The following is a 57,671-nucleotide window of genomic DNA, read 5'->3' on the forward strand; positions in this document are numbered from 1 at the left end:
CCCGCTCATCGGCGCTGATCACGCCTTTTTCCTGTGCTTCCCGGATCTGCTCCGGCTCTTGATGCGCGGTCAGCCTGCCCTCCCTGGCGGCCGCCTCGACCCGTTGCAGCACCGCCTCGCAACGCAAGGTGCTCTCCAGCGCCGCCTCCAGCGCACCGACCGCCTCCACCTCTCCCGCTGGCAGGTACATCCCGGCGGTGAGCCGGTCACGCATCGCTCCCGGCTGCATCAACCGCTGGGCGAGCTGATGGACGAGCCGATCCGACGGCGGGCGCAAGTGCAGGCCATACGGGAACACCAGCACCCGCAACGGCCAGCGCAGATAGCCGGGCAAATTGGCCAGCACCCCGTCCAGCGCCTGCTGGATGCGGTACAGCGCATCGCCGAGCGCCCAGTCCAGCAGCGGCTGATCGTCCGCCGGGCGGCCATCGTCCTCGAAACGCTTGAGCGCCGCCGAGGCCAGATAGAGCTGGCTCAGCACATCGCCCATGCGCCCGGAGATCGTCTCGTGCCGTTTCAGCCCGCCACCAAAGGCCAGCATCACGGCATCCGACATCAGCGCGAAAGCCGACGCATAGCGGGTGAGCCTCTGGAAATAGCGGAACGTCTCACGCTGCCGTGGCACGGGCACCACCCAGCCATCGGTCAGACCGAACAGGAAGGAACGCGCCATGTTGCTCAGGACGAAACTGATGTGCCCGAACAAGGCCAGGTCGAAATACATCAGCGCACGCTCGGGGTCTTCCAGCCGCGTGGCCGACATCTCCTTGAGCACGTAAGGGTGCGAACGCACCACGCCCTGACCGAAGATCATCAGGCTGCGCGTCAGGATGTTGGCACCCTCGACCGTGATGGCGATAGGCATCTGCTGATAGCTGCGTCCCAGATAGTTGTTCGGCCCCAGGCAGATGCCCTTGCCGCCATGCACGTCCATCGCATCGTTGATGACCATGCGCGCACGCTCGGTAGCGTGATATTTCACGATGGCCGAGACCACGGCAGGTTTTTCACCCAGATCGACCGCGCTGGCGGTCAAGCGCCGTGCGCTGTCCACCAGATAGGTATGCCCGGCGATGCGCGCCAGCGGCTCTTCGATGCCCTCAAACTTGCCTATCGGCAGCTTGAACTGCTTGCGCACGCGGGCGTAGGCACCGCTGGTACGCGCCGCCAGTTGCATGCCGCCGGTCGCGCTGGAGGGCAAAGAGATGGCCCGGCCCGCCGCCAGACACTCCATCAACATGCGCCAGCCCCGGCCAACCTGCTCGACACCGCCGATGATCTGCTCCAGCGGGATGAACACGTCGCGCCCCACGGTCGGACCGTTGAGGAAAGCCGCGCCCAGCGGATCGTGCCGCCGCCCGATCTCCACGCCCGGCGTGTCGGTCGGGATCAGCGCCAGCGTGATGCCAAGTTCCACCTCGCCGCCCAGCAAGCGCTCGGGGTCATGCAGCTTGAACGCCAGTCCCAGCAGCGTCGCCACGGGTGCCAGTGTGATGTAGCGCTTCTCCCAGTTGAGGCGGATACCGAGTACGTTCTTCCGCGCGCCAAAGTCGCCACGACACACCACGCCCAGATCCGGGATGGCTCCGGCATCGGAACCGGCGAACGGCCCGGTCAGGGCGAAACACGGCACTTCCGCGCCCACAGCCAGGCGGCGCAGATAACGCTGCTTCTGCTCGTCCGTGCCGTAGTGCAGCAACAGTTCGGCGGGCCCGAGCGAGTTCGGCACCATCACCGTCACCGCCGCCGACCAGCTGCGCGAAGCGACCTTGGCCACGATGGCCGAATGCGCCTGCGCCGAGAACTGCAGACCGCCATATTCCTTGGGGATGATGATGCCGAAGAAGCCGCGCTCCTTGAGGAACTGCCAAACCTCCGGCGGCAGGTCATGACGCTGGCCGGTGATGTCCCAGTCGTCCAGCATGGCGCAGAGTTGCGTCACTTCATGGTCGAGGAAAGACAGTTCAGCCGCGCTCAAGCTCGGCTTGGGGATGGCCAGCAGCTTGTCCCAGTCGGGCAAACCGTTGAACAGGTCGCCCTCCCACCAGACCGTGCCCGCTTCCAGTGCTTCCTGTTCGGTCGCGGAGATGGGCGGCAGCAGTCTGCGGAACAGGCCCAGCATGGGGCGGCTCACCAAGCGACGGCGCAACTGCGGCACGCCCAGGATGGCGATGATCGTACCGAGCACGAGGTAGCTGATCTGCAATGCACCGGGAGAGATGCGGCTCTCGCTCGCCACCCAGAACACCAGCACCACCACTGCCAGCAACCAGCTCTGTATCGAGGCGCGAAAGATCGCCAAGCCCAGACAGACCGCCAGCACAGTTACGAACATCACGATAGACATCGTTTCCCCCATGGAATCGCCTTCTGCCCATTCGGACACGGCCACGGAGTAGACCGCATACGCCAAACACCCGTCAAGCGAAAGCTGCGCCGGGCCGGCTACATGCCAGCAGCGTAGAGCCGGTAAGCGTTACGGCCCGCACGTTTGGCGTGGTACATGGCGATGTCGGCATTGATGAGCAGCAGCTTCTCGTCGTCGCCATGCTCGGGATAGGCGGCGATGCCCACGCTGCCGGAGATCTCGACGGTGTGGCCCAGCACAGCAAAGGGCTGCTGCAGCGCCTGCAATATCTTCTCGGCGACCACGGTGGCATCGCTCTGCTGCTCGATGGAGGAGAGCAGCACCACGAACTCGTCGCCGCCGATACGGGCCACGGTGTCGGAAGCGCGCACGCTGGCCATCAGGCGCTGGGCGACCTGCTTCAGCAACAGGTCGCCGACCTCATGGCCGAAGTTGTCGTTGACCGGCTTGAACTTGTCCAGATCCAGAAACATCACCGCCAGGTGGGTCTTGTCGCGCCTGGCCTTGAACACCGCCTGTTGCAAGCGGTCGCCGATCAGCGAACGGTTGGGCAGGCCGGTCAGCATGTCGAAATTGGCCAGATGCAGCATCCGCTCTTCCAGAGCCTTGCGCCCGGTGATGTCCACATGCGTGCCTATCATACGCAAGGGCTGGCCGTCCGGCGTGCGGCTGACGACCATGCCGCGCGCCAGCACCCATTTGATGCTGCCATCCTTGCACAGCACGCGGTGCTCGTTGCTGTAGGTGCCGACCTGCCCCCGCAAACAGGCCCGCACATCCTCGTCCACCTGGGCGCGGTCATCCGGATGGATGCGGTTGCGCCAGGCCTCGGCAGCGGCGGCGATGTCCTCATCGGTATAACCGACCATCGCCTTGTAGCGCGCCGAGAACACCACGGTGTCAGCCGGCACGTTCCAGTCCCAGACTCCGTCCCCGGCACCTTCCAGAGCGAGCTTCCAGCGCTCCTCGCTCTCCCGCAGCTGTCGCGCCACGCGCATGAAATGCCAACTGGTCGCCGCCAGCACGACTACGAGCAGCACGGACAATGCGAGGATCAGGTTCATGGCAGCCATATTCGACGCGATGCTAGGAAGACGACTCCATTCTAGTCCAACACCGGATTTCCATCCGCAATGTGTAGCGTCCGGGTGGGGAAGGCAAAGTCGGCCCCATTGCGCGCCACGATGGCCGCGACCATCAGCAGGATGGACTGCTTGGCGGCACCGAACTCGGCCCCACCCGTGGCGAAGGTGAACGCCTGTACCGTCAGATCCAGGCTGGATTCGCTGTAAGTGTTGAAAGCGACGATCAGCTCCCGGCTGGTGTCGATGTCGTCCCGCCCCTGCAACATGGCGCGGACCTCGTCACAGATCGTCGCCACCTTGGGTAGATCGGCGTAACGCAAACCGATGGTCTCTTCGATGCGGCGATGGCTGCGACGGGAGAGGTTGACCAGCACGATGGAATTGAAGATGGAGTTCGGCACATAGATCATGTCCATGTTGCGCGAGCGCAGTGCCGTCTGCCGCCAGCCTATGTATTCGACCTGGCCTTCCAGTTGCTTGTCGGGCGAACGTATGGTCTCGCCCAGACGAAACGGGCGATCCAGATGCAGCATCAGGCCGCCCAGCAGATTGGCCAGGAAATCCTTGGCCGCGAAACCGATGGCGATACCGCCGATGCCGCCGAAGGCCAGCACGCCGGAAATACTGAAACCCAGCGATTCGATGCTGACCAGCCCGGTCAGCACCACCACCGTGATGCGCGCAATCTTGCTGATGCCCTCCACTGTGGTGCGGTCCACCTCCTGCCCCAGCTCGGCCTGCCTGGCGGTCACGCCCTCGGCCCCCTTGCGTATCAGCACGAAGAAGAACCAGGCCACGCACAGGGTCAGCGACAAGGTGCGCACATGGCCGACCCAGACCGGCACCGCCTGCTGATGTCCGTCGTAATGCAGATAGGCGGCGAACAGCGCGCCGCTCAGCCAGATCAACACCGGCAGCGGTCGCCGGGCCGATTCCAGCAACACGTCGTCCCACACGTTGCTGGTGTTCGCCGCGATGCGGGCCATGCGCGTCAGGGCGAGCCGGGACAGGAAGTGGGCGAGCAGTGTCGCCACCAGAACCGAGATCAGGCTCCAGTGATGCGGGGTCAGTTCAAGGTGCAGCATGTTCACTCCTTGCGATCTTCGCCTCCCAGCGCCGCCACCAGATCGACCAGCATCTTGCCCACCTCGCCGCTCATCAGCGCGAAGTCGGAATCGAACACATCGTCATCGGCATCGGCCTGTTCGGTCAGCACATCCAGCGGCGCGATGCGCTTGAGTTGCAGATTCTCGTCCAGCACGAAACTGATACGGTCGCTCCAGGTCAGGGCCAGGCGGCTGACCTGCTTGCCGGACTCGACATGTTTGCGGATCTCGTCGGCATCGGGCGTGTGCTTGGTGTAGCGCACGCTGGACTTGCCCTCACCCACGCCGCGCAACTCGTAATCGTCGTCCAGCGTGAAACCGGCAGGCGCTGCGCCGCCCAGCAACCAGTCGGTCATCGCCGTGGTCGGCGAAAGCTGGGTGCGGAGCGGCGCGAAAGCGATGCCTTCGGCGTGCTTGAGCAGCATCTCCACCACTTCGTCCGCCTTGGCGACGCTGGCGGCATCGACCACCAGCCACTGGCCGGCCGGGTCTATCCAGGCGCGGGTGCTGCGGCGCAGGGCGAAGGCACGCGGCAGCAGCTCGTCGGTCATCGCCTCCTTGATCTGCTTCATCTGCTTACGGCCCGGCTTGTAGCCTTGCTGCTCCTCGATCTCCTGCGCCCGCGCCTTGGCGAACTGGTTGACCACCGAGCTGGGCAGCAGCTTCTTTTCCACGCCCAGCGCAAACAGCATCTGCTCGCCGTATTGATGCACGAAAGGTTCGTGCTCACCCTTGGGCGGCACCCAGCCCAGGCGCTGCATGTCCATGCCGCCGCCGGAGCCCTCCAGCGGATGTTCCGCCAGAGCAGCGGCGAACGCGGCGGGAGTCAGGTCAAAACGGGAGAGACGGTAGAGCTGGAGATTCTTGAACCACATGGTGTACTTGGACTTTCAGATCGGATTTCGGGAGATTCGAGTGCCGGAAACCGGCCACTCACCTGGCACTTTTCGGCGGCGATTGTAAGGGTTTTGCAAAACCGGAGTGGTATTATTTGGCCCCTCGCTTACCAGATTTTCCGCCATGAACCCAGTCATTCCCGCCCTTTCCGAACACGAACTGACTTCCATCGACGCCTACTGGCGCGCCTGTAACTATCTGGCGGCAGGCATGATCTACCTGCGTGACAACCCGCTGCTGAGACAGCCGCTCCAGCCCGAACACATCAAGCAACGCCTGCTCGGACACTGGGGAGCCAGCCCCGGCCTGAGCTTCGCCTATGTCCACCTGAATCGGCTGATCAACAAGTACGACCAGAACGCGATCTTCCTGGCTGGCCCCGGCCACGGCGCACCCGGCGTACTGGCCCCGACCTATCTGGAAGGCACGTACAGCGAGATCTATCCGAACAAGGGCGAGGACGAGCACGGCCTGCGCCAGTTCTTCAAGGAGTTCTCCTTCCCCGGCGGCATAGGCAGCCATTGCACGCCGGAGACCCCCGGTTCCATCCACGAGGGCGGCGAGCTGGGTTACAGCATCTCGCACGCTTTCGGCGCGGCCTTCGACAATCCCGACCTGCTGGTCACCGTGATGGTGGGCGACGGCGAGGCGGAAACCGGCCCGCTGGCGACGGCCTGGCACTCCAACAAGTTCCTCAACCCGGTACGCGACGGCGCGGTGCTGCCCATCCTGCATCTCAACGGTTACAAGATCAACAACCCCACCCTGCTCTCGCGCATCTCGCACGATGAGCTGGAGAATCTGTTCAAAGGCTACGGCTGGACACCCTATTTCGTCGAAGGCAGCGATCCCGCCACCATGCACCGCGCCATGGCAACCACCATGGAACAGTGCCTGTTGGAGATCCGTCGCGTCCAGAGCGAAGCACGCAGCTCCGGCATTCCCACCCGCCCGCGCTGGCCGATGATCGTGCTGCGCTCGCCCAAGGGCTGGACCGGCCCGAAGGAAGTGGACGGGCACAAGGTCGAAGGTTACTGGCGCTCGCACCAAGTCCCCATGGGCGAGGTGCGCAGCAAGCCGGAACGGCTGACGCAGCTGGAAAGCTGGCTGAAGAGCTACCGCCCGGAGGAGTTGTTCGACGCAAACGGACGCTTGATCCCTGAGCTGAAGGCGCTCGCCCCCAAGGGCAACCGCCGCATGAGCGCCAACCTGCATGCCAACGGCGGCTTGCTGCGCAAGGCGCTGCGCATGCCGGACTACCGCGATTACGCCGCCGCCCTGCCCGGCCCCGGCAAGATGTCCGCCGAGAACACCCGCCCGCTGGGCAAGTTCCTGCGCGACATCATGGCGCAGAACATGCACAACTTCCGCGTGTTCGGCCCGGACGAGAACGCATCCAACAAGCTCGACAACGTCTACGAAGTCAGCAAGAAGGTATGGATGGCGGACTACCTGCCGGAAGATGCCGACGGCGGTGAGCTGTCGCCGGACGGGCGCGTGATGGAAATCCTCTCCGAACACACGCTGGAAGGCTGGCTGGAAGGCTATCTGCTCACCGGTCGCCACGGTTTCTTCTCCACCTACGAGGCCTTCGTCCACGTCATCGACTCGATGTTCAACCAGCACGCCAAGTGGCTGGACATGTCCAAGGCCGTGTCGTGGCGCGCCCCGGTGTCATCGCTCAACCTGCTCATCACCTCCACCGTGTGGCGGCAGGACCACAACGGTTTCACCCATCAAGACCCCGGCTTCCTCGACGTGGTGGTGAACAAGAGCCCCGCCGTCACCCGCATCTACCTGCCGCCCGACGTGAACACGCTGCTGGCGATCTCGCAGGAGTGCCTGACCAGCACCGACCTCATCAACGTGATCGTGTGCGACAAACAGAAACACCTGCAGTTTTTGGATATGGATGCCGCCATCGCCCATTGCACCAAGGGCATAGGCATCTGGGAATGGGCCAGCAACGATGACGGCGTGGAGCCGGACGTGGTGATCGCCAGCGCGGGCGACATCCCCACCAAGGAGGCGCTGGCCGCCGTGGTGTTGCTGCGCGAGAACTTCCCCGCGCTGAAGATACGCTTCGTCAACGTGGTCGACCTGTACAAGCTGACACCCAACATCGAGCATCCACATGGCTTGCACGAGCGCGACTTCGACAGCCTGTTCACGGTGGACAAGCCGGTGATCTTCAACTTCCACGGTTACCCTTGGCTGATCCACCGCCTGGCCTATCGTCGCAACGGCCACAAGAACTGGCACGTGCGCGGCTACAAGGAAAAAGGCAGCATCAACACACCGCTGGAGTTGGCCATCCAGAACCAGATCGACCGCTACAGCCTGGCCATCGACGTGATCGACCGCATCCCGTCGCTGCAAGTGGCCGGTGCGCACGTCAAGGACCGGCTGCGCGACCAGCAGATCGCCTGCTGCAACTACGCCTACGAGCACGGCGTGGACCTGCCGGAAGCCAACGACTGGACATGGCCGTACTGACCATCAACAGCGGCTCGTCCAGCCTCAAGGCGAGCCTGTTCCAGCCGGACGGGACGCGGCTGAACTTTCGTTACGAACGCATCGGTTCGGGCGGATGCAAGGATCACGCCGCCGCCTTCGCCGCGCTGCTGCACGATCTGGCCGGATACCGGCCACGCGCCATCGGCCATCGTTTCGTCCACGGCGGCGACATCAGCGATGCCGCCCGACTGATCGACACGACCGAGCAGGCACGGCTGGCCAGCATCACCCATCTCGCGCCGCTGCATCTGCCTGGCAACCTGCTCGGCGTGGCGTTGTGCGCGCAGCACTTCGACGCGCCGCAGATCGCCTGCTTCGACACCGCCTTCCACGCCACCCTGCCCGAGCTCGCCTACCGTCTGCCCATCCCCGGCGAACTGGGCCTGCGCCGCTACGGCTTTCACGGCCTGAACTACGCGCACATCGCCCGGCAACTGCCCGCCTTGCTAGGCGATGCGGCGCACGGCCACGTCGTCGTCGCCCACCTCGGCAGCGGCTCCAGCCTGTGTCTGCTGGAAAACCTGCGCTCGGTCGATACCAGCATGGGCTACACACCGGCGGGCGGCATCGTGATGGGCACGCGCAGCGGCGACCTCGATCCCGGCGTGATGCTGGAACTGGCGCAACGCTTTGACGCTGAGGAATTGGCGCGACTCACCTACCGCAAGATGGGCTTGCTGGCGCTGTCGGAGGGCCTATCCAGCGAGATGTCGGAACTAACGCAGAGCGACAGCACCGCCGCCCGTTTCGCGGTCGAATACTACGCACGCCAGGTGCGTGCCGCCATCGGCAGTTACGCCGCCAAGGTCGGCGGCCTGGACGCACTGGTGTTCACCGGCGGCATCGGCGAACACTCCGTCACAGTCCGCACACAGGTCTGCGCCACACTGGGATTTCTGGGATTCGGCCTTGACCCGGTCGCCAACCGCAACCACGCATCGCAGCTGAATGCACAGAACAGCAAACCCATACTCCGAGTCCAGGCGGACGAAGAAGCCGAGATAGCCAGACTGACGCGGGACAACCTCGCCGCCTGACGACGGCCCGGCGACACCTTCCTGACCAAAAAGAAAAAGGCCGCATCGCTGCGGCCTAGCCTTGTCCATCTACTTGTCTGGTCGGGGCGAGAGGATTTGAACCTCCGACCACATGCACCCCATGCATGTACGCTACCAGGCTGCGCTACGCCCCGAGGGCGCGGATTATAACAGAGCACAGCGAACGGGAAAGCGGTTTTACAGAGCCAAGCGACAAAGCGCGACTAGCCAGAGATTTAGCCTGAAACCATCCGCCGGACGATGCAGTCGGCCCTGCTCTTGGCTTAGTACCCTTGGGTTGATTTTCGTTGTTTTTAGGGTACGTTACGCACCAACGACGGGCTAACGTTTACATTCACCGGCCTTGCGTGGCTTAATGAGCAAGGCTGGGTGCAATGATGCGTTGGGCCTCACGGCACAACTTTGTAAATTGGTTTGGGCTGACATTCCTCTATGTAGGGACTGATAGATACAGGGAAATAGTGATGTCCCGTCGGAGCCACAGGCCTTCTACCTGACCGGTCAAAAGCATCTGCATCTCTGCTTCGAATTTCTCGAAGCACCTCCAAGGCTTCTGATCCAATTGCCGCCGCAAACGCATTTTGAATTAGCTCAATAGATCGTGATGCTGATTCAGCTTCTTGGGCGTAGGTCTGCGCCTTGGCCTCATCGTTTGTTTCCAGCGCCAAAAATCGCGCCGTATTTTCCCGAGGAAGAAGCTGGACGTACTCGCACCAATCGAGTCGAATCTTCTTCGCGTATTCATCATCATATCGGTTTTCGGCGATCAATTTATCGAACCAATTGCGCATAAGATTCCAATACATGTAGGCATCTCGTCCGTGTATGCTGTCCGGGAGGTCGCAGTCGTAGGCAAGACGGCGTTCAAAATCCGCTTGCAGTCGGACAAGCTCCTGCTCGCTTAGCGAACTCTGCTGTATTGGGGCCACTGCGGTCTTGCGACCCGCACGAATCATGAGCCACCAGGCGGCTATAGCTATAGTGGCGAATAAGAGCAAAAGGTATTCCACGGGCACCTCCAAGGATTAGTGTGCGGCGGTTAGCAGTTGTGAGACCCAACGATCACCATAGAAGCATGGAATTCATTTCGTGAACTCCTTCCCAGACTCTCTCATGTGATGAATAGCCTTACGTAGGTCCCTCTTGCGGAGCGTAAGGTCAATAATCTGAGAGCAATGCAGGTCTTTCAATTGTAGAAGCCGCCCACCACCTTCGATAGAGCCTGACTTAATAAGCCGATCAGGTATCCGTTCTAGTCGGGTGGATGGCGGAAATTTTCCGAACACTGGAATCCCAAGAGTAATCCCGGTAGCCATGTAATCGAGGATTCCATCCGGTGTTGAGTTGACCCGAAGGCGTTCGGCTGCTGCTCCCCACAATGTGCCCCTAAGTTCCTCATATGCAACACGTGCTCCATCATTCAGTGGAATGGTCCCGACGCGAACGATGAACTCTCGTGAGAGATACAGTACAGAAACAAAGACTACGATCGACCCAGAAGCAAGGTAATACGCGGGGATTTTAGACATCCAGCCGATTGCCGCGCAAACAACTGTTACAACCGTTGCAGGGGTTACCCCGAAGAAGCTCACAATCTGAAGCAGATCGGCTATCAGCGAAATGACGTATTGGATTTTCTTCCTCATAGCCGTAGCAGTCTTTCTAAGGGACGTAACGTAATTTAGACGGCGTTGAAAAGTTGGGATGCCGTTTACTGCGCAAGCGTTGCGTGAAGAATCAAACTTCCAATCACTTACATATCTCCTCCCCGTATTTTCCGGCCTCAAAAGTGCGGAGACGGTGAAAGTCGTTTCATGAGGTGGCAATTCGGCATTTCTACATGTTTTGCGGTTGGCGCGATCCGTGCGAGTTGGTGCGCAAGCGCACCCTGCTACTACCGCCCCGCCAAACACCTCTTCAATAAATTCGTCGTCGAAGCATCGTGCGCGGAAAGTTCAACCTTGCCTTGCAGCTCCGGCAGGAGCTTTCCGGCGAGTTGCTTGCCGTATTCCACGCCCCATTGGTCGAAGGCGTTGATGTTCCACACTACGCTCTGGACATAGATTTTGTGCTCGTACAGGGCGATCAGCATGCCTAGCGTGTAGGGGTCGAGCAGGTCGTAGAGGAAGGTGTTGGTGGGACGGTTGCCGGGGAAGAGTTTGAAGGGCAGCAGGGTTTCCAGCGCTTCGCCGCTCATGCCTTGGGCTTCCAGTTCGGCGCGGGCTTCGACCTCGGTCTTGCCCAGCATCAGGGCTTCGGTCTGGGCCAGGCAGTTGGACAGCAGCATGGCGTGATGTTCGCCCAGCGGGTGATGGCTGCGGATGGGGGCCATGAAGTCGGCGGGGACGATGCGGGTGCCCTGGTGGATGAGCTGGTAGAACGAGTGCTGGCCGTTGGTGCCGGGCTCGCCCCAGACGGTGAAGTGGGTGTCGTAATCCACCGGCTGGCCCTGACGGTCCACGCATTTGCCGTTACTTTCCATCTCAAGCTGCTGGAGGTAGGCGGGCAGGCGGTGCAGGGATTGGTCGTAGGGCAGCACGGCGTAGGCGCCGCAGCCGTGGAAGTTGCCGTACCACACGCCCAGCATGCCGAGGATGACGGGCATGTTGCGCTCGAAGGACGCGTCGCGGAAGTGTTCGTCCATCGCCCGCGCGCCTGCCAGCAACTGGCGGAAGTTGTCCATGCCGACATACAGCGCGATGGGCAGGCCGATGGCCGACCACAGCGAGTAGCGGCCACCGACCCAATCCCAGAACTCGAACACGTTAGCCGGATCGATGCCGAACTGGCCGGTGGCCTTGAGGTTGGTGGACACCGCGCAGAAATGTTTGCTCACCGCCGCCTCACTGCCCAGTTGCTCGACCAGCCAGGCGCGCGCCGAACGGGCGTTGGTCAGCGTTTCCTGGGTGGTGAAGGTCTTGGAGCTGACGATGAACAGCGTGGCTTCAGCATCGACCTTTTTCAGCGTTTCGACCAGATCGGCAGCGTCCACGTTGGAGACGAAGTGCGCCTGCATCTCGGGATGGCCGTAAGGCTTGAGCGCCTCGCACACCATCAGCGGGCCCAGCGCCGAGCCGCCGATACCGATGTTGACGATATGGCGTAGCGGCTTGCCGGTGTGGCCGCGCCACGCGCCGCCGCGCACGGCTTCGGTGAAGCGGGCCAGATCGTCGAGCACGCGGTGCACGTCCGGCACCACGTTCTTGCCGTCCACCAGAATCTCGGCACCCAGCGGCGCGCGCAGGGCGGTGTGCAGCACGGCACGGTTTTCGCTGGTGTTGATCTTGTCGCCGCCCAGCATCTTCGCCGTCCACTCGCCCACACCTGACTGGCGCGCCAGATCGAGCAGCAGCTTCAGCGTCTCGTCGCTGAGGCGGTTCTTGGAATAGTCGAACAGCAGGCCATCGAGCTGGAGCGAGAATCTGTCGAAGCGACCCGTATCTGCCGCGAACATCTCGCGCATGGTCTGGTTGCTGATCTGCGATCGATGGGCAAGCAAGGCCTGCCAAGCAGGGGATTGGGTCAGTTTCGACATGTCATTTCTCGTTGTTTCGGGCAGTGCCGGCTGAATAACCACAGACACCCGGGCGGAGCCGATCTCACCGCTCCGGGCGACTTTATACCTTGAGCTAGATCAGTTCGATGTGGATATCGATCTCACGTTCGGCAGCCAGCCAATCGTCGTGCTCGTATCCGGTGAGGAAGCCGCGACGCTCAGCGATGAAATAAGCGGCCATCGCCACCATCTCGCGCCGCTGTTGGTGCGTCACTTTTTGTTTCTCTACTTTCTTCGCTGCCGCCTTGCGTGGCTTGGCTGCAGGCTTGTCCACGCCCGCCTCGGCGGCTTTCGCCCGAGGTGCACGGGGTTTCTTCGCCGGTGCTGCCTCGGCAGCCGCTACCGCAGCGGGTTTCGCCGTGGTTTCTGCACTCGCCGCCTTGGCCTTGCTGGCGCGCGGTTTCTTGATCACTGCGTCACTGGATTTGTCCGTCATGATGTTCTCCTGTCAATTCAAACCGGGCGTACCTGTAAGGTCGCCAATAAAACTACACCAACTTCAAGATGACACACGCCAACGGCGGCAGCTGGATAGGGGCCGAGTGGGCCTGTCCCATCCATGGCATGGCCTCCGCCTGCAACTCCCCGCCATTGCCGATGTTACCGCCGCCATAATACTGTGAATCACTGTTGAATATCTCGCGCCATTGGCCGCCGCAGGGCAAGCCCTGACGGAAATCGTGTCGCGGCACCGGCGTGAAATTGAGCACCACCACCACGGTCTCGCCGTGGCGACCGCGCCGCTGGAACGACATGAGCGAACGCTCGGCATCCTGACAGTCGATCCAGGCAAAGCCGTCCTGCTCGAAATCCAGCTCATGCAAGGCAGGCAGGTCGCGGTACAGGCGGTTCAGGTCACGCGACAGGTTCTGCACGCCCTGATGATAGAGCTGCACCAGTTGCCACCAGTCCACTTCCCAGCCAGAGCGCCACTCGTGGCCCTGCCCCAGCTCGTTGCCCATGAAGTTGAGCTTCTTGCCCGGGCTGGTCATCTGGTAGGCCAGCAACAGGCGCAGGTTGGCGAACTTCTGCCAGGCATCGCCCGGCATCTTGCCCAGCAGCGAATACTTGCCGTGCACCACTTCGTCGTGCGAGAACGGCAGCACGAAGTTCTCGGAATAGGCGTAGAGCTGGCCGAACGTGAGCTGGTTGAAATGGAAACGGCGGTGCACGGGGTCGTGTTCCATGAAGCTCAGGGTGTCGTTCATCCAGCCCATGTTCCACTTCATCGAGAAGCCCAGCCCGCCCAGATACACGGGGCGCGACACCGCAGGCCAGGAGGTGGATTCTTCCGCCACCGTCAGCGCGCCGGGGAAGCTGTCGTGCACCATGATGTTCAGTTCGCGCAGGAAAGCCATCGCGTCCAGGTTCTCGCGCCCGCCGTACTTGTTCGGTATCCACTCGCCCTGCTTGCGCGAGTAGTCCAGGTAGAGCATGGAAGCGACCGCATCCACGCGCAGGCCATCGAAGTGGAACTCGGACAGCCAATAGTGCGCGCTGGAGAGCAGGAAACTCTTCACCTCGTTGCGCCCGAAATTGAAGATGTGCGTACCCCAATCTTGATGGAAGCCGAGGCGCGGGTCTTCGTGTTCGTACAGCGCGGTGCCGTCGTAACGGGCCAGCGCGAAACTGTCCTGCGGGAAGTGCGCCGGGACCCAGTCCAGCAACACGCCGATGTTTGCCTGGTGGCAGGTGTCGATGAAATAGGCCAGATCGTCGGGTGAGCCGAAGCGGCTGCTGGCCGCGAAATAGCCGGTGCACTGATAGCCCCAGCTCTCATCCAGCGGATGTTCGGAGACCGGCAACAGCTCGATGTGGGTGTAGCCCATGTCGGTGACATAGGGGACCAGTTGGTCGGCCAGCTCGCGGTAGCTGTAGAAACGCCCGTCCGGATGACGCTTCCACGAACCGGCATGGATCTCGTAGATGTTCATCGGGGCATGCAGCCAATCCAGCTGCGCGCGCCGTTGCAACCAAGCGCCGTCGCCCCAGCGATGCGAAAGCTTCGCGCCAGCGCGGGCGGCATTGCCCGGACGCACCTCGAACTCATGCGCATACGGGTCGATCTTGACCTGCAGATTGCCGCTGGTGCTGCGTATCTCGTAGCGATACAGCGCCCCCGGCGACAGCTCGGGGATGAACAGTTCCCACACCCCGCTGCTACCGTGCACGGCCATCGGGTTCACCCGTCCGTCCCAGCGATTGAACTCGCCCACCACGCTGACGCGCTCAGCATTCGGTGCCCAGACCGCAAAACGCACGCCGATTACGCCATCGACTTGCGCCGGGTGCGAGCCCAGCACGCGATAGCCTTGGTACAAACGGCCTTCGTTGAACAGGTGCAGGTCGAAACTGGAGATTTGCGGAGCGAAGGCGTAAGCGTCGTAGAGGGTGCGCTCGCCCTCTGCAGAACCGAGCTGCAAACGATAGGGGCGTTTGGGTTGCGTCTTGCCGCGCCACTCGAACAGCCCGTCGGGATGGACCCGCTGCAGCGGCTCGCGACCTTCTGCCGTCTCCAGCCAGACTTGGTCCGCATACGGCTGGAAGGAGCGCAGCACAAAACCGTCGGGCACTTCATGCAGCCCCAGAAAACCGAAGGGGTCGTGCAACTGCCCCCGTAGCAGCGATTCAATCCGTGGATCTGGCGTAGAGCGCGTATTCTTTTTCATGGTGGGCACGGTGTCGATGACGGGTGAACTATACCTGAAACCGCCCAGACTGGGGCATCTCCCGGACGCAGGCGGGGTTATAAGCGCAGCATCTTGAAATCGCCATCAGCCGCCCCATCTTGCCGGACAATGAAACTTCCACGAGGAGCTGCCATGCGTTTCGATAAATTCACCACCAAACTGCAACAAGCACTGTCCGATGCCCAAGGCTTGGCCGTGGGTGCGGACAACCAATTCATCGAACCGCAGCACCTGCTGCTGGCGCTGCTGGGCGATGCCGATAGCGGAGCGGGCTCGCTGCTGGCTCGTGCGGGCGGCAACGTCCATGCGCTCAAGACGGCGCTGACCGATGCCGTTGCCCGTCTGCCCAAGGTGGAAGGTACCGGCGGCGAGGTGCAAGTCGGGCGTGATCTGGCCAACCTGCTCAACCTCACCGACAAGGAAGCGCAGAAGCGCGGCGACCAGTTCATCGCGTCCGAGATGTTCCTGCTGGCCTTGACCGGCGACAAGGGCGAGACTGGCCGGTTGTACAAGCAGCACGGCGTGCAGCGCCCGGCGTTGGAAACCGCCATCAACGCCGTGCGCGGCGGTGAATCGGTGGGCTCGCAGGAAGCCGAAGGCCAGCGCGAGGCCTTGAAGAAATTCACTCTGGACCTGACCGAGCGCGCCCGTTCCGGCAAGCTCGACCCGGTGATCGGCCGCGACGACGAGATTCGCCGCGCGATTCAAGTGTTGCAGCGCCGCACCAAGAACAACCCGGTGCTGATCGGCGAGCCGGGTGTGGGCAAGACCGCGATTGTGGAAGGCCTGGCGCAGCGCATCGTCAACGACGAAGTGCCGGAGTCGCTCAAGGGCAAGCGCGTGTTGTCGCTGGACATGGCTGCCCTGCTGGCCGGAGCCAAGTATCGCGGCGAATTCGAGGAGCGCCTGAAATCCGTGCTCAACGAGCTGGCCAAGGATGAGGGCAACAACATCGTGTTCATCGACGAGATCCATACCATGGTCGGCGCGGGCAAGGCCGAGGGCGCGATGGACGCGGGCAACATGCTCAAGCCCGCGCTGGCGCGCGGCGAGCTGCACTGCATCGGCGCGACCACGCTGGACGAGTATCGCAAATACATCGAGAAGGATGCCGCGCTGGAGCGCCGCTTCCAGAAGGTGCTGGTGGACGAACCTTCGGTCGAGGCGACCATCGCCATCCTGCGCGGCTTGCAGGAGAAATACGAGCTGCACCACGGCGTGGAGATCACCGACCCGGCCATCGTCGCCGCTGCCGAGTTGAGCCATCGCTACATCACCGACCGCTTCCTGCCGGACAAGGCCATCGACCTGATCGACGAAGCCGCCGCGCGCATCAAGATGGAGATCGACTCCAAGCCGGAGGTGATGGACAAACTCGACCGCCGCTTGATCCAACTCAAGATCGAGCGCGAAGCGGTGAAGAAGGAGAAAGACGAGGCTTCGCAGAAGCGCCTGGGGCTGATCGAGGACGAGATCGCCAGATTGAGCCGCGAATACGCCGACCTGGAAGAAATCTGGAAAGCCGAGAAAGGCGCGGCGCAAGGTGCGGCTTCGGTGAAGGAAGAGATCGACCACGTAAAGGCAGACATCGCCAAACTGCAACGCGAAGGCAAGTTGGAACAGGTGGCCGAGCTGCAATACGGCAAGCTGCCGCAACTGGAACAGAAGCTGAAGGAAGCCGCGCAGCGCGAGGCCGAAGGTGGTGCTTCCAAGAACAGGTTGCTGCGCACGCAAGTGGGCAGCGAAGAGATCGCCGAAGTGGTGAGCCGCGCCACCGGCATTCCCGTGTCCAAGATGATGCAGGGCGAGCGCGACAAGCTGCTCAAGATGGAAGACAAGCTGCACGAGCGCGTGGTGGGGCAGGACGAGGCCGTGCGGCTGGTGAGCGATGCGATCCGCCGTTCGCGTTCCGGCTTGAGCGACCCCAATCGTCCGTATGGCTCCTTCCTATTCCTCGGCCCTACCGGCGTGGGCAAGACCGAGCTGTGCAAGACGCTGGCGACTTTCCTGTTCGACTCGGAAGAGCACATCATCCGCATCGACATGAGCGAATTCATGGAGAAACATTCCGTCGCGCGGCTGATCGGCGCACCGCCGGGCTACGTCGGCTATGAAGAAGGCGGCTATCTGACCGAGGCCGTGCGCCGCAAACCGTACAGCGTGATCCTGCTGGATGAGGTGGAAAAAGCCCACCCGGACGTGTTCAACGTGCTGTTGCAAGTGCTGGACGATGGCCGCATGACCGACGGCCAGGGCCGCACCGTGGACTTCAAGAACACCGTGATCGTGATGACCTCCAACCTCGGCAGCCAGATGATCCAGCAGATGGAAGGCGACGATTACCAGGTGGTGAAACTGGCGGTGATGGGCGAGGTGAAGAACTACTTCCGCCCCGAGTTCATCAACCGCATCGACGAGGTGGTGGTGTTCCACGCGCTGGACGAGAAGAACATCCAGTCCATCGCCCGCATCCAGATGCAAGGCCTGGAGAAACGCCTGGCCGCGATGGAGATGAAGCTGGAAGTCTCGGATGCCGCGCTAAGCGAAGTCGCCAACGCAGGCTTTGACCCGGTGTTCGGCGCACGTCCGCTCAAGCGCGCCATCCAGGCGCAGATCGAGAACCCGCTGGCCCGTGCCATCCTGGAAGGGCGATTCATGGCCAAGGATACGATCCGCGTCGACTGCAAAGCTGGAGTGATGCGCTTCGACCGAGGATGACCTGCGGGAGCAGAGCTAAGGCTGGCGAGCCCCGTCTGCTCGCAGGCCCCTCCATGCCGTGGCTGCCGATCGACCGGCAGCCACGGCACCTTTCAGGTAAGGAGCTCGCCCCGCTTATCGCCCTGAGGTCGCGGCAACAGGCGACAAGGACTCATCTTGGTATACGCGCGCCAGCATCTGTCTGAACGCGGCGATGCGGTCTGGTGCCGTGCGCGACAACACGCCCTGCTCCTGTAGCGTGGTGATGAGTTTGAGCGGTGCCTTGCGCTTGTCGCCGACGATCTCGACATGGCCCGCACGCACTTCGACTCGCCGCGAGCGGGGAAAACTCTCGATCACCGCATTGCGCTGCTCGTCGAGCGAAAACACATCGTCGCTCTCAAGACAGCGCCCATCCTGCTCCCGCCGGCAGGTGTTGCGCTCGTCGGTGTCGATCTTCAAATAGTCGTCGACCTCAGGAGCCAGCGCCCCCGGTTTGCGGATGAAGTCAGACGCAGAAGTGATGTCCATCCACTTCGCGCCGGTGACGATGTAACAGCTTACCGGCAGGAGACCGACCGTCAGCCAACCCAGCCACTGCTTGCCGCAGGTCTCGGCAGAGCCGATACCGTTGAACGGGCCGGAGATGGTGACCAGACGCAGAGAGGTCTGCCGTTGGGATGGCACCACCGAAAGCTCAGTGAGCGACTTGCGGGCGACCAAGGCCCCCTGGCTGTGTCCGATGACGGTGATCTGAGGTATGCGTGTCTGCTCCGCGAGCTGGTGCACGGCGTTGCGCAAGGCAGTCGCGCTTTTGGCCAGGCCATCCCGGTCGTCGTAGGTAAAGCAGGCAGTCTGCTGGCCTTGAAAGGCCAGCACCTGTGCCAACCCCCGGAACTGTCCGGATGAACCGAAGCAGCCATGCGTGAGCACATTGACCGGCTGGCTTGAGTTCAGTTGCAGACGGCGGTCCGGATTGTCGGTACAGGGCCCCAGACCCGGGATGCTGAGCGTGACATCGGCGGGGGGCAGCTTGCCTTGCTCCATGTGGTAATAGGCCGCATCAGGCTTGTCGCGCAGGGCGCATCCGCCCAGCAGAACCAGAGCGAAACATAATGCCTTGGCAGGTCTCAAGTGCCATCTCCCGTGGGTAGAGATCGTGACGACCCGCTCTCACCCTTGGTCACAGGCAGGCGCACGAAAAGATCAGGCAGGCGCATTCCCCATCACCTCGCCCAAACGTACCGGCGCAGCGGCTGCCCAAACCGGGTTGAATTCCAGCACACCCTGCGGGAACAGCATCACCACGGTGGAGCCGAGCAGGAAGCGGCCCATCTCCGCGCCTTGTTCCAGGCGAATATCCTGATCGTCGTAGCGCCATTCGCGCACGCTGCCGGGGCGCGGCGGATTGACCACGCCATGCCACACGGTAGCCATACTGCCGACGATGGTGGCGCCGACCAGGGTCAGCACAAACTGGAAGGTCTTGCCATCGCGCTCGCCGTCAAACACGCAGACCACGCGCTCGTTGCGGGCGAACAGTCCGGGCACACCGCGCGCGGTGGTGGGGTTGACCGAAAACAGCTCGCCCGGCACGTGGATCATGCGGCGCAAGCGTCCGGCGCAGGGCATGTGGATGCGGTGGTAGTCGCGCGGGCTGAGATACAGGGTGGCGAAGCTGCCGTTGTCGAATTGCGCGGCCAGCGCCGCATCGCCGCCGACCAGCGCGGTGGTGGTGTAGCTGTGTCCCTTGGCCTGGAAGATGCTGTCGCGCTCGATGCCGCCAAATTGGCTGATCGCGCCGTCCACCGGGCAGATGAACGCGGCTTCGGCCTGCGGACGTGCGCCCGCGCACAGGGCTCGGGTGAAGAATTCGTTGAAGCTGGCGTAACTGGCGATGTCCGGGTTGGCGGCTTCCTGCATATCGACCCGGTAACGCGCCACGAAGCGGCGGATCACTGCCGTGGTCAGCCCGCCCAGCCGGGCATTGGCGAACTTGCCCGCCAGTACGGTGAGCAACTGCTTGGGCATCAGGTATTGCGGCAAAACCGCCAGGCGATCAGACACGGGAATTTCCTGCGACGCGAAAGGCGCGGATTATAGCGGCGATGGCGAGAAAAAACCTGTGCAATTCATGGCTTGCCATGAGCTGGGTCATGCAGCGACGACCCGGATGGCAGATTTAGGCCGTGCTTCTGCCCGCGCCCGCAGTTGGCCGCACGCGCCTTCGACCTCCTGCCCAGCGGAGTCACGTAGCTGGGTGATGATGCCGCGCTGCTTCAGCGCGCCGACCATGAAGGCCATGCGCTCAGCGCTGGGGCGGCGAAAATCGAGGCCGTCTACCTCGTTGAACGGGATGAAATTCATGATGGCGTACTTGCCGGTGAGCAGTTCGACGATGCGCTCCAGCTCAGCGTCGCTGTCGTTCACGCCTTCGATCAGCGTCCATTGGTATTGCGTCGGGTAACGCGTGGCACGGGCGTAGGCCTCGGCCAGTTCCACCAACTCCACCACCGGGATGCGCGGAGCGTTGGGCAGCAGTCGGGCGCGCAGTGTGTCATCCGTGGTGTGCAGGGAAAGCGCCAGGGCGGGCTTGACGCTTTCCAGCGGCAAGCGCTCGAACACCCGCTCGTCACCCACCGTGGACAGCACCAGGTTCTTGTGCGCGATGTCGCCCTGCAAACCCAGCACCGCTATCGCTTCGAGCACGTTGTCCAGATTGTGTGCGGGCTCGCCCATGCCCATGAATACGACTTTTTCCACCTTGCGGCGATGTCGCGCCAGCGCCACTTGGGCCACGATCTCCGCACTGCCGAGTTGGCGTATCAGCCCAGCGCGACCGCTCATGCAGAACACGCAACCGACCGCACAACCCACCTGCGTCGAGACGCACAGTCCGCCACGCGGCAGCAGCACGCTCTCCGCCAGCTGGCCATCGCTCAATTCCACCAGCAAACGGGCAACCTCATGGTCAGCCGGGAAGGCCCCGTGCAAACGCGCCAACCCGGCCAGCTGCGCCTCGATCACAGGCAACTCCGCCCGCAAAGCAGCGGGGAAGAAGCTCGCGGCCGGACTGCCCTTGCGATCATACGAAGCGACCTGACTCCAGCCGCGCAGCAGCCTATCCTCATGGCAGGGTTTGCAGCCCAAGGCTTGCAGGCGTGACCGCAACAGCGCGATGCGCAACAACGGGGAAAGTTCGGAAGTCAAGGCAAGTACGAAATGCTGGTGAAACAGGGCCCGGATTCTAACTCACCCCATGGCCCAATCAAATATCCACTCTCGCCTCTAAGCTTTTTACTAAAGTTGACGATAACAGTCACATAATAAGAGCCGGTGAAGACAACCCCGAATGCAGCATGTTGTATCCCATTAAGGAGAGTGCCGTGGCTACGAAACTGGTCAGTTTTCTGGCCGGCTCATTGCGTAAGCAGTTGATCCTCGGCATGGTGCTGGTGATCGCTCTGACGATGACGACTTTCATCTACGTCACCACCTTACACCTGCGGGCGGCAGAGGTCGTTGACCACCACGAACAGGAAGTCACGTTCACCAACATGCTGACAGCGGCTTCCGTGACCGTGCTCGCATCCGGGGAGATCACTGACCTGCAGGTGCTGGTGGATGCCCTGAACGGCTACCCTGACTTGCGTCAAGTCGCCATTCTGGATGTCGACGGACAAATTCTGGCGCACACCGATCACTCCAGGATTGGGCTGCACTTACCGGGATTCCCCTTGGAGGCGGGCACCTCAGCCATATCCCAACATCCCGAAGTCCGTGAGATAACCTCCCCGTTAATCATGTCTGGCCAGAAAGTGGGCTGGGTGTATGCCACGCTGGATAAAAGTCATCTAGCTCAAAAGGTTCAGAGAATACTGATTTCCGGATTCCTGCTGGCCGTGCTGGGTACCGCTCTTGGTGTGCTGATTGCCGTGTTGGCCAGCCGATTCTTGACCCGACGTCTGCGCATCATCCACGAGGTTGCCGATGCTGTAAAAGCCGGGAACCATCAGGCCCGCGTCTACCTGTATGGCGAAGACGAAGCCTCTCAACTGGGTCGGCAGTTCAACTTCATGCTCGACAGCATCGAGCAACACGATGAGCAACTACGCTCATTTTACGAATGTGATCTGGTCGGTCTGACGATCACCTCGCCCGACAAGGGGTGGATCAGCATCAACCACTATCTGTGCGAGCTACTGGGATATTCCGAGCAGGAATTGAGGTCGATGACTTGGGTAGAGTTGACCTACCCGGCTGACCTGAGCGCCGATCTCGATCAGTTCAACAGGGTGGTGTCCGGCGAGATCGATGGTTACAGCCTGGAAAAACGCTTCATCAGCCGAACGGGCGAGGTCATCCCCACCAATCTGGTCGTGCGCTGTATCCGCAAGGAAAACGGCGAGGTGAAATTCATCACCGCCATGGTGGAAGATATCCGGCCACACAAAGCCACGGAGGCGCAAATAGAGCGCTTGGCACTCTACGATCAACTCACCCACCTGCCCAATCGCCGCCTGTTGCTGGATCGCATTCGCCAAGCTCTGGCCTCGTGCGAACGCAGCAGCAAATCGGGAGCCTTGTTGTTTATCGACCTGGACAACTTCAAGACGCTGAACGACACCCTGGGCCACGACATGGGCGATCTGCTACTGCAAAAGGTCGCTGAAAGATTGACGACCTGCGTTCGTGAAAACGATACCGTCGCCAGGCTGGGCGGGGATGAGTTCGTTGTGATGTTGACAGACTTGAATGCGAACACGCTTGATGCCGCAGCACAGACCAAGGCCATCGCCGACAAGATACTCGCCCTACTGAATCAACGTTACCAACTGAACTCGCACCCCTACCAGAGCACACCCAGCATCGGTGTCACGCTGTTTGGCATCAGCCAGTGCGACATCGATGAACTGTTAAAGCAAGCGGATATCGCGATGTATCAGGCGAAACGAGGAGGACGCAACACCGTGTGCTTTTTCGACCCGGCAATGCAGAATGAGCTGAACGCAAGAGCAACGCTGGAGATCGAGCTGCAAACAGCGATCGAACAACGGCAGTTCGAGCTGTACTTTCAACCCCAGGTCGATCACACACATCGCGTGCAGGGCGCTGAGGCCCTGATCCGTTGGCGGCACCCCCAACATGGCATCGTGTTTCCGGATGCATACATTCCGCTGGCAGAGCAGACCGGCCTGATCCAGTCGATAGGCGACTGGATGTTAGGCTCCGCTTGCGCACAGATCAAATCATGGCAGAACCATGAAGCCACGCGCCACCTCACGCTCTCGGTGAATGTGAGCGCCAGACAAATGCATCACCCGAGTTTTGTGACAAACATCATAACCATCGTACAACGTCATGGCATCGATCCGCGCCTACTCCGACTGGAGCTTACCGAAAGTGTACTGCTGGAGAATATGGAGTTAACCGCTGCAAAAATGCACGAGCTGGGCGCACAAGGGATACGGTTCGACCTGGACGACTTCGGCACGGGCTACTCATCATTGCAATACCTGAAGAAACTGCCCTTACATCAACTCAAGATCGACCAGTCTTTCGTTAGCGACATTGAGTTCGATGGCAATGACCGGGCGATCGTTCAAACCATCATTGCCATGGCCCAAAGTCTGAACCTTGAAGTGATCGCTGAAGGGGTGGAGACCGAAAAACAGGAACAAATCCTCGGCAGCATGGGATGCCTGCATTATCAGGGATACCGGTTCGGCAAACCGGTACCTCTGGACGAGTTCGAGCAAGCGATTGGGGATGGAAAGAGTACAGCCTAACCACCCGACACCGGCATCACCTTGCCGGCGGCGAGTTTGGCCCGTGCTCTGGCTTCGTCGGTGTCGCGGCCATTTGCCAGGGCGACGCCCATGCGCCGCTTGCTGAACGACTCGGGTTTGCCGAACAGTCGCAGCTCGGTCTCCGGGATGCGCAGCGCCTCATCCACGCCGGTGTAGACGATGCCGACCTCGTCCAGCTGGCCGTAGATCACGGCGGAGGCACCCGGCGCACGCAGGCAGGTGTCGACCGGCAAGCCGAGGATGGCGCGGGCATGCAGTTCGAACTCGTTCAGCCGCTGGCTGCACATGGTGACCATGCCGGTGTCGTGCGGGCGCGGGCTGACCTCGGAGAACCAGACCTGATCGCCCTTGACGAACAGTTCCACGCCGAACAGGCCGAGGCCGCCGAGATCGTCAGTGACCTTCCTGGCGATGTCGCGGGCGCGCTCCAGCGCCAGCGCCGCCATCGCCTGCGGCTGCCAGCTCTCCACGTAATCGCCGCTCACCTGCACATGGCCTATGGGTTCGCAGAAATGCGTCTCGATGCGGCCAGCGGCACCGAGTGCCCGCACGGTGAGCAGCGTGATCTCGTAGTCGAAATCGATGAAACCTTCGACGATGACGCGCCCCTGATCCACGCGCGAGCCGCTGGCGGCGTATTCCCAAGCGGCGGACACCGCGTCCGCGCCATCCACTTTCGACTGGCCTTTGCCGGACGAGGACATCACCGGCTTGATGATGCAGGGATAGCCGATGGTCTCGATGGCGGCGCGCAACTCCTCCAGACTGCTGGCGAACCGGTACGGCGAGGTCGGCAGCCCCAACGTCTCGGCAGCCAGGCGGCGGATGCCTTCGCGGTTCATGGTGAGTTGCGCCGCGCGAGCGGTGGGAATGACGCGCGCCAGCCCTTCAGCCTCGATCGCCACCAGCATGTCGGTGGCAATGGCTTCGATTTCGGGTACGACCAAGTCCGGCTTTTCCTGCTCGATCAACGCACGCAAAGCTGCACCGTCCGCCATGTTGATGACGTGCGCGCGATGCGCCACCTGATGCCCCGGCGCGTTGGGGTAGCGGTCCACCGCGATGGTCTCTACACCCAGCCGTTGCAGGGCGATGAGCACTTCCTTACCCAGTTCGCCGCTGCCCAGCAGCATGACTTTGGTGGCGGAAGGAGATAGCGGTGTGCCCAGGGAAGCAGGTTTCATAACGTTTGAGACGAGAGCTTAGAATGGGGAAAATTATACACAGCCCGCACACGACCACGCGCCCCTATCGTTGCCGACCAACGCTTCCGGCTCAAGAAATCGGGCGCTGCGCCGTAATCGATAGCACTTCGTCACCATTCCGGACGACCACCGCCATGAAGATTCTGCTAGTTGAAGATACCCGTGCCCTTGCCGTGGTCCTGACCGCCCGACTCAACAGTTTCGGCTACGAAGTCCTGGTCGCCGAAAACGGCAAAGTGGCCATCGAATGTTTCAAACAGGATGTCCCCGACCTGATCCTGATGGACATCGAGATGCCGGTGATGAACGGCTTCGAGGCCACCAGCCGGATCCGCGCCTACGAGACTTCGCAACAATGGGCGTGGACCCCCATCATCTTCCTGACCGCCTCGGATTCGCCCGACAATCTGGTCACCGCCATCGAAGCAGGTGCGGACGACTTCCTCTCGAAATCCATCACCGAGCCGGTATTGAGCGCCAAGATGAAAGCCATGACGCGCATCGCGGCGCTGCGCCAACGCCTGTCCGTAGCCAACCAGAAACTGTACGAGCAAGCCAGCCGGGACGGGCTGACCGGGTTATTCAACCGCCGTCACATGGACGCACAGACCGATCTCGCCTGGGAAAACGCACAGCGTGGCGGACACCCCTTCGCCATCCTCATGCTGGACATCGACAATTTCAAGAAATACAACGACCACTACGGGCATCAGGCCGGTGATGACTGCCTCAAACAGGTCGCCCAGGCGATCGCACGGGTGGTCGATGCGGCGAATGCGCAGTCACTGACTCAAGGCTGTTTCGCGGCCAGGTATGGCGGTGAGGAGTTCGCCGTGGTCGTACCTGCCGCTTCGGAGGGAGTGTGCGAGCGATTGGCGCACGCGATCATCAAGACCATTCGCGAGTTGAACATCGCCCATGAAAAGAATGCCGACTGGGGGATAGTGACCGCCTCCATCGGCGGCTGTCGGACGACGGTCGCCGAAGCCCAGATCAGCAACCTGTTCCGCTCCGCCGATGCGAAGCTCTATCAGGCCAAGGAGAACGGTCGCAACCGGGCCGAACTGAACCAGACCCCGGTCGCCCGGCAAGTCAGCCCTGCCGCTTGATCATCACGTAGTGCTTCTGCACCGGCTCGACGACCTCGAACACGCCCGCGAACCCCGCCGGAATCACACAGGCATCGCCAGGACCGAACTCGCGGGCACATCCCCCGGCATCGGTGATCCGGATGCGCCCGGCCAGAACGTGGAAATATTCGTCGCTATGCTCGTCGAAGGCGATGCGCCACGCGCCCACCTCGCACGCCCAGATACCGCAAGAGATACCGCCTCCGGGCGGTGCATAAAACTCCCAGGTCGTCCGCAAGGGATCGCCCTTGACCAGCCGCTCCGGCCTGGGGCGATCATGGGTCGGCACGACATCGGTGCGGGAACCGTCTATCGGTCGAAGCGCAACCATGTCAGCGTTCCCAATGCAGCCGCACACCCGCGAAGGAGACCGGGCCACGATCGGCGTTGTAAGCAGGGTTGCGCATGAACTGGTAGTCCGCCGTCAGCCAAGTGTCCTTCAGCACCTGAAGGCTGTAATAAGCTTCGGCGATCTGCTCATCCGCATAGTTCAGGCGACCATCACCGATGAAATACCCCAGTCCGCCAGCGGCAAGATACTGACGATAGATGCCGGAAAGCGCGTTGCGCATCAGCGCCACCCCCACAGTATCGGATCCCCGCCCCCACTTCGCCCCTTGCATCGATGCTCCCAACGCGAACGAGCGATGCGCTTCGGTGAACGCATAGGTCTCAAAACGCCCGTCCTGCCAGAAGGTGCGCGCGAACACGCCAAAATCCGGGGTGACCGCCTGCTCAAGATTCAGGCCGACCCCATACTTCACCCCTTCACGACGCACCATGCCGGTAGCGGGTACGCCTGCCGCACTGGCTGCCGTCATCGTCGCCGGGTTCGCCAAGGCATCGGCATAACTGCCCATCAGCGCGGTGTTGCGCATCAGCAACAGGCGTAGTTTGCCCGGCTGACCGGCAAGCTGATGAGCGTGTTCGAGTTCAAGGTTCTGGCCATGGTGACTGAAATACCTCCAGTCCAACGCCAACTGATTGGCCAACAAGGGCTGCATGAACTGCCCGGCACGCCACACCCAATCGCCCCGGTAATATTCCAGCGCCGCACCCCAAGTATTGCCTCGCGCATCGGCGGCGTAATCGAAAGCGCAATGCGCCATGTTGCACCAGCTCAGGAACTGGGTACGCGGATCATGGGCGTAACGGTTAGCATCGAAGATGTCCAGTGGCGGAAAGAATCCCGCCGTCAACACCAATCGCTCGGCATCCTGCATGCCCGCCAGTTGATTCATGCCAGAACTGACGCTCTGTCCTTCACCGCCCATCCCCCAGGTCTGGCGCATGAACATCCGCACCCGATAGAGGATGGGATTGGCACCACTGGCACGGGTGATCTCGCCGTTATAAAAGCCGGCCATGCCAGTGAGGTTGGAGAGCGGCACGCCCTGAGCCACTTCCGGGTCGAAATAGAACTCGCCGCCCTGCCACAAGCGTTTGCCAAAGGCCCCCGTCAGACTGAACGAGTAGGTATTCTCCGCACCCGATGACAAGCTGAACGGGCCGCTGTAAGGCGCGGTCAACGCGGGCTTGTGCTGCCAGATGTACGTAGATTGCGCATGTGCATTCCAATCTTCAGCAGCAGGAATCAGCTCCTCTGCCCCCGCCCAGGGCTGGAGCAGACCGCATGCGAACCAGAACGCGAAAAATCGTCCCATCATCGCCCTGCCTCACGCCTCGCCAAGGTCAAAGCGACCGGATTCGATCACCCGGATGAAGCACTTCATGACTTCCGGATCGTGCTTCGTCCGGTCCTGCGCTTCCATCCGCAGGATCTCCATGACTTCCGGATGGGGGCGACGATCATGGTAGGAGCGTCTGACCGAAATCGCATCGTAGCTGTCGGCGACGGCAATGATTCGAGCGCATATCGGTATGTCCTCTCCGGCAATGCCATGGGGATAACCCTGACCGTCGAAGGATTCATGATGGTGCAGGATCGCTTGCGCAGCCTGCTGCGCCCCCTCGATCTCGATGGATGCCATGATCTTCGCCCCGATCACCGGGTGCTGCTTCATGCAGGCCCACTCGTCGGCATCCAGCTCGGTCGGCTTCATCAAGATATGGTCGGGCACCCCGATCTTGCCAATATCGTGGAACGAGGCGGCTATCTTCAGGATGCTCAGCTCGGCGCTCGTCAGGCCACAGGCGAGCCCTATCTCCTTGGACAGTGCTCGCACCCGCTCCGAGTGCAGCCGCGTCTGCCAATCGCGATACCCCAAAGCCACAGATAGCGCCCTGGTATAGTCGTGCAAGGCGTTATAAATCGGATCGCAACAGTCCATTTTCTCCCCCACTTTCTGCTCGCTACGCTCTACTCGCTAAAAAACAGCCATTCCGTCGACCGCCCTTCGCCCGGCGCGCATTATACGTCCGCTACCGACCCTCGCCCTGTATCTTCCCCGACATCAGGCTGGCCGAGACGATCAGCACCGCGCCACAGAGCTCGCGCGCACCCATCGCTTCCCCGGCCAGGAAATAAGCCGCGATGGCGGCGAACACCAGCTCGGAGAGGAACAGCACGATGGAACGGTTCGCGGGCAGGTGGGTCAGGCCGAATTGGACGATGAAGCTGGTGGCACACAACACTACACCCAGCATGCCCAGCAGCCAGAGCTGGCTGATCGGCAGTTCGACCAGCTCCCCCGCCCGCCCCATAAACAACATCGCCCCCAGCGTGAGTATCGCCGTGCCCAGCCACACGCTGGCCGACTTGTAGTTGACGCTCAAGTGCTCGGCCCGCCGCACCAGCACGTTGGACAGAGCGAAGCTGAAACCTGCGCTCAACCCGAACCATTCCGCCAGACTCTGCGGCCACGGCCAGCCGAGTCGCGGCTCCCACAGCATGATGAAGGCGCCTGTCAGCGACAGCGCCGCGACGGCATAGCCATAGCGGTCGAGCCGCTCTCCCAGCAGCAGCCGTGACAAACCGACCGTCCACAGAGGCGCGAGGTAGAACAGCAGCAGCACGCGCATCACCGCGCCATCCAGCGTTCCCAACACGTAACCCAGATTGGCCCAGCCCGCGCTCAGCGGCAGCAGCAGGCCGATCCAGCCGGCCTTGCCACACTCGCGCCACAGCGGCCCACTCAGCGCCATCCCCAAGCCCAGTGCCAGCGTGTAGCTAACCACGATCGCCGCCATACCGGACATGCCAGCCGCACCCAGCACGCGATACGGATACCAGATCAGCCCCCACACCAGCGCCGCCGTCAACAGGCTGGTCGCCGCCACCACATTTTGTTTTGAAGCCACTCGCCGCACCTTTATAATCGCGCACCTGAATCCAAAACCACTGTTCGCGCCAAACGCGAGCGCTTCAGCGCAGTCGTCGTAGTGTACACATCCACCGTTCGACTCTGCTGCGCTACGCCCGACACGCACGGAAATGACCCGCCGATAGCCACATGAATCCCGACCTGAACCACCTGCATCCGTACCCGTTCCAGAAACTCGCCGCGCTGTTCCGCGACATCCCGCCGAACCCGGCGCTGAAACCCATCAGCCTGTCCATCGGCGAACCCAAGCACGCCACCCCGCAGTTCATCAAGGACGCGCTGGTGGCGGGGCTGGACGGGCTAGCGAATTATCCCACAACCGCCGGGAGCGATGCCCTGCGCGGCGGGATCTCGGCCTGGATCGCGCGCCGCTACGCCATTCCCGCACCGGATGCCAAGACCCAGGTGTTGCCAGTGAACGGTAGCCGCGAGGCGTTGTTCGCCTTCGCCCAAGCGGTGGTCGACCGCAGCCGCCCGAACCCGGTGGTGGTCAGCCCCAACCCCTTCTACCAGATCTACGAAGGCGCGGCGCTCCTGGCTGGAGCCACGCCGGAGTTCATCAACACCCTGCCGGAAGACGGTTTCCGCATGGACTACGCGCAACTGCCGGAAGATGTCTGGCAGCGCACCCAGCTCATCTACGTCTGCTCGCCGGGCAATCCCAACGGCCACGTGATGGCGCTGGACGAGTGGCGCGAGCTGTTCGACCTGAGTGACCGCTACGGCTTCATCATCGCCGCCGACGAATGCTATTCGGAGATCTACTTTGACCAAGCGCCGCTGGGCGCCCTGCAAGCCGCGCGCCAACTGGATCGCGACGACTATAAAAACCTGGTGGTGTTCTCCAGCCTGTCCAAGCGCTCCAATGTGCCCGGCCTGCGCTCCGGCTTCGTGGCGGGCGATGCCGCCGTGATCGCCAAGTTCACCCTGTACCGCACCTACCACGGCTGTGCCATGAACCCGGCCGTGCAGGCTGCCAGCATCGCCGCCTGGAACGACGAAGACCATGTCGCCGAGAACCGTCGCCTGTACGCCGAGAAGTTCGCCCGCGTGCTGGAAATCCTCCAGCCGGTGCTTCCAGTCGCGCTGCCGGACGCCGGCTTCTACCTCTGGCTGCGCACGCCCATCAGCGATACGCGCTACGCTCAGGAGCTGTTGCGCACACAGAATGTCACCGTCTTGCCCGGCAGCTACCTCGCCCGCGAAGCGCGCGGCATCAATCCAGGCCAGGATTTCGTCCGCTTTGCACTGGTCGCCGGGGTGGAAGAGACCATAGAGGCTGCTCAGCGTATCGCAAGATTCACCGCCATGCTTGCTGCATGAGCCACCGGCCCGGCGCAACCAAATAATCCACAGCAATGATGGGGTTACGAAATCATTCAAAAGAATGTTGTAAATTTGCATCGATGACTGGATATTTTCGCGGGAATTGATAGAATGCGCCGTCTTTCGTTCAAGCTCGATCATGGACGAACTGATTTACCCCGGTTTTTGTCAACTTAACGTGAAGGAAAAGAAATGAAACTGTCCGCTCTGATTGCTGCCCTGTTGGCTCTGGCTCTGACCGCTTGTGGCGAAAAGGCTGCTGAAGCTCCTGCTGCTCCGGCTCCTGCTGCTGAAGCTCCTGCTGCTTCCGCTCCTGCTGAAGCCGCTCCTGCTGCTGAAGCTGCTTCCGCTCCTGCTGCTGAAGCTCCTGCTGCCAAGTAATCAAGTTACTCAGGCACTGATGACGAAGCCGACGCAAGTCGGCTTCGTCGTTTTCAGGGAACAGGATCAGGCCAGTTCGCGCCAGTCCACCCCGCCGGTCTGCGTAGCCACGCCGACCCACTCTCCAGAACACCCCAACACCGTACTCAATGCCTGCACCGCCAACTCCGGCGTGTTGTTGCGTTGGCTCAAATGCGCAGCCACCAGATGCTGCAGTCTCCCGCAGTCCATCGCGGCCAGCAAAGCGGCTGCCTGCTGATTGTTCAAATGGCCATAGTGGCCACCGACACGTCGCTTGAGCGTGAGTGGATAGTTACCCAGCTCCAGCATGGTCGTATCGTGGTTGCACTCCAGCACCAGCGCATCACACCCCGTCAGCACGGAGCGGATATGGGGCGTGACATGGCCGGCGTCCGTCAGGACCGCCAGCCTGCGGGCACCATCGCCAAAGACGAACTGGACCGGCTCAGCCGAGTCATGCGGCACCGGGTAAGGGAGCACGTGGACATCGCCGATGGAGAACGGCGAATCCGGTGAAATCTCGGTAACGACGACATCGCTGGCGAATGCCGACTCCTGCTGACGCAGGGTACCGTGGGTCAGCCACACCGGAAGTTTGTGGGCTTTGGCCAGTTTGGCCACGCCGGAGATATGGTCGCCGTGCTCATGCGTGACCACGATGCCACTGATCTGGCCAGGACTCAGCCCCAGACGCGCCAGCCGCCGCTCGGTCTCGCGCAGGCCAAACCCGCAATCCATCAACACGCAGGTCTGGCCAGCACCAACCACCAATGCATTGCCTTCGCTTCCGCTGCCAAGCAAGGCAAAACGCATCGTCTATTTCAATTGCAGATAGAGCTTGTCGAACAGCCTGTCAGCCGCCCTGCTTTGAGTGCCTTCATCGGAAGTCACCGTGACTATCGTGACCTTGCCTGAACCACGCACGCTGACGTGCAGGATCTCCGGCTTGCTGCCGCCCCCCAGAATGGGCAGCAGGTTGCGCATTTCCGGCTTGGTAGTATTGATGAAATACATCCCGTCCGCCCGGTTCTTGTCCTCGACACTCAGCTTGAGCAGCTCCAGCGCCTGCCCCACGCGCTCCCAACCCTTGTCGAACGCATCACTCAACTCGATCGTGCGCATGCCGTCCGCCTGCTCGACCATCCTGGTCGATGCCGCCGGTACATTCTCTGCCTGCCCCGCCGAACCGACCGGATTCGAGCGTGCCGAGGCGGCGTTCAGACTGGCCAGCAATTGCTGCAAAGTGGCCGCTTCCAGCTCGACATCGCTGGGGCGGTTCTGCCACTTGAACGTACTGCCACTGGCATCCATCACCTCTTCCTTGCCATAGTGGGAAACGTACACCTCGCTGGCTGCACCGGCCTGGGTACGCTCCACACGGATGCGGAACATGTCGCGGTTGCCGGTGGAATGCATGCCATCAGCCAGCTTGCCGAAGATGCCACGTATGCCACCTTCCTCGATCTTGGCACGTGTCTCATGCCACTCTGTCTCCATCAGCCCGGCGCGCACATCGTCGGCCACCAGCTTGATGCCCTTGTCGCTCCAAAAAGCAGTGAGCTGTGGCCAGATCGACTCGGCGGAGTCGTTCACCACCAACCAGCGCCGAGCTCCATCCCGTTCTAACCTGGCTTTGCTCTCGGGTGCCGGAGTGGTTGCCTTGACGGCCACCGTCTGGGCTGGCGCGGAAGATGGACCACCCGCCACCGCTTGCGGGGCGGCGGCCGGCTCAGCCGTGCCATGGGCGTAGTCGGAGTAACGAGCGACCGTCTCGCCTTCGCTGCCCGGGATGGTGTAGCGTCCTTCGGTATTGGGTACGGTCAGATCGGGCGGGACTTCGAGGGACGGTGTGCGTTGCGCCTGTGCCTTGTAGTCCACTCGCTTGTTCTCGAACCCGAGCATGCTGCACCCAGCCAAAGCCAGCAATGTCGCCGCCAGCGCAGCCTTGTTCATATGTTTCATGTTATTCCCTGAGATTCAGTTCAATTGACGATACCGGCACGGCGCATCGCCTCTTCCACCACGCCCTGCGCGGAGACGGAAAGTGGGGTCAGCGGCAAGCGCAGCGTGTTCTTAATCAAGCCCATACGCGCCACCGCCCATTTCACCGGGATCGGATTGGCCTCGACGAACAGATGGCGATGCAGAGCCAGCAAACGGTAGTTGATCGCGCGCGCCGTCGCCACATCGCCCGCCAATGCGGCGGCGCACATCTCGTGCATCAGGCGCGGCGCGACATTGGCCGTCACCGAGATCGTGCCGACCGCCCCCAGCAGGATCAGCGACATGGTGGTCGCGTCGTCGCCGCTGTACACAGCGAAGTCCTTGGGCGCACGCAACAGCAGATCACTGCCGCGCTCCAGATTGCCGGTCGCATCCTTGATGCCGACGATGTTGGGGATCTGCGCCAGACGCAGCACGGTGTCGTTGCTCATGTCCGCACCGGTGCGTCCAGGCACGTTGTACAGCAGGTGGGGCATATCCACCGCCTCGGCGATGGTCTTGAAATGCTGGTACAGGCCTTCCTGGGTGGGCTTGTTGTAGTAGGGAACCACGGTCAGCGAAGCCGCTGCGCCCGCTCTCTGCGAGAAGGAGGCCAGCTCTATCGCCTCCTTGGTGCAGTTGGCCCCGGTCCCGGCGATGATGGGGATGCGCCCGGCGGCATGTTTCACCGCCTCGGCGATCAACAGCTCATGCTCCTCGACATCCACGGTGGGAGACTCGCCCGTCGTCCCGACCACGACGATGCCGTCCGTGCCTTCGGCGATATGGAAATCGATCAACGTGCGGAACGCCGCCAGATCTAGACTACCGTCCTCATGCAATGGCGTGACTATCGCAACGATACTGCCCTTAACCATGTTCGTCATCGCTTAATTCGACCTGCGCCCGGTGCGCTCCATGAAATTGACGCGCAATTCTACCCGAATCCGCCAGAGCACCAAAGCGGCAAGCTGCAATCTGTGGAATAATCCAGCCATGCCTAAAGTCTCATCCGCCCCAGCCTCCGAGCCGCTGTCCGGCTTACGGCCTGGAGACATCGCCACCATCGTCGGCCTGCACACCGCTGACGATGCATTGCGCCAGCGCCTGCTCGCTCTGGGGATGCGCACCGGAAAAACCATCATAATCATGCGTCAGGCACCGTTCGGCGGGCCTCTGCAAGTGCGACTCGGCTCGACCGACTTGCTCATCCGGACAAACGAAGCCGACAAGATCAGCGTACGAAAAACATGAAACGTGTCGCATTACTCGGGATGCCGAATACCGGCAAATCCACCCTGTTCAACCGGATCACCGGGGGCTCTGCCCGCGTAGGCAACTGGCCAGGGGTCACGGTCGATCTGCTTGCGGGCAAGCTGCTGCTAGGCGGCGAAATGGTGGAATTCATCGACCTGCCGGGCATCTACGACATGCACGGCTACTCCGACGACGAGCAGGTGGTGCGGCACTTCCTGCACGACAACGTCCCGGACCTGGTCGTCGTCGTGCTGAACGCCACCCAGATCGAACGTCAGTTGAGCTTGCTGCTCCAGCTCAGGAGCCTGGACCTGAACCTGATCGTCCTGCTCAACATGGCTGACGAGACGCGCAAGCTGGGCATCACCATCAACCGCCGCAAAATGGCCGAGATGCTCGAACTGCCTATATTGCTGGTCAGCGCGAAGTTCGGGCGCGGAGTCCCGGAAGTGCTGGAAGCCATCACCCGCACCCTGCGCTACCCCACCCCCGGCATGGCCGAAGACCTGCGCGCCCAGTTGGAGAACGACGACCACATCGAAGTCGAGATGGCGCGCGTACTGAGCCAGTCGGTGGAGATCCCGGTGCGCATGTCTGATTCCGACACCGACCGGCTGGACAGGCTGATGCTGCACCCGTTCTGGGGGCTGCCGATCTTCTTCCTGATCATGTTCCTGCTGTTCAAGTGCATCTTCCTGCTCGGGCAGCCGCTGCAAAGCGAGGTCGCCTCGGCGTTCACCGCGATCCGCGAAAGCGCGCTGGAGCCGCTGCTGCTGGCCGTCCTGCCCCCGCCACTACTAGGCTTCCTGCTGGATGGCGTGTACAACGGCGTGGCCACGGTCGCTTCCTTCGTGCCCATCATCGTCCTGTTCTTTCTGTTCATGGCCATCGTCGAAGACACCGGCTATCTGTCGCGCGCCGCTTTCCTGATGGATGCGCTGATGGCCAGGATGGGGCTGGATGGCCGCAGCTTCGTGATGCTGCTGATGGGTTTCGGCTGCAACGTCCCTGCCCTGATGGGCACGCGGGTGATACGCTCGCGCGGGCAGCGGCTGCTATCCATGCTGGTCATCCCGTTCTCGTTGTGCTCGGCGCGCCTGCAAGTCTTTGTCTTCATCACTGCCGCCCTGTTCGCGCCGCCCCACGCCCCGTTGGTATTGTTCAGCCTCTATCTGGCCAGCTTCGCCGCCGCCTTGCTCACCGCGCTGATCTTCAAGAAAAGGTTGTCCAGCGACGAGCCCTTCGTGCTCGAACTCCCGCCCTACCGCTTCCCGACGATGCGACAACTATGGCTGCGCAGCTGGCATGAGGTCTCCCACTTCCTGCGCCGTGCCAGCCTGTTCATCGTGGCCGGCGTGGTGCTGGCCTGGGTCCTGACCAATTTCCCGACCGGCGCGTATCCCGGCAGTCTGGACACATGGGCCGGGATGATAGGCAGCCAGTTGAATTTCATGTTCGCTCCGCTGGGCATCCCCCCGGAACTGACCATCGCCCTGATACTGGGATTCATCGCCAAGGAGATCGTCGTCGGCTCGCTTGCTGTCATCTATGGACATCACGCGCTGGATGCGCTGGCAAACACGCTGACCCACCAGTTGGACTGGGTACAAGCCTACAGCTTCATGCTGTTCACCCTGATCTACACTCCCTGCCTGTCGACCATTGCGACCCTGCGCTCGGAATCCAAGAGTGGAGGTTTCACCCTAGTCGCGCTGGCCTGGTCACTTTCCCTGGCCTGGCTGGTCAGCTTTCTGTTCTACCAAGCTGCACGCGCATTGGGATATTGAACGGAAGCGACTGAAAATAGGCTAGAATCACTCCCCAGACGATCATAATCCCGCGCAAAGTACGGCTGAAGACCAGAACAATCCATGAGCACTACGAACAAAGCAGACATGACTCCCCTGGAAAGATTGCTTTCCTACTTTACCAAGATCCACCCAGGGGAAGGGGTCAGCGTAGCCTATCTGTTCGCCAACTCGTTCCTGCTGCTGTTTGCCTACTATCTGCTCAAGCCGGTGCGCGAGGCCTTGATCCTGACTCAGGGCGGTGCCGAGTTGCGCAGCTATGCCGTGGCCATGCAAGCGATACTGTTGCTGGTCGCCATTCCGGTGTACGGCATGCTGTTTCAGGGGCGCAAGCGACTGGCATTGCTGCGCACCATCATCTTCTTCTTCGCCTCGAACCTCGCCCTGTTCTTCCTGCTGGGCAAGCTGGGAGTCAATGTCGGCGTGCCTTTCTTCGTCTGGCTGGGCATCCTCAGCGTCACCCTGGTCGCCCAATTCTGGGCCTTTGCCGCCGACATCTACAGCGTCGAGGCCGGACACCGCCTGTTCGCCTTCATCGCCGTCGGTTCGACGCTGGGATCACTGGTAGGCTCTGAGGTCGCCACCATCGGCATCCCCTTCATCGGTGCCTACGGCATGATGATGTCGGCAGCGCTGATCCTGTGCCTCTCGGTCATCCTGAGCGCCCGTGCCGATGCCAACATCCCCGAAGCGTCGCGCGGCCACTCGGAGGACGGCCATTGGGCCGAGCAACATGCAGGCCTCCTGAGCGGCTTCTCCATCGTACTGAAGGACCGCTATCTGATGCTGATCGGCCTTTTCGTGCTTCTGCTCAACTGCATCAACAGCACCGGCGAATACATCCTGGCCAAGATCATCATCGCCCAGTCCGAAGCCGAAGTGCTGGCCGATGTCACCCACACGCTGACCAAGGGCGATGCCATCGGCAACACTTACGGCGACTTTTACTTCTTCGTCAACCTGCTGACGCTCGCCATCCAGCTGCTGTTTGTGCGCCGCATCTGGCAGGCCGTGGGCATTCAGGGCGCACTCCTGATCTCGCCCATCATCGTCTTCTTCGGCTACGGCATGATCTCCTTCCTGCCTGCGTTCTGGGTGATCTACATGGTCAAGATCCTTGAGAACAGCACCGACTATTCGATCCAGAGCACCACGCGCCACGCCCTGTTCCTGCCGGTGGACCGGGAGAAGAAGTACAAGGGCAAGACCTGCATCGATACTTTCATCTGGCGTCTGGGTGATCTGATTCAGGCCCTGCTGGTCTATCTAGGGATGAATGTGTTCGGTTTCGGCCTGAAACACTTTGCGATGGTCAATTTTGCGTTATCGACCGTGTGGCTAATCATTGCCATCGGCATCGGCATGAGTTACAAACGCGCCCGGGCCAACACGCCCCCGGAAGGCCAAGCCTAGCCCCACCACTTCCCCGCACCGCAGGAACGGACTCGCACCGAGGCCGCTCCTGTCGTCCCTCGATCCACCAATAAGCGGTTGCCCCCCCTGAGGAATTAAGGGAAAATCCGCGCCTTCCGAACCCGTATTCGTCACTTTCCACCCAAGGATGTGGGTATGTCCGACATTGCCAAGACCGCACAACTCAACCGCACCTCGCCACAGCCTCCCTTAAGCTGGTATTTCGACCCCAAGATATTGGAGATCGAACAACGCGTGCTGTTCGATGCCGGGCCAGGCTATGTTGGCCACGAACTACTGGTACCGAACCAGGGCGACTACCATGTGCTGGAATGGATGGATAGCGCCAGGATGCTGGTGCGCAACGACAACGGCGTGGAGTTGCTATCCAACATCTGCCGCCACCGCCAGGCCACCATGCTCAAGGGGCGCGGCACGGCCAAGAACGTGGTCTGCCCGCTGCATCGCTGGACCTACGATCTGGGCGGCGAGCTGATCGGTGCGCCGCAGTTTCCGCAGAACCCCTGCTTGCATCTAAACAAAAAACCGCTGCAACGCTGGAACGGCCTGCTGTTCTCCGGCCAACGCGACATCGCCAAGGACCTGGCGACCGTGCCCGCCTTCAAGGAGATCGACTTCACCGGCTACATGCTGGACCGCGTCGAGGTGGACCACTACGATTTCAACTGGAAGACCTTCATCGAGGTGTATCAGGAGGATTACCACGTAGCACCCTTCCACCCCGGCCTGGGCCGGTTCGTGAACTGCGATGACCTGACGTGGGAGTTCGGCGAGTGGTATAGCGTACAGACCGTGGGGCTCAACGATGCCCTGCGCCACCACGGCAGTCCGGTGTACGAGAAATGGGCCGAACAGGTGCTGCGCTACAACCACGGCGAGTTGCCCAAGTACGGCGCGATCTGGCTGACCTACTACCCCAACATCACGGTGGAGTGGTACCCGAACACGCTGGTGGTGAGTACCATCGTGCCGCGTGGCCCGGAAGCCTGCTCCAACATCCTGGAGTTCTACTATCCGGAAGACATCGTGCTGTTCGAGCGCGAGTACATCGAGGCGGAGAAACAGGCTTACCGCGAGACGGCGGTCGAGGACGACATCATCTGCCAGCGCATGCACGAAGGCCGCCGCGCCCTGTTCAGGCAGGGCATCGAAGAGGTCGGCCCTTACCAGTCGCCCACCGAGGACGGGCTGGTGCACTTTCAGGAATTCCTGCGCCGCCAGCTCGATCCCCACCTGAAATAAGTGGGCGCCCTGTGGATGCTGGCCGCCGGATTCCTGTTCGGCTGCATGGGCGTACTGGTGAAGCTGGGAGCGGGGCAATTTTCCAGCGCTGAACTGGTGTTCTACCGCTCAGCCTTCGGCCTGCTGTTCGTGCTCCCCCTGCTGCGCAGCAATGGCCTCACCACCCCGCATTGGCGCGGACATCTGTGGCGCGGCCTGTCCGGCACGGTGGCAATGATGCTGTTCTTCTATTGCATCACCACCCTGCCGCTGGCCACCGCGATCACGCTGAACTACACCTCGTCGCTGTTCCTCACCGGGCTGACCCTGCTTGCGTTCCGCGACAAACTGCACTGGCCGCTCACCGCCACCCTGCTGCTGGGCTTCGCCGGCATCGTGCTGCTGTTGCACCCCACGCTGGAGCGCGACCAGCTCATCCCCGGCCTGCTCGGGCTGCTGTCCGGCCTGCTCGCCGGCTTCGCCCTGTTCAACGTACGCCAGCTCGGCGTGCTGGGCGAACCGGCGGCGCGCGTAGTGTTCTACTTCAATCTGACCGCTACGCTGTTCACTGCTGTCTGGTTGCTGCTGGACCGCGAACTCCATGCGCCCACGCTCGCCACCCTGCCTTTGCTGCTGGGTTTGGGCGCTTCCGCCACGTTCGCCCAACTGGCGATGACCCGCGCCTACCGCCTCGGCGCCACGGCAGTGGTCAGCGTTTTGGCCTACAGCACCATCGCCTTCGCTGCCCTGTTCGGCATGTGGCTATGGGATGAGACGCTGCCCTTGTCCGGATGGGCCGGGATGGCGCTCATCATCAGCAGCGGTGTGATAGCATTGAGACTGACTCCCAAGCACTGAGAAACGATATGATCACCATTCAACACTCCGAAAACCTGCTCAACGCCGCCATCCTCGGCGAATTCTCTCTGGCCGATTTCAAACAGTTCGAAGAAGAAGCCCTGTACAAGCTGAGCACTGCCGGCTCGATGAACCTGCTGTTCGATCTGCGCGACATGGTGAGCTACACGGTCGACGTAGCATGGGAAGAGGTCAAGTTCTTCAGCCGCGAACACCAGCACGACTTCAGCAAGATCGCCATCGTCACCAACGACCAATGGCAGACCTGGGCGACCTGGTTGTCGCGCCTGTTCATCGATGCCGACGTACGGGCATTCTCCAGCTATGCCGAGGCCTCGGCGTGGATCAGCGAATAATCGGTCACAGGATATCGGCCTGCCCAGACAGGCTGTTGTACAGCAAGGCCGTCAGGACCAGCGTGTCTTCCGCTGACAGGCTGGTGAAACGTACCCCATGCATCTGGCTCGACGGATCGGCCTCAGCCCTTGCATCCGCATGACAGGAGCGCAGCTGGCATTCAATCTCCAGGATGTAGTCGTGGCCGTTCACTTTGACGCGCAATCCTAACCCCAGATACTCATCGATACCCGCCATCTGCTCCTTGGCCACCAGCAGCGCGCCGCCCATACTGATGTCCCGGACCTGGCAGGCGTAACGCTTGCCGGTAGCATCCACCGCCGAGCCGATCAGACTCACGCTGGTTCGGGAACTGCTCCGCACGACCATTCCCCTGACCTCTTTGGGAAAACTGAGGTGCAGGTGGGGAAAGGGGACATTGGTCACCCTCCGGATCTCGGCGCTGAAGGCATAAGCGTTCTTGCCGCCGAAGAAACGCACCACGACGGGCACACCCTCACGCACCAGCATCACTTTGCCCGCCTCAACCGGCGTGGAAACGATCACGCTCCCTCCCTTGAGGTAGCCGATCAGCGTTACATAGTGCCGCGTATCCCCCGTAGCCGCCTGGAACTGCAACTGCACCATGTCTCCGATATGCAAGCGGACTTGCTCCAGTGCCAAAACAGCCTGTTCGTCATTCGTATTGTCCATGTATCCCCCTGCCCCGGATTGTATAGAAATATCAATAAAAACACAGCCCGGAGCAGTGCCGGGGCGAGCCCCCTAAAAAGTCGACAATTCACAATCAAAACAAATTATTGACGCTTATCTCAGGTGTCAGGTAACATGCGCCCGACTTTGAATCACCCTGACCGACCTGACCGTGCCCATCCGACACCTGCATCTCCTGCTGCTTTCTGCCGTACTGACGCTTGTTCCGTCGGTAGCTGCGTGGGCGGATGAAGACTCGGGAGCGCTGTCCTTCGTCACACAGATCCACCAGCCCCCTCCGGCAGCAGCACCTGCGCAGAACGACGACCAGATGGCACCTCTACTGCATGAGGTGGCGCAGGATGATCTCTGGCAACGTATCCGCAACGGTTTCTCGCTGGCCGAGCTGGACAGTCCGCTGATCGCCAAGCACGAGCAGTGGTACGCCAACCGCCCCGACTACGTATCACGCATGACCGAACGCGCCGGGCGCTATCTGTATTTCATCCTTGAGGAAGTCGAGAAGCGCGGCATGCCGACCGAAGTCGCCCTGCTGCCGATGATAGAGAGCGCCTACAACCCGTCCGCCTATTCGATCGCGAACGCGTCCGGCATCTGGCAGTTCATCCCGTCCACCGGGAAGGACTACGGCATGAAGCAGAACTGGTGGTATGACGGTCGCCGCGACATCCTCAGTGCCACACGCGGCGCGCTCGACTATCTGCAACGGCTGCATGACATGTTCGGCGACTGGCAGCTGGCACTGGCCGCTTACAACTGGGGCGAAGGTGCCGTGCAGCGTGCCCAGGAGCGCAATCGTGCTCGCGGCCTGCCGACGGACTACGCCAGCCTGACCATGCCGGAAGAGACGCGCAACTACATCCCCAAGCTGGTCGCCGTGAAGAACATCATCGCCAGCCCGTGGAACTTCGGCCTCACGCTATCCTCCGTGCCGAACCAGCCCTATTTCACCGCCGTGACCACCACCGAGCACATGGATGTGAAAGTCGCCGCCAAGCTGGCCAACATCAGCATGGAAGAGTTCCTTGCGCTGAATCCCGCGCACAATCGTCCGGTGATGTTGCAACACAACACCAACACCATCCTGCTGCCGGTGGATAAGGTTGATGACTTCTATCGCAACCTGGAGCATAACGACCAGCCTCTGGTCAGCTGGCAAGGGTATCAGACCCGCAAAGGCGAACGTCTGGACAAGCTCGCGCCGCGCTTCGGCCTGACGGTCGAAAAACTCATCTCGATCAACGGCCTGTCTGCCCGCGCCAAGACCAGCTCGGGCCAGACCCTGCTGGTTCCCATGCGCGGCGGTGATGCGGATTACGAGTTCGAGGCGTTCAACATGCACCTGGCACCCAATGCCTTGGCCATGGTGGCGAAGACCTCCCCCAGAACAGGCAAGGACAACAAGGGCAAGACCAAGGAGCGCGGAAAGCTCGCCGCACTGGGCAACAAGCGCGAACGTCCGGGCAAACATGGCACCAAGGTCGCCTCTCGGCGCGAAGCCCCCGCCCGGAGCACCAAGCTGGCTAGCCTGAGCCGCTCCGCCGGCAAACCATCCGCATCACGCAGCGGTAAGCAGCCTGCCCGCCGCCTGCACGTCGCTTCCAACCCTTAATCCCCGGCCCGGCCCACGCTTTCCGCGTACAGATGGCAATGCACTCGCTGCGTACCACCCAGCGCAGTCTCGCCTGGATAGGTTTCACGACAAATCGTCATCGCCTGCGGACAGCGCGGGTGGAAATGACAGCCCTGCGGGGGATGCGCTGGTGACGGCATCTCGCCCGCCAGCCGGATGACCTGGCCGCTGCCTCCATCCACACGCGGCACTGCCGACAACAAAGCTTGGGTGTAGGGATGGCGCGGTGCGCCCAAGACCTCAGCCGTCGCACCGCGTTCGACGATACGCCCCAGATACATCACGCACACCTCGTGCGCTAGGTATTCCACCACTGCCAGATTGTGGGTGATGAACAGGTAACTCAGCTCAAGCTCCTGCTGCAACGCGCGCAGCAGATTGAGTATCTGCGCCTGCACCGACACATCCAGCGCGCTGGTCGGCTCGTCGCAGATCAGCAACTGGGGATTCACCGCCAAGGCGCGGGCGATGGCGATGCGCTGGCGCTGGCCGCCGGAGAACTCGTGCGGATAGCGCCACTTCGCCGCCGCGCTCAGCCCCACCTGCTCCATCAAGGCATCCATCAGGCCCTGCCGCGCCGCGCTATCGCCGCCCACGCCGAGCGCGGCCATGCCCTCGTCCAGGATCTCCGCCACCCGCATCCGGGGATTGAGCGACGCATACGGGTCCTGGAACACCATCTGCATCCCCGCCCGCTGCGCACGCAGCGCCTGCGCCGACAAACCGATCAGCTCTTGCCCGCCGAAGCGCACGCTACCCGCCGTCGGCGCGATCAACTGCAACATCGCCTTGCCCGCCGTGGTTTTGCCACAGCCCGACTCGCCGACCAGCGCCAAGGTACGCCCCGCGCCGATCTCCAGCGAGACCCCATCCACCGCCCGCACCACCCCCACCTGGCGCTGCAACACGCCACGCCGGATAGGGAAGTGGACCTGAAGGTTGGAGACTTCCAGAAGGGTATGGGAACGGGAGTCGGGGGCTGGGTAGAACCCGGGTTCTGCAGCCCCTGCCGCTTCCCCCTGCTCCCTTCCCGCGCCCTCAGGCGCATACAGATGACAGCGCACCCCTTGCCCGTCGACCTCGCGCCACTCCGGCGCACGCTCATGGCACAGCGCCCAGGCGCGGTCGCAACGCGGAGCGAAGCGGCAACCCGGTGGCATGGCATCGGGCGTGGGCACATTGCCGGGGATAGCTTCCAGCGGAGCGGCCCCGCGCCGTGCGTCAGGCAGGGCCGCGAACAACTTTCGGGTGTAGGGGTGCAAAGGCTGAGTGAACAGCTGTTGGCGCGAGGCGCGCTCGACGATCTGCCCGGCATACATGACGGCCACCTGATGCGCCATCTCCGCCACCACGCCCAAATCGTGCGTGATGAGCAACATCGCCATGCCGCTTTCCGCCTGCGTGTCGCGCAAGAGTTGCAACACCTGCGCCTGGATGGTCACGTCCAGCGCCGTGGTCGGCTCGTCCGCGATGAGCACGCCCGGCGCCCCCGCCAGCGCCATGGCGATCATCACCCGCTGCTTCATGCCGCCGGAAAGCTGGAAGGGATATTCGTGGATACGGCGTGGCGCATCGGGGATGCCCACCTGCGTCAACAACTCGATACAGCGCTGCTCCACCTCAATCCCGACCTCGCCGGACTGATCCAGGCGCGCACGGGAGCAGCCACCGGCTTCGACAGTCTCAGCCTGAACGGATGCCTGGTCGCCGCCATGCAACTCCAGCACCTCGGCGATCTGCCGCCCCACCGTCAGCACCGGGTTCAGACTCAGCCCCGGCTCCTGGAAGATCATCGCCAACCTGCCGCCGCGCACCGCGCACATCTCGCGCTCAGGCAAGGTCAACACGTCGCTGTCACCCAGCCGCACCGCTCCGCCAGCCACCCGCACCCCGTCCGGTAACAGACGCATCAAGGAAAGCGCCGTCACCGACTTGCCGCAGCCCGACTCGCCCAGCAACGCGAACGTCTCGCCGCGCCGCAACGCGAACGAAACACCATCGACCACCGCCGCCCCATTGGGCAAGCGGACAGTCAACCCATCGACACCAAGAATTTCACTCACGATTCACCTATCCAGCAGGCATCTCGCCCACACGCTACGGACAAGAGTGTAAAGCATCGCAGGAACAAGGCGGTGTAGAAAGGCGGCCTAGTTTTGTGAAGTGAGTGGGCGTGCGCGCAGTTCGAGCAGCCAGATGACGTAACCAGACAGGCAGTAGCCGAGAAAAATCAGGAACAGGACGATAGGCGGATCGACCGAGATCAGGATGAAGAACATGGCGATCAGGAACACCACGATGAACGGGACGCTCTTGCGCATGTTGATGGCTTTGAAGCTGTGGAACTTGAGGTTGCTGACCATGCTCAGCCCGGCGAAGGTGGTCAGCACGGCAGCGTACCAGCGCACCTCTTCCCCGCTGAAGTGGTTGTCCAGCATCACCCAGACGAAGCCGGACACCAGCGCGGCGGCAGCTGGGCTGGGCAGGCCCTGAAAGTAGCGCTTGTCCACCACGTCGATGTTGGTGTTGAAGCGCGCCAGACGCAGGGCGGCGGCACAGCAGTAGATGAAGGCGGCGAACCAGCCCCATTTCCCCAGCCCCTTGAGCGCCCATTCGTACATCACCAGCGCGGGTGCCACGCCGAACGAGACCATGTCGGACAGGCTGTCGTACTGCGCGCCGAACTCGCTCTGGGTATGCGTCATGCGGGCCACGCGGCCATCCATGCCATCCAGCACCATGGCCACGAAGATGGCGATAGCGGCGAACTCGAAGCGCCCGTTCATGGACTGGACGATGGCGTAGAAACCGGCGAACAGCGCACCGGTGGTAAACAAATTGGGCAGCAGATAGATGCTGCGACGGCGCAGATCCAGAGGCTTGCGGTGATTGCGGTAAGGTTCCATGCCGCGAGAGTATCAGTTCTTGCCGCGCACAGCCAGAACCGTGGGCAGCAAACCCTGACGGGTCATGATGGGATGGAGATAGAGGTTCATGGTTGCCAGACGCTAGTCGCTAGCCGCCAGTCGAAAGCCAAGGCTTGCCTTAACGAACGACCAACGACTAACGTCTAGCAACTGTCTTTAGTTCTTCGACTGGTCGACCAGCTTGTTCTTGCCGATCCAGGGCATCATGGCGCGCAGCTTGCCACCCACGACTTCGATCGGATGCTCGGCGTTCAGGCGACGGCGGGCAGTCATTTCCGGATAGTTGGTGCGGCCTTCCAGGATGAACTGCTTGGCGTAGGAACCGTTCTGGATGTTGGTCAGGCATTCCTTCATCGCGGCGCGGGCTTGGTCAGCGATCACGCGGTTGCCGGTGACATACTCGCCATACTCCGCGTTGTTGGAGATGGAGTAGTTCATGTTGGCGATGCCGCCTTCGTACATCAGGTCGACGATCAGCTTCAGTTCGTGCAAGCACTCGAAGTAAGCCATCTCGGGCGCGTAACCGGCTTCGGTCAGGGTCTCAAAACCAGCCTTCACCAGCTCCACCGCACCGCCGCACAGCACGGCTTGTTCGCCGAACAGGTCGGTCTCGGTCTCTTCACGGAAGTTGGTCTCGATCACGCCACCCTTGGTGCCGCCGTTGGCTGCCGCGTAAGACAGAGCGATCTCCTTCGCCTTGCCAGTGGTGTCCTGATAGACAGCGATCAGGGTCGGCACGCCGCCGCCCTTCAGGTATTCGGAACGCACGGTGTGGCCGGGGCCCTTGGGGGCGATCATGATCACGTCCACATCAGCGGGCGGCACGATCTGGTTGTAATGGATGTTGAAGCCGTGGGCGAAGGCCAGCGCAGCGCCGGACTTCAGGTTCTTGGCCACATCGGCGTGGTAAACCTGCGGCATGGTCTCATCCGGCAGCAGGATCATCACCAGGTCAGCGCCCTTCACGGCATCGGCGATCTCTTTCACCTGATGGCCAGCGTTCACCGCCTTGTTCCAGGAAGCACCGCCCTTGCGCAGCGCGACGGTCACGTTCACGCCGGAATCCTTCAGGTTCTGCGCATGGGCGTGGCCCTGCGAACCGTAACCCACGATGGTCACTTGCATGCCCTTGATCAGGGGGATGTTTGCGTCTTGGTCGTAATAAACTTTCATGATTGCCTTTCAAATAAAAAGTTGTTAGTCGTAAGTCTGTAGACGTAAGTTTGTGGTGTCCGCTGCGCGGTTTTTACTATCAACCAACAACTTACGTCTTACGTCTGCTTTTACAGTTTCAAAATCCGTTCGCCGCGCCCGATGCCGGAAGCGCCGGTGCGCACCACTTCCAGCATCAAGCTGGAGTCTATCGCTTGCACGAAGCTGTCCAGCTTGGAGCCGGTGCCGGTCAGTTCGATGGTGTAGCTGCTTGCATCCACGTCGATGATGCGGCCACGGAAGATGTCGGTCAGGCGCTTCAGCTCCTCGCGCCCTTCGCCCACCGCCCGCACCTTGACCAGCATCAGCTCACGTTCCAGATGCTGACCTTCGGTCAGGTCCATCACCGCGACCACGTCGATCAACTTGTTCAGTTGCTTGTTGATCTGCTCGATCACGTCATCGGAGCCGCTGGTGACGATGGTCATGCGCGACATGGTTTGATCTTCGGTCGGTGCCACGGTCAACGATTCGATGTTGTAGCCGCGCGCGGAGAACAGCCCGGCCACGCGCGACAGCGCGCCGGCCTCGTTCTCCATCAGCAATGAGATGATGTGACGCATGTTACAGATCCTCCGCCAGAATCACTTCGGACAAGCCCTTGCCGCCGGGCACCATGGGATAGACGTTCTCGGTGGAGTCGGTCCGGAAATCCAGGAACACCAGCTCGTTCTTGCGCGCCAAGGCCTCTTCCAGCGCCGGGCGCACGTCAGACGGCTTCTCGATACACAGGCCGACGTGACCATAGGCCTCGGCCAGCTTGGCGAAGTTGGGCAGCGCGTCCATGTAGGACTCGGAATAGCGGTTGCCGTGGAAGAACTCCTGCCACTGGCGCACCATGCCCAGATAGCGGTTGTTCAGCGCGATCACCTTGATCGGCAGGCGGAACTGCTTGCAGGTGGACAACTCCTGAATGTTCATCTGGATGCTGCCTTCGCCGGTGACACAAGCCACGGTCGCCCCCGGATGCGCCAGTTGCACGCCCATCGCGGCAGGCAGTCCGAAGCCCATCGTGCCCAGACCGCCGGAGTTGATCCAGCGACGCGGCTGGTCGAACTTGTAGTACTGCGCCGCCCACATCTGGTGCTGCCCCACGTCCGAGGTCACGAACGCATCGCCGCCGGTCAGCTCGTACAGCGTCTCGATCACGTACTGCGGCTTGATCAGCTCGTCGGAGTTGCGATAGGTCAGCGAATTCTTGCTGCGCCAATCGGCGATCTGCGCCCACCAGGCAGCCAAGGCCTGTGCATCGGGCTGCTGGCGGGTGGAGTGCAACACCGCGAGCAGGTCGCCCAGCACATGTGCCACGTCACCCACGATGGGCACGTCCACCTTCACCCGCTTGGAGATTGAGGACGGGTCGATGTCGATGTGGATGATCTTGCGCGGATTCTGCGCAAAGTGCGCGACGTTGCCGATCACGCGGTCGTCGAAACGCGCGCCCACCGCCAGCAGCACGTCGCACTGCTGCATCGCCATATTGGCTTCCAGCGTGCCATGCATGCCGAGCATGCCGAGGAACTGCTTGTCCGTCGCAGGATAGCCGCCCAGCCCCATCAGGGTGTTGGTCACCGGGAAACCCAGCAAACGCGTCAGTTCGGTCAACTGGCTGGCGGCACTGGACAGCACCACGCCACCGCCCGCATAGATCATCGGGCGCTTGGCGTTCAGCAACAGCTGGGCGGCCTGACGGATCGCGCCGATGTCACCGTGCTGGGAGGGATTGTAGGAGCGTATCTGCACCGAGGACGGATAGCTGAACTCTGTCTTCTGCGCCGACACGTCCTTGGGGATGTCGACCAACACAGGCCCCGGACGGCCACTCTTGGCCAGATAGAAAGCCTTTTTCATGGTGCTGGCGATGTCCTTGACATCCTTCACCAGGAAGTTGTGTTTCACGCAGGGACGGGTGATGCCCACCGTGTCCACTTCCTGGAAAGCGTCCTCGCCGATGTAGCTGGTCGGCACCTGGCCGCTGATCACCACCATGGGGATGGAGTCCATGTAAGCCGTCGCGATCCCGGTGACGGCATTGGTCGCGCCTGGGCCGGATGTCACCAACGCGACACCGACCTTGTCGGTGGAGCGCGCATAGCCGTCAGCCGCATGGATGGCCGCCTGCTCATGGCGTACCAGCACATGCTTGACCTTGTCCTGCTTGTACAGCTCATCGTAGATGAACAACACTGCCCCGCCGGGATAGCCGAACAGGTATTCGACCTCCTCTTCCTGCAAACAGCGGATGACTATTTCTGCGCCCGTCATTTCCATACGTAGTGACCTTGGATTACAACCTATCAAAGAACCGCGCAGGGTAATGATTTTAGGCGCTTAGGTCAACCCCCGGAACAGTGCGGGCATCCATCTTTCGGCAACCCCAGCAGAATTTTGCTAGTATCGCCCTACCCTCACCGGAGCAACGCAACTGGCCAGCCACGCAGAACTTTCAGACTTCCTCACGGCAACCGAGCGCCGCGCCTACAAGCACGCGCTGTATGCGGTGCGCGACGAGCATTGCGCGCTCGACATCGTGCAGGATGCGATGCTCAAGCTCGCCGAGAAATACAGCGACAAACCCGCCGCCGAGCTGCCGATGCTGTTCCACCGCATCCTGCAGAACACCATCCACGACCATTTCCGCCGCCAGAAGGTGCGCGGCCTGTGGACCACCTTGCTGTCGGCACTATCGCCCCGGCACGACGATGAAGAGCACGACCCGCTGGAGACCCTGCTGGATGAGACCCACCAGCACCATGCCCCGGAAGCCACGCTGGAGCAAACGCAGACTCTGGCCACGATCGAAACCGCAATAAAAAACCTGCCAGCCCGTCAACGTGAAGCATTCCTGTTGCGTTACTGGGAAGACTTGGACATCGCGGAAACGGCAGCAGTCATGGGTTGTTCGGAAGGAAGTGTCAAAACCCATTGCTCGCGCGCCACCCATGCTCTCGCGGAGTCTCTCCACGCACAAGGAATCACGCTACCATGAACAGCGATCTCGACACAGAATCGATCAGGAAGCTACTCGACCGCTCGTTGTCACGACTCGGACCGACCACACTCTCGCGGCTGAGCGATGCGCGCCAGTACGCCCTGGCCCTACGCACGGAATCAGTGCGGGCACCCGCACTGGCGGGGAGCTACACCCACGCTGCCCACACACACCACCGTATCCAGCAATGGGGGCTGATTCTGCTGCTGTTGCTGCTTGTGCTGGGGGGCATCAGCTATTGGAGCCAGCCCACCGGGCCGAGTGACGATGAGGTTGACATCGCCATCCTGACCGACGACCTCCCGGTCGAGATGTACGCGGATTGATGTCAGACAAGCTCCGACATCGGCTTGCCAGCGCGGCGCTGATCGCGTGCCTGATTCCGGACGCGCAAGCCGCGCTCACCGCCTGGAACAAGCTCTCCCCCTTGCAACGGGAAGCGCTGGCCCCACTGTCCAGCCAGTGGGACAAGCTGCCTGAACCCTATCAGGCGGACATGCTCAAGCTAACGAATCACTACGAGAGGCTCACGCCAGAACAAAGGAACAGGCTGCACACTCGCCTGCTGGACTGGAGTCGGCTGACTCCCCAACAACGGGCGCAAGCCCGGGAGAAATACACCGCCTTCCAGAAGGTCCCGCCGGAGAAGCGGGAGATGGTGAAGAACATGGTGAAAGAGCAACAAGCCGCGCGCAACGCCGCGACAGACAGCAGCGCCCCATCGCCGGCTCCGGCGACAAAATAGCCTAGCGCCGCTCTGTCCACCACAGCATGGTCGAGGCCAGCATCAGAAACAGGGCCGGCATCACCACCACACTGAACAGCGCCGGCCAGTCATTGATCGCCCCCAGATTCCCGAACAGCTTGCCGACGAAGTGGAACGTCAGGCCGAGCACGATGCCGACAAAGATCTTGCCGCTCACGCCACCGGAACGGTGCTGCAACGAGGCGAACGGCAAAGCCAGCAGCAACATCACCGGCAAGGCCAGCGGGTAGATCAGCTTGTTCCAGAAAGCGACCTCGTAACGCGCTGTCTTCTGGTGATTGTCCGTCAGATGGGCGATATATTCGCGCAGGTTCCAGGCCGACATCTGCTCCGGCACCACCAGCAATACGTTCAACAAGCTGGGCTGCAACGACGACCGCCACTCCAGCTCCGGCAGCGCGTGCGAGACCGCACCGCGCGCATCGAACTCCGTCTGCGCCACCTCGTCCAGCTTCCAGCGCCCGTCTCCCAGAAAGGTGGCGCGCTTAGCCGCAGTCATCGCCCGCAAGCGTCGCGCGTCGTCGAACTCATAGATGCTGACGTTCAGCAGGGTCGTGTCCGGCAACACGTTCTTCACGTTGACAAAGCTGTGCTCATCCTTGACCCATACGCCGGACCGGAACTCCTTGAGTTGCACCTGGATGTTGCTGGCCTTCAGACGCATCTTTTGCGCCATGCGCTCACTGGGAGGTGCGACGAACTCGCCACAGACGAAACTGAGCATCACCAAAGGCAAGGAGATCAACATCAATGACTTCACCATCCGCCCCAGAGATGCGCCGGAGCTGCGATAGATGGTCAGTTCGGAGTGCGCCGCCATCTGCACCAGGGCGAAGATCGCCCCGATCAGCACCGCCACCGGGAACAGCTCGTAGATATGGCCGGGCACCGTCAGCAGCACGAACAGCAGCACCATCCCCAGGCCATAACTCCCCAGCCCCATCGCATTCAATTCATAGATCAGATCCAGGAACGCGAACAGCATGACCAATGCAGCGAACACCAGAGCGATGCCGGCGTAGATCTCGCGCGCCAGATAACGGGTGAGCAGGTTCACGGCAACCACCTCCGCCACGAGAACACCAGCATGCGCCGGTAGAACAGCGCAACCACCAGTACCGCCATGGCCAGATGCAACAGCACCAACCCTTCCACCGGCCCCATCTTGCCCTGTCCGACCCAGGCGTTGGTGACACTGATCAGGTTGTTGTACAGCATGTAGATCATGATGGCCATGATGAGATTCAGTGAGCGGCCCGCACGCGGGTTGACAAAACTCAGGGGGATGGCCATCACTGCCAGGATCAGCGCACTGAGCGGCAAGCCCAGACGCCACTCCAGTTCGGACCATGCCCAGGTCGTCGGTTGCTGGATCAGGGCCAGTGTCGTCAGCGACTTGGGTGTGACGTTGGGCAGCTTGGCCTCCACGGTCTCGATGCGCACGGCATAGCGCTCGAACTCGACGACCCTGAAGTCACTCCGCCCCGGCGTGCCCTCATAGCGAGTACCGTTGAGCAACACCAGGAAACGATCACCGTTGGGCGCGGTCTCCTGGTAACCCTCCTTGGCCAGCATCGCGCTGGTCACGCCATCCCTGGTGGACTGCACGAAGATGTTGCCGACACGCTTGCTCTGCACATCCACATCCTCAAGGAAGTACACGCGATCCGCCTGCTTGGACTCGCGGAACATGCCCGGCTGCGCGGCAGACACCTCGTCGCGGCTATCCAGGCGACGCTTGTATTCGTCGGCCTGGGACAAGGCCCAGGGCGAGAGCACCAGACTCATCAGGGCGATCAGGGCGACCACCGGGAGCGCGTACCACAGCACCGGCGCGACCCAGCGGGTCAAGCCCAGGCCACTGGACAGCCAAGTCACCATCTCGCTGTCGCGATAGCTGCGCGTCAACGTCAGCAGGATGGACAGGAACAGGCTGACCGAGAGCAACACCGGCAGATAATTGAGGGCCGAGAACCCCAGCATCACCAGCACCCCGTCCACCGGCAACGCGCCACTCACCGACTCGGTCAGCAAGCGGATCAGCTGCGACAGCACGACCAGACTGATGAGCACCACGAACACCGGCACCCCGGTCGCCATGAATTCACGCTGTAACTCGCGCTGGAACAGTCCGCCGCGAACTGTCTTTGACTTTCGTTGGGAAGTTTGCGGATAATCCGGCATCGGTTGGAAAACCAGTTCAATGAAAAAAGGAGCGGCGGTGGAATTTAGCACAAAACAGCTAGGCCCGGAAAAACAGACCGGAGGGTGCGTCATCGTTGGCGTGTATGAGAACGGCAAGTTCACCGACGCGGCCAAGGCGCTGGACAAAGCCTGCGGACACGCGCTGACCGCGCTGGTCACGCGCGGCGACCTCAGTGGCAAAGCCAGCTCCACCCTGCTGTTGCAGCAGCTATCCGGCAGCGCCGCCGAGCGCGTGCTGCTGGTCGGCCTCGGCAAGCATGGCGCGCTCGACAGCAAGACCGCACTGGAAGCCTTGCGCGCTGCCCTGCGTGCCGCCCTCGCCACCCCGGCCAGCGATGCGACGCTGTACTGCACCGACTGGGAGGTGGCCGGACGCGATGCCGCCTGGCTGGGAGCGCAAGCCGTGCTCGCCGCCGCCGATGTCAGCTACCGCAGCGACAGCCTGAAGAGCAAGCCTGCCGAACCGGCCAAGCTCACCCACCTGACGCTGGCCACTGGCGGCAAGGTCAGCAAGAAGCTGGAGACAGCCATCGCCCAGGCGGCTGCCACGGCGCAGGGTGTGGGGCTGGCCAAGACGCTGGGCAACCTGCCGGGCAACGTCTGCACTCCGACCTATCTGGCCGAACAGGCACTGGCGCTGGGCAAGTCGCACGGTCTCAAGGTCCAGGTGCTGGAACAGGCCGACATGGAGAAACTGGGCATGGGCTCTTTCCTCTCCGTCGCCCGTGGCAGCGTCCAGCCGCCCAAACTCATCAGCCTGGAATATCACGGTGGCGACAAGAAACAGAAGCCGGTCGTGCTGGTCGGCAAGGGCATCACCTTCGATACCGGCGGCATCTCGCTGAAGCCGGGTGCCGAGATGGACGAGATGAAGTACGACATGTGCGGTGCCGCCAGCGTCCTGGGCACCTTCCAGGCCGTCGCCGCGATGAAGCTGCCGATCAACCTGGTCGGCATCATCCCCACCTGCGAGAACATGCCCTCCGGCACCGCCACCAAGCCCGGCGACATCGTCACCAGCATGTCCGGCCAGACCATCGAGATCCTCAACACCGATGCGGAAGGCCGCCTCATCCTGTGCGATGCGCTCACCTACGCCGCCAAGTTCAAGCCGGACTGCGTGGTGGACATCGCCACCCTCACTGGTGCCTGCGTCATCGCGCTGGGCCATGTCGTCAGCGGCCTGCTCGGCAACGATGACGAGCTGGCCGCCGAGCTGCTCGCTGCGGGTGAACAAAGCTGGGACCGCGCCTGGCGCATGCCGCTGTACGAGGATTACCAGACTCTGCTCGACTCCAATTTCGCCGACATGCAGAACATCGGCGGACGTGCGGGCGGCACCATCACCGCCGCCTGCTTCCTTGCCCGCTTCACCAAGGATTACCGCTGGGCGCATCTGGACATCGCCGGCACCGCCTGGAAGTCCGGCAAGGAGAAGGGCGGCACCGGACGCCCCGTGGGATTGTTGACGCAGTTCCTCATCAACCGCGCCGGGTAGCCGGCAGCGCACCGGGGCCGGCTCCCGCATCGCATCCGGCCCCGCCACCTGCGGAAACGAGGAGAGCATGCAGCCATCAGAAGCTCGTCACTGGCGCAACAACCGCAGACTGACGGTCGGACTGCTGGCGATCTGGTTCGTTGCCACCTTTCTGGTCAGCGGCTTCGCGCGCGAGTTGCAGGGCATCACCGTACTTGGCTTCCCGCTGCCGTTCTACATGGGCGCGCAGGGCGCGTTGCTGATCTACGTCTTGCTGGTCGGCTATTACGCCTGGCGCATGGGCAAGCTGGATGCCGAGTGCGCTGCCGGGCGAGAGGATGCTTGATGGCCACCACTGACCAGGCTGGCTTCGTCGCCCGACTGCGCCGCTACTACTCGCATTATGCGGGCGGCTTCATCGGCTTCGTGGTGATGCTCGCCATCCTCGAACAGATGGGCGTGCCCAACAAGGTGCTGGGCTATGTCTTCCTCGGTGCGACGGTGTTAATGTACGCGGGCATCGGCATCCTGTCGCGCACGGCCAACCTCACCGAATACTACGTCGCCGGGCGGCGCGTACCCGCACTGTTCAACGGCATGGCGACGGCGGCTGACTGGATGTCGGCGGCGAGTTTCATCGGGCTGGCGGGCACCTTGTACCTGTCCGGCCACGACGGCCTCGCCTTCGTGATGGGCTGGACCGGCGGCTATGTGCTGGTGGCACTGCTGCTCGCCCCCTACCTGCGCCGCTTCGGCCACTACACCCTACCCGACTTCCTCGGCGCACGCTACGGCGGCAACCTGCCGCGCGCCATCGGCGCGTTCGCCGCCATCCTGTGCTCGTTCACCTACGTCATCGCCCAGATCTACGGTGTCGGGCTGATTGTCAGCCGTTTCACCGGCCTGGACTTCGGCATCGGCGTGTTCGTCGGGCTGGGCAGCATCCTGCTGTGCTCCTTCCTCGGCGGCATGCGCGCCGTGACCTGGACGCAAGTCGCCCAGTACGTCATCATCATCGTGGCTTATCTCATTCCGGTGGTGTGGCTGTCGGTCACCCATACCGGCAATCCAGTACCGCAGATCGCCTACGGCTACGCACTGCAACAAGTCACGGCGCGCGAACAGGTGTTGAACGATCCGACCACGCCCGAAGGCGCCCGCGAAGCCGAAGTGCGGGGGCTGCACAAACAGTCACAGCAGGCATTGGAACTGCGCCTGCGCGAGCTGGATGCGGGCGGCGCGGCCTATCTGGCGGCAGAGCGCGCCAAACTGGAACGCGCCATCGACGCGCTCAAGGTCGCCGCCCCCCTCGATGCAGACGCGCTGGCCGAGGCGCGCCGTCGGCTCGCCGAGTTCCCGCACGATATCGCCACCGCCCGCACCAGCTGGCGCGCCGCCGCCGAAGCGGCCCGCGCCAAGGCCGCGCCTATCACTGCCCACGCCGAACCCTTCGCGGGCAGCAGCGCAGAAGCCCGCGACACCAAGCGCAACAATTTCCTCGCGCTGGTGCTGTGCCTGATGGTCGGCACCGCCGCCCTGCCCCATCTGCTGATGCGCTACTACACCACGCCCTCGGTGCAGGAGACCCGCGTTTCGGTGTTCTGGTCGCTGCTGTTCATCTCCGTCCTGTACATCACCGCGCCCGCGCTGGCGGTACTGGCCAAGTACGATGTCTACACCCTGCTGGTCGGCTCCAGCTTCTCGGAACTGCCCGGCTGGGTCTCGGCCTGGGCCTCGGTGGACAAATCGCTGATGAGCATCACGGACATGAACCACGACGGCACGGTGCAACTGGCCGAGATCAGCATCGGCGGCGACCTCATCATGCTGGCGACACCCGAGATCGCCGGATTGCCTTACGTGGTCACCGCGCTGGTGGCGGCAGGCGGATTGGCAGCCGCACTGTCGACTGCCGACGGCCTGATGCTGACCATCGCCAACACACTGTCGCACGATGTCTACTTCAAGATGGTCGATCCCAGCGCCTCGCCCAAACGCCGCCTGGTGATCTCCAAAGGACTGCTGTTCATCGTCGCCCTGTGCGCGGCCTACATCACCTCGCTCAAACCGGGCGACATCCTGCTGCTGGTCAGCGCCGCCTTCTCGCTCGCCGCCTCCGCCTTCTTCCCCGCGCTGGTGGCGGGCATCTTCTGGAAACGTGCCAACCGCTGTGGCGCGGTGCTGGGCATGACGACCGGCTTGCTGGTATGCGTGGGCTACATGCTCGCCACCTACCCGCTGTTCGGCGTGAACGCGCCCTTGTGGTGGGGCATCCATCCGATCTCGGCAGGCATCTTCGGGATGCCCGCCGGCATCGCTGGCGTGGTCATCGGCAGTCTGCTGACAGCCGCGCCGGATCAGCACACCCGCGACTGGGTGGACCTCATCCGCAGCCCCGACAGCGGGAAGACTCAGCCGCCGTAACGGGTGGTGTCCTTGACCAAGGGCAGGCCTTGCTGGCCCCACGCCTCGACCCCGCCGGACAGGGAAACCAGGTTGCTAAAGCCGATGCGTTGCAGATTGAGCACCGCCAGAGCAGAACGTCCACCGGTCTTGCAATACACCACCACCGGCTTGGTTTTGTCGGCGAACGCCGGATGCTCGCCGATGCGGAACTCGACCACACCACGCGGCAGGTTGATCGCGCCGGGCAGGCAGCCGGCCTCGTATTCGGCAGGCTCGCGCACATCCAGGCACAGCACGCCTTCATTCAGTAGCTTTGCGGCAGTCGCCACATCGGTCTCGCGGATCTGCGCCTTGGCCTCGGCGACCAGTTGTTGCGGGGTGATCGTCATACGTGTATCTCCTTGCAGTGATTGATCCTCGCCGGTCGCGACGGCTGTCGCGCCGACACGGGACGCGTAAACTACACCATGCCCCGCCCCGCAGGCTATCCCCCGGATGGCGAGGTTCCTGCCGAAATCCTCCCGAAGGCCAGATTCCGTCCACACTACGCAGGATTTTCTCGGCCAGATTCGGCAGAATACGCCTCACCGCAACCCGACAGTACAGGAGCCGAACATGTCCGCCTATGTCATCCCATTCCGGTCGCTGAGCATGGGCGACCTGCCCAAGGTGGGCGGCAAGAACGCCTCTCTGGGCGAAATGATCGCCACGCTGGGCGCATCCGGCGTGCGCGTACCCGACGGCTTCGCCACCACGGCGCAGGCTTACCGCGACTTCCTGGCGCAGGACGGGCTGGACCAGCGCATCGCCCGCACCCTGGCAGCGGTGGATGTGGCAGACGTTACGGCGCTGGCCGAGGCCGGACGCACCATACGCGACTGGATCGTCAACGCGCCGCTGCCGCCGCGACTGGAAGCCGAAATACGCGAGCACTACGCCCGTCTGGCCGGCACTGGCGCGGACAGCTACGCCGTGCGCTCGTCGGCCACGGCGGAGGATCTGCCGGATGCGTCCTTCGCCGGTCAGCAGGAGACATTCCTGAACATCCACGGCATCGACAATATCCTGCAGGCGATCCGCGCCGTGTTCGCCTCGCTGTACAACGACCGCGCCATCTCCTACCGCGTGCACAAGGGCTTCAAACACGCCGAAGTCGCACTCTCGGCGGGCGTGCAGCGCATGGTGCGCTCCGACCTGGGCAGCTCGGGCGTGATGTTCACGCTGGATACGGAATCCGGCTTCCGCGACGCGGTGTTCATCACCTCAGCCTACGGGCTGGGCGAGATGGTG

Annotated in this window: 49 protein-coding genes and 1 tRNA gene (2 of these 50 running past the window's edge); 21 read left to right on the forward strand and 29 right to left on the reverse strand. The window is 62.1% G+C overall.

What is annotated here, in order from left to right:
• The 4 genes from DM08_RS06010 to DM08_RS06025 form a co-directional block, all read right to left on the reverse strand.
• Positions 1–2,335, reverse strand: the 5' portion of a protein-coding gene (locus tag DM08_RS06010; RefSeq protein WP_081908797.1) for an acyl-CoA dehydrogenase. It extends 71 nt beyond the left edge of the window; the window shows 2,335 of its 2,406 coding nt (coding positions 1–2,335); its start codon is at positions 2,333–2,335; its stop codon lies beyond the left edge, outside the window.
• Between the two features lie 110 nt (positions 2,336–2,445).
• Entirely contained in the window at positions 2,446–3,432 is a 987-nt protein-coding gene (locus DM08_RS06015; protein ID WP_035383797.1) for a sensor domain-containing diguanylate cyclase, read from the reverse strand.
• Between the two features lie 41 nt (positions 3,433–3,473).
• Entirely contained in the window at positions 3,474–4,538 is a 1,065-nt protein-coding gene (locus DM08_RS06020) for a mechanosensitive ion channel family protein (protein ID WP_051937826.1), read from the reverse strand.
• Positions 4,539–4,540: 2 nt separating this feature from the next.
• Positions 4,541–5,434, reverse strand: a complete 894-nt coding sequence (locus DM08_RS06025; protein ID WP_035383739.1) for a recombination-associated protein RdgC — start codon at positions 5,432–5,434, stop codon at positions 4,541–4,543.
• Between the two features lie 145 nt (positions 5,435–5,579).
• Here DM08_RS06025 and DM08_RS06030 point away from each other — a divergent pair, with 145 nt between their 5' ends.
• Complete coding sequence (locus DM08_RS06030) at positions 5,580–7,952, forward strand: phosphoketolase family protein (protein WP_035383740.1); 2,373 nt, start codon at positions 5,580–5,582, stop codon at positions 7,950–7,952.
• A complete protein-coding gene (locus DM08_RS06035; protein WP_035383741.1) occupies positions 7,940–9,010 on the forward strand; it encodes an acetate/propionate family kinase in 1,071 nt (356 codons plus the stop codon). Before DM08_RS06030 ends, DM08_RS06035 begins: the two co-directional genes overlap by 13 nt.
• A gap of 78 nt (positions 9,011–9,088) precedes the next feature.
• Here DM08_RS06035 and DM08_RS06040 read toward each other — a convergent pair.
• From DM08_RS06040 to glgB, 5 genes are all read right to left on the reverse strand, one after another.
• Positions 9,089–9,165 (reverse strand) — tRNA-Pro (locus DM08_RS06040).
• 255 nt (positions 9,166–9,420) lie between these two features.
• Positions 9,421–10,041 (reverse strand): hypothetical protein, encoded by a 621-nt coding sequence (locus DM08_RS06045; RefSeq protein WP_035383742.1) that lies wholly within the window; start codon positions 10,039–10,041, stop codon positions 9,421–9,423.
• Between the two features lie 884 nt (positions 10,042–10,925).
• A complete protein-coding gene (pgi, locus tag DM08_RS06055) occupies positions 10,926–12,566 on the reverse strand; it encodes a glucose-6-phosphate isomerase (protein WP_035383744.1) in 1,641 nt (546 codons plus the stop codon).
• 94 nt (positions 12,567–12,660) lie between these two features.
• On the reverse strand, positions 12,661–13,023 hold the full coding sequence (locus DM08_RS06060) for a DUF2934 domain-containing protein (protein ID WP_051937827.1): 363 nt from the start codon (positions 13,021–13,023) through the stop codon (positions 12,661–12,663).
• Between the two features lie 52 nt (positions 13,024–13,075).
• A complete protein-coding gene (gene glgB, locus DM08_RS06065; RefSeq protein WP_035383745.1) occupies positions 13,076–15,256 on the reverse strand; it encodes a 1,4-alpha-glucan branching protein GlgB in 2,181 nt (726 codons plus the stop codon).
• Between the two features lie 153 nt (positions 15,257–15,409).
• Between glgB and clpB the strand changes: the two genes are divergently transcribed.
• Complete coding sequence (clpB, locus tag DM08_RS06070) at positions 15,410–17,995, forward strand: ATP-dependent chaperone ClpB (RefSeq protein WP_035383746.1); 2,586 nt, start codon at positions 15,410–15,412, stop codon at positions 17,993–17,995.
• A gap of 114 nt (positions 17,996–18,109) precedes the next feature.
• On the opposite strand, the gene DM08_RS06075 is transcribed toward clpB, so the two are convergent.
• From DM08_RS06075 to DM08_RS06085, 3 genes are all read right to left on the reverse strand, one after another.
• A complete protein-coding gene (locus tag DM08_RS06075; RefSeq protein ID WP_035383747.1) occupies positions 18,110–19,108 on the reverse strand; it encodes an esterase/lipase family protein in 999 nt (332 codons plus the stop codon).
• Positions 19,109–19,180: 72 nt separating this feature from the next.
• A complete protein-coding gene (gene asd, locus DM08_RS06080; RefSeq protein ID WP_035383748.1) occupies positions 19,181–20,041 on the reverse strand; it encodes an archaetidylserine decarboxylase in 861 nt (286 codons plus the stop codon).
• Between the two features lie 87 nt (positions 20,042–20,128).
• Positions 20,129–21,184: an RNA methyltransferase gene (locus DM08_RS06085; protein ID WP_343282980.1), complete on the reverse strand. Its 1,056-nt coding sequence runs from the start codon at positions 21,182–21,184 to the stop codon at positions 20,129–20,131.
• A 176-nt stretch (positions 21,185–21,360) separates the two neighbouring features.
• Between DM08_RS06085 and DM08_RS06090 the strand changes: the two genes are divergently transcribed.
• On the forward strand, positions 21,361–23,763 hold the full coding sequence (locus DM08_RS06090) for a bifunctional diguanylate cyclase/phosphodiesterase (RefSeq protein WP_035383749.1): 2,403 nt from the start codon (positions 21,361–21,363) through the stop codon (positions 23,761–23,763).
• On the opposite strand, the gene purT is transcribed toward DM08_RS06090, so the two are convergent.
• The gene (gene purT / locus DM08_RS06095) at positions 23,760–24,968 is read right to left on the reverse strand and encodes a formate-dependent phosphoribosylglycinamide formyltransferase (RefSeq protein ID WP_035383750.1); all 1,209 of its coding nucleotides are present in this window, start codon (positions 24,966–24,968) and stop codon (positions 23,760–23,762) included. The genes DM08_RS06090 and purT overlap by 4 nt on opposite strands.
• A 155-nt stretch (positions 24,969–25,123) precedes the next feature.
• Here purT and DM08_RS06100 point away from each other — a divergent pair, with 155 nt between their 5' ends.
• The gene (locus tag DM08_RS06100) at positions 25,124–26,098 is read left to right on the forward strand and encodes a diguanylate cyclase domain-containing protein (RefSeq protein WP_035383751.1); all 975 of its coding nucleotides are present in this window, start codon (positions 25,124–25,126) and stop codon (positions 26,096–26,098) included.
• Here DM08_RS06100 and DM08_RS06105 read toward each other — a convergent pair.
• From DM08_RS06105 to DM08_RS06120, 4 genes are all read right to left on the reverse strand, one after another.
• Positions 26,082–26,450 carry a cupin domain-containing protein gene (locus tag DM08_RS06105; protein WP_035383752.1) on the reverse strand — a complete coding sequence of 123 codons (369 nt, stop codon included), beginning with the start codon at positions 26,448–26,450 and terminating at the stop codon, positions 26,082–26,084. The genes DM08_RS06100 and DM08_RS06105 overlap by 17 nt on opposite strands.
• A gap of 1 nt (position 26,451) precedes the next feature.
• Positions 26,452–27,786 carry a carbohydrate porin gene (locus DM08_RS06110; protein WP_051937829.1) on the reverse strand — a complete coding sequence of 445 codons (1,335 nt, stop codon included), beginning with the start codon at positions 27,784–27,786 and terminating at the stop codon, positions 26,452–26,454.
• Positions 27,787–27,795: 9 nt separating this feature from the next.
• A complete protein-coding gene (locus DM08_RS06115) occupies positions 27,796–28,410 on the reverse strand; it encodes an HD-GYP domain-containing protein (RefSeq protein WP_035383753.1) in 615 nt (204 codons plus the stop codon).
• Between the two features lie 91 nt (positions 28,411–28,501).
• Positions 28,502–29,380 carry a DMT family transporter gene (locus tag DM08_RS06120; protein ID WP_237560235.1) on the reverse strand — a complete coding sequence of 293 codons (879 nt, stop codon included), beginning with the start codon at positions 29,378–29,380 and terminating at the stop codon, positions 28,502–28,504.
• A 152-nt stretch (positions 29,381–29,532) separates the two neighbouring features.
• Here DM08_RS06120 and dapC point away from each other — a divergent pair, with 152 nt between their 5' ends.
• Positions 29,533–30,726, forward strand: a complete 1,194-nt coding sequence (gene dapC / locus DM08_RS06125) for a succinyldiaminopimelate transaminase (RefSeq protein ID WP_035383754.1) — start codon at positions 29,533–29,535, stop codon at positions 30,724–30,726.
• A 195-nt stretch (positions 30,727–30,921) separates the two neighbouring features.
• Positions 30,922–31,110, forward strand: coding sequence for a hypothetical protein (locus DM08_RS12525; RefSeq protein WP_081908792.1), 189 nt, complete (start codon positions 30,922–30,924; stop codon positions 31,108–31,110).
• Positions 31,111–31,176: 66 nt separating this feature from the next.
• Here the strand turns inward: DM08_RS12525 and DM08_RS06135 are convergent, their stop codons facing one another.
• Genes DM08_RS06135 through dapA form a run of 3 tightly spaced genes read right to left on the reverse strand, consistent with a single transcriptional unit; the run spans position 31,177 to position 33,992 of the window.
• Positions 31,177–31,944 carry an MBL fold metallo-hydrolase gene (locus tag DM08_RS06135; protein ID WP_035383756.1) on the reverse strand — a complete coding sequence of 256 codons (768 nt, stop codon included), beginning with the start codon at positions 31,942–31,944 and terminating at the stop codon, positions 31,177–31,179.
• Positions 31,945–31,947: 3 nt separating this feature from the next.
• On the reverse strand, positions 31,948–33,093 hold the full coding sequence (gene bamC, locus DM08_RS06140) for an outer membrane protein assembly factor BamC (RefSeq protein WP_081908793.1): 1,146 nt from the start codon (positions 33,091–33,093) through the stop codon (positions 31,948–31,950).
• A 20-nt stretch (positions 33,094–33,113) separates the two neighbouring features.
• A complete protein-coding gene (dapA, locus tag DM08_RS06145) occupies positions 33,114–33,992 on the reverse strand; it encodes a 4-hydroxy-tetrahydrodipicolinate synthase (protein ID WP_035383804.1) in 879 nt (292 codons plus the stop codon).
• 118 nt (positions 33,993–34,110) lie between these two features.
• Between dapA and DM08_RS06150 the strand changes: the two genes are divergently transcribed.
• The 6 genes from DM08_RS06150 to DM08_RS06175 all read left to right on the forward strand — a co-directional run bounded on the left by DM08_RS06150 (position 34,111) and on the right by DM08_RS06175 (position 40,048).
• A complete protein-coding gene (locus tag DM08_RS06150; protein ID WP_051937833.1) occupies positions 34,111–34,368 on the forward strand; it encodes a FeoA family protein in 258 nt (85 codons plus the stop codon).
• Positions 34,365–36,158, forward strand: a complete 1,794-nt coding sequence (gene feoB / locus DM08_RS06155) for a ferrous iron transport protein B (protein ID WP_035383757.1) — start codon at positions 34,365–34,367, stop codon at positions 36,156–36,158. The genes DM08_RS06150 and feoB overlap by 4 nt, the downstream gene beginning before the upstream one ends.
• 84 nt (positions 36,159–36,242) lie before the next feature.
• Positions 36,243–37,592 (forward strand): NTP/NDP exchange transporter, encoded by a 1,350-nt coding sequence (locus DM08_RS06160; RefSeq protein ID WP_152555791.1) that lies wholly within the window; start codon positions 36,243–36,245, stop codon positions 37,590–37,592.
• 156 nt (positions 37,593–37,748) lie between these two features.
• On the forward strand, positions 37,749–38,855 hold the full coding sequence (locus tag DM08_RS06165; protein WP_035383759.1) for an aromatic ring-hydroxylating oxygenase subunit alpha: 1,107 nt from the start codon (positions 37,749–37,751) through the stop codon (positions 38,853–38,855).
• Entirely contained in the window at positions 38,856–39,692 is an 837-nt protein-coding gene (locus DM08_RS06170) for a DMT family transporter (RefSeq protein WP_035383760.1), read from the forward strand. It begins immediately after the preceding gene.
• Positions 39,693–39,700: 8 nt separating this feature from the next.
• Entirely contained in the window at positions 39,701–40,048 is a 348-nt protein-coding gene (locus DM08_RS06175; RefSeq protein WP_035383761.1) for a SpoIIAA family protein, read from the forward strand.
• A gap of 4 nt (positions 40,049–40,052) precedes the next feature.
• Here DM08_RS06175 and DM08_RS06180 read toward each other — a convergent pair whose 3' ends face one another.
• A complete protein-coding gene (locus DM08_RS06180; protein ID WP_051937835.1) occupies positions 40,053–40,742 on the reverse strand; it encodes a flagellar brake protein in 690 nt (229 codons plus the stop codon).
• Positions 40,743–40,914: 172 nt separating this feature from the next.
• Here DM08_RS06180 and DM08_RS06185 point away from each other — a divergent pair, with 172 nt between their 5' ends.
• Positions 40,915–42,375: a transglycosylase SLT domain-containing protein gene (locus tag DM08_RS06185; protein WP_051937838.1), complete on the forward strand. Its 1,461-nt coding sequence runs from the start codon at positions 40,915–40,917 to the stop codon at positions 42,373–42,375.
• On the opposite strand, the gene DM08_RS06190 is transcribed toward DM08_RS06185, so the two are convergent.
• From DM08_RS06190 to DM08_RS06210, 5 genes are all read right to left on the reverse strand, one after another.
• A complete protein-coding gene (locus tag DM08_RS06190) occupies positions 42,372–44,459 on the reverse strand; it encodes an ABC transporter ATP-binding protein (RefSeq protein ID WP_035383762.1) in 2,088 nt (695 codons plus the stop codon). The genes DM08_RS06185 and DM08_RS06190 overlap by 4 nt on opposite strands.
• A gap of 87 nt (positions 44,460–44,546) precedes the next feature.
• Complete coding sequence (gene pssA, locus DM08_RS06195; RefSeq protein ID WP_035383763.1) at positions 44,547–45,302, reverse strand: CDP-diacylglycerol--serine O-phosphatidyltransferase; 756 nt, start codon at positions 45,300–45,302, stop codon at positions 44,547–44,549.
• Between the two features lie 177 nt (positions 45,303–45,479).
• Positions 45,480–46,496 (reverse strand): ketol-acid reductoisomerase, encoded by a 1,017-nt coding sequence (ilvC, locus tag DM08_RS06200; RefSeq protein ID WP_035383764.1) that lies wholly within the window; start codon positions 46,494–46,496, stop codon positions 45,480–45,482.
• A gap of 110 nt (positions 46,497–46,606) precedes the next feature.
• A complete protein-coding gene (ilvN, locus tag DM08_RS06205; RefSeq protein WP_035383765.1) occupies positions 46,607–47,098 on the reverse strand; it encodes an acetolactate synthase small subunit in 492 nt (163 codons plus the stop codon).
• A gap of 1 nt (position 47,099) precedes the next feature.
• Positions 47,100–48,806 (reverse strand): acetolactate synthase 3 catalytic subunit, encoded by a 1,707-nt coding sequence (locus DM08_RS06210; RefSeq protein ID WP_035383766.1) that lies wholly within the window; start codon positions 48,804–48,806, stop codon positions 47,100–47,102.
• A 154-nt stretch (positions 48,807–48,960) separates the two neighbouring features.
• Here DM08_RS06210 and DM08_RS06215 point away from each other — a divergent pair, with 154 nt between their 5' ends.
• Genes DM08_RS06215 through DM08_RS06225 form a run of 3 tightly spaced genes read left to right on the forward strand, consistent with a single transcriptional unit; the run spans position 48,961 to position 50,272 of the window.
• Entirely contained in the window at positions 48,961–49,524 is a 564-nt protein-coding gene (locus DM08_RS06215) for an RNA polymerase sigma factor (RefSeq protein WP_035383767.1), read from the forward strand.
• Positions 49,521–49,853, forward strand: coding sequence for a DUF3619 family protein (locus tag DM08_RS06220; RefSeq protein ID WP_035383768.1), 333 nt, complete (start codon positions 49,521–49,523; stop codon positions 49,851–49,853). Before DM08_RS06215 ends, DM08_RS06220 begins: the two co-directional genes overlap by 4 nt.
• Positions 49,853–50,272 carry a DUF3106 domain-containing protein gene (locus DM08_RS06225; RefSeq protein ID WP_051937840.1) on the forward strand — a complete coding sequence of 140 codons (420 nt, stop codon included), beginning with the start codon at positions 49,853–49,855 and terminating at the stop codon, positions 50,270–50,272. Before DM08_RS06220 ends, DM08_RS06225 begins: the two co-directional genes overlap by 1 nt.
• Before the next feature lies 1 nt (position 50,273).
• Here the strand turns inward: DM08_RS06225 and lptG are convergent, their stop codons facing one another.
• Together lptG and lptF are read right to left on the reverse strand one after the other, a co-directional pair.
• Positions 50,274–51,350, reverse strand: coding sequence for an LPS export ABC transporter permease LptG (gene lptG, locus DM08_RS06230; protein WP_035383809.1), 1,077 nt, complete (start codon positions 51,348–51,350; stop codon positions 50,274–50,276).
• A complete protein-coding gene (gene lptF, locus DM08_RS06235) occupies positions 51,347–52,477 on the reverse strand; it encodes an LPS export ABC transporter permease LptF (protein ID WP_051937842.1) in 1,131 nt (376 codons plus the stop codon). The genes lptG and lptF overlap by 4 nt, the downstream gene beginning before the upstream one ends.
• Before the next feature lie 37 nt (positions 52,478–52,514).
• Here lptF and DM08_RS06240 point away from each other — a divergent pair, with 37 nt between their 5' ends.
• The 3 genes from DM08_RS06240 to DM08_RS06250 all read left to right on the forward strand — a co-directional run bounded on the left by DM08_RS06240 (position 52,515) and on the right by DM08_RS06250 (position 56,399).
• Positions 52,515–53,996, forward strand: a complete 1,482-nt coding sequence (locus tag DM08_RS06240) for a leucyl aminopeptidase (RefSeq protein ID WP_035383811.1) — start codon at positions 52,515–52,517, stop codon at positions 53,994–53,996.
• A gap of 67 nt (positions 53,997–54,063) precedes the next feature.
• On the forward strand, positions 54,064–54,321 hold the full coding sequence (locus tag DM08_RS06245) for a DUF4212 domain-containing protein (RefSeq protein WP_035383769.1): 258 nt from the start codon (positions 54,064–54,066) through the stop codon (positions 54,319–54,321).
• On the forward strand, positions 54,321–56,399 hold the full coding sequence (locus DM08_RS06250) for a sodium:solute symporter family protein (protein WP_035383770.1): 2,079 nt from the start codon (positions 54,321–54,323) through the stop codon (positions 56,397–56,399). Before DM08_RS06245 ends, DM08_RS06250 begins: the two co-directional genes overlap by 1 nt.
• Here the strand turns inward: DM08_RS06250 and DM08_RS06255 are convergent.
• Entirely contained in the window at positions 56,387–56,770 is a 384-nt protein-coding gene (locus DM08_RS06255) for a rhodanese-like domain-containing protein (RefSeq protein WP_035383771.1), read from the reverse strand. The genes DM08_RS06250 and DM08_RS06255 overlap by 13 nt on opposite strands.
• A gap of 226 nt (positions 56,771–56,996) precedes the next feature.
• Here DM08_RS06255 and ppsA point away from each other — a divergent pair, with 226 nt between their 5' ends.
• A protein-coding gene (gene ppsA / locus DM08_RS06260) for a phosphoenolpyruvate synthase (protein WP_035383772.1) crosses the window boundary here: on the forward strand, positions 56,997–57,671 show its start. 1,695 nt of this gene lie beyond the right edge of the window; the window shows 675 of its 2,370 coding nt (coding positions 1–675); its start codon is at positions 56,997–56,999; its stop codon lies off the right edge, out of view.

Source organism: Ferriphaselus sp. R-1, assembly GCF_000746095.1.
GTDB lineage: Bacteria > Pseudomonadota > Gammaproteobacteria > Burkholderiales > Gallionellaceae > Ferriphaselus.

Excerpts from the sequence above, each read along its gene's own strand:
- feoB (WP_035383757.1), top strand. The coding sequence starts at position 34,365 with ATGAAACGTGTCGCATTACTCGGGATGCCGAATACCGGCAAATCCACC.
- DM08_RS06025 (WP_035383739.1), bottom strand. The coding sequence starts at position 5,434 with ATGTGGTTCAAGAATCTCCAGCTCTACCGTCTCTCCCGTTTTGACCTG.
- dapC (WP_035383754.1), top strand. The coding sequence starts at position 29,533 with ATGAATCCCGACCTGAACCACCTGCATCCGTACCCGTTCCAGAAACTC.
- DM08_RS06150 (WP_051937833.1), top strand. The coding sequence starts at position 34,111 with ATGCCTAAAGTCTCATCCGCCCCAGCCTCCGAGCCGCTGTCCGGCTTA.
- pgi (WP_035383744.1), bottom strand. The coding sequence starts at position 12,566 with ATGTCGAAACTGACCCAATCCCCTGCTTGGCAGGCCTTGCTTGCCCAT.
- DM08_RS06035 (WP_035383741.1), top strand. The coding sequence starts at position 7,940 with ATGGCCGTACTGACCATCAACAGCGGCTCGTCCAGCCTCAAGGCGAGC.
- DM08_RS06255 (WP_035383771.1), bottom strand. The coding sequence starts at position 56,770 with ATGACGATCACCCCGCAACAACTGGTCGCCGAGGCCAAGGCGCAGATC.
- DM08_RS06210 (WP_035383766.1), bottom strand. The coding sequence starts at position 48,806 with ATGGAAATGACGGGCGCAGAAATAGTCATCCGCTGTTTGCAGGAAGAG.
- DM08_RS12525 (WP_081908792.1), top strand. The coding sequence starts at position 30,922 with ATGAAACTGTCCGCTCTGATTGCTGCCCTGTTGGCTCTGGCTCTGACC.
- glgB (WP_035383745.1), bottom strand. The coding sequence starts at position 15,256 with ATGAAAAAGAATACGCGCTCTACGCCAGATCCACGGATTGAATCGCTG.
- DM08_RS06100 (WP_035383751.1), top strand. The coding sequence starts at position 25,124 with ATGAAGATTCTGCTAGTTGAAGATACCCGTGCCCTTGCCGTGGTCCTG.
- DM08_RS06160 (WP_152555791.1), top strand. The coding sequence starts at position 36,243 with ATGAGCACTACGAACAAAGCAGACATGACTCCCCTGGAAAGATTGCTT.
- DM08_RS06180 (WP_051937835.1), bottom strand. The coding sequence starts at position 40,742 with ATGGACAATACGAATGACGAACAGGCTGTTTTGGCACTGGAGCAAGTC.
- DM08_RS06135 (WP_035383756.1), bottom strand. The coding sequence starts at position 31,944 with ATGCGTTTTGCCTTGCTTGGCAGCGGAAGCGAAGGCAATGCATTGGTG.
- DM08_RS06220 (WP_035383768.1), top strand. The coding sequence starts at position 49,521 with ATGAACAGCGATCTCGACACAGAATCGATCAGGAAGCTACTCGACCGC.
- DM08_RS06165 (WP_035383759.1), top strand. The coding sequence starts at position 37,749 with ATGTCCGACATTGCCAAGACCGCACAACTCAACCGCACCTCGCCACAG.
- purT (WP_035383750.1), bottom strand. The coding sequence starts at position 24,968 with ATGAAACCTGCTTCCCTGGGCACACCGCTATCTCCTTCCGCCACCAAA.
- ilvN (WP_035383765.1), bottom strand. The coding sequence starts at position 47,098 with ATGCGTCACATCATCTCATTGCTGATGGAGAACGAGGCCGGCGCGCTG.
- ilvC (WP_035383764.1), bottom strand. The coding sequence starts at position 46,496 with ATGAAAGTTTATTACGACCAAGACGCAAACATCCCCCTGATCAAGGGC.
- DM08_RS06060 (WP_051937827.1), bottom strand. The coding sequence starts at position 13,023 with ATGACGGACAAATCCAGTGACGCAGTGATCAAGAAACCGCGCGCCAGC.
- DM08_RS06115 (WP_035383753.1), bottom strand. The coding sequence starts at position 28,410 with ATGGACTGTTGCGATCCGATTTATAACGCCTTGCACGACTATACCAGG.
- clpB (WP_035383746.1), top strand. The coding sequence starts at position 15,410 with ATGCGTTTCGATAAATTCACCACCAAACTGCAACAAGCACTGTCCGAT.
- DM08_RS06020 (WP_051937826.1), bottom strand. The coding sequence starts at position 4,538 with ATGCTGCACCTTGAACTGACCCCGCATCACTGGAGCCTGATCTCGGTT.
- dapA (WP_035383804.1), bottom strand. The coding sequence starts at position 33,992 with ATGGTTAAGGGCAGTATCGTTGCGATAGTCACGCCATTGCATGAGGAC.
- DM08_RS06030 (WP_035383740.1), top strand. The coding sequence starts at position 5,580 with ATGAACCCAGTCATTCCCGCCCTTTCCGAACACGAACTGACTTCCATC.
- bamC (WP_081908793.1), bottom strand. The coding sequence starts at position 33,093 with ATGAAACATATGAACAAGGCTGCGCTGGCGGCGACATTGCTGGCTTTG.
- DM08_RS06110 (WP_051937829.1), bottom strand. The coding sequence starts at position 27,786 with ATGATGGGACGATTTTTCGCGTTCTGGTTCGCATGCGGTCTGCTCCAG.
- DM08_RS06015 (WP_035383797.1), bottom strand. The coding sequence starts at position 3,432 with ATGAACCTGATCCTCGCATTGTCCGTGCTGCTCGTAGTCGTGCTGGCG.
- DM08_RS06245 (WP_035383769.1), top strand. The coding sequence starts at position 54,064 with ATGCAGCCATCAGAAGCTCGTCACTGGCGCAACAACCGCAGACTGACG.
- DM08_RS06250 (WP_035383770.1), top strand. The coding sequence starts at position 54,321 with ATGGCCACCACTGACCAGGCTGGCTTCGTCGCCCGACTGCGCCGCTAC.
- pssA (WP_035383763.1), bottom strand. The coding sequence starts at position 45,302 with ATGGAACCTTACCGCAATCACCGCAAGCCTCTGGATCTGCGCCGTCGC.
- DM08_RS06225 (WP_051937840.1), top strand. The coding sequence starts at position 49,853 with ATGTCAGACAAGCTCCGACATCGGCTTGCCAGCGCGGCGCTGATCGCG.
- DM08_RS06105 (WP_035383752.1), bottom strand. The coding sequence starts at position 26,450 with ATGGTTGCGCTTCGACCGATAGACGGTTCCCGCACCGATGTCGTGCCG.
- lptF (WP_051937842.1), bottom strand. The coding sequence starts at position 52,477 with ATGCCGGATTATCCGCAAACTTCCCAACGAAAGTCAAAGACAGTTCGC.
- DM08_RS06175 (WP_035383761.1), top strand. The coding sequence starts at position 39,701 with ATGATCACCATTCAACACTCCGAAAACCTGCTCAACGCCGCCATCCTC.